Consider the following 57,671-nt stretch of genomic DNA (forward strand, 5'->3'; position numbering starts at 1 on the left):
AAACCAGAAAATAACGCGTACCAAAAAATGGGAAGCTTTTGCGGATATCGATACGATGCCGCGATGACAACGTAACCGAAATTATCGCATTCTCGATATCCTGTTTCTGTTTTGGAGACAGTTGTGCTTGCGTCTGTTCATCAAGCACTTCATAAAACCTGTCAATAATGAGTGGGCGTCTGGTTGAGTTGCTCAATTTTAACCTATTGATTTATCTAATAAATGATAGACGCTGGCCGTTTTCTTAGCAATATCACACCAATCATAAGATTGCAGGAACTCACTGTAATCGACAGGGGCCAGAACAACCCTTTCCTTAATTTTCTCAGCTAAATCAGCCACATTACCCACTTTGAAATAGGTGCCTGCGGGCAATCCTACTTCCAGATTAGCAGGAATATCACTCACCACCACCGGTAGAGAAAACGACATCGCTTCCAGCAGCGCTATGGGTAGCCCTTCGTGATATGACGGCATGATAAACAGCTTGGCCTGAGAAAATACGACTTCCAGCGCATCACCTTTTAAAAAACCAGTCAAAATAACATTTGGTGTTTTTATCGCTAATTGCTTCAAATGCATGCTGTATTCAGAAGGATGATCCGCATCGCCGACAAGTACCAATGGCTCGGAAACACCTGATTGCTGATAAGCTGTGATTAAATCGTGCAACCCTTTTTCTTCGACGAAACGACCTACTGCGACAAGATAGTTCTTAGGCTGTAGAGCATAACGGCCAAGTGTTTTGCTAATAGTTTCAGCATCCAATGGTTTTGGTATATTCACGCCGTTGTATATCAGATGAGCATCCATACGACCATGTTTCTTCTGAATCAACTTATTGATCACTTCAGAAATAACGATGACTTCGTTGGCATAATTAACGGCAAATTTTTCACCCAGCAATAAAGCCTGCCTGGCGATAAATCCCCATTTCTGGCGTTCATAATCGGGGCCATGATGCGTAAATACCACTTTCTTACCCAGTAAACGCAGTAATGGCACCACCAAACCAGGGCCAATTGCATGAACATGCACAATAGCGGATTTATCAAAACAGGTCTTAAACGCGGCTAAAACGGAATGGACTATCGCTTCCAGGGAGCGTTTTTTCGGTGCCCACAACGCCAGAGTTTCAATATTCTTGTACTGCGATTTTCTGTAACCGACATAAGGCGAGCGCGCAATCACACAAATATCCACATCAAACTGTTGTTTGATGGCGGGATAGAGGTTTTGGCAATGTGTTTCCACACCTCCCAATACATCAGGAATGCCACGCGTGCCTAAAACAGTAATTTTTCTGGTCATATTATGACTTGCTTAGGAGTTCTTGGTACAAATTCAGCAACTGTTTCATATGTTTACTCATCGCATATTTCTCACAAAGGCGTTCATGAGCATTTAGCCCCATATGCTGGGCTTTTTCCGGATTTGCTGCTAAATCATCCAGTATATCAGCCAGTTCTTGAGCATTTCCTGGTTCGAATAAAGCACCATCGACACCATCTCGAATTTGCTCAGGAATACCACCAATGCGCGAACCTACTATTGGCCGAGCAAATGACATGGCCTCAAGTACTGACATTGAGCAGTTTTCATTACATTCTGAAGGAACCACAATTGCACGGGCGTGCTTGATCAGTTTATCTAGCCCCTCACCTTGCTGAACATAACCGAGGAATTCAGCATTTGGGAACTGCTTGATAAGGTCATTATAGAGAGGGCCATGGCCAACAATTTTTAGCGGTATTTTATTGCGCATCAACTCATGCGCCCGCGCTAATGTCTCAATCCCTTTTTCACGGCTTATACGGCCAACAAAAAGCAAATAACCTTCATCTTCAATATCATCTAAAGACTGGCTATCATCAATTCCATTCACAATCACATCAATGCGTGAATTGGGTAACGTGTGTTTGATCACCCCACGTAGGAATTCGCTGGGGGAAATAATAACGTCGATTGCCTGGTAGTTTTTCGCAATAAATTGCCAGGTTGCTTCTAAAGAAAGCAGCAAGCTTTTCCCGGCTGAACCTTCGTAGCAACGGTATTTAAATGCATTAAATACTGCGCCATTGATACAAGCATCACACACCTTGCCATCGCGCAACATGGCATACGACGGGCAGGAAATTTTGTAGTCATGTGCAGTCAATACCGTTTTACAGCCAAAATCACGAGCAACCTTTATTATTGATGGTGTTAACTGGTGGTAGATATTGTGAAAATGAACAATATCTGGGCGTTCTTTTTCCAGTAACGTCTGCATTTTTTTACATGCTTCAGAATTATGGATAAAGTTTATTGCTGTTTTAATTCCACCCAGTAAGTTACTACCTTTATGGTAGTCAACATTGCTGACAAAATAGTCAGCATAGTCAGATGGAAAATTGTTCTCATGCTGCATTGAGAAATCAATAACATCAATGCCAGCCTGCTTCAGCATATTACGTTCTTGAAAATAAACTGTTTCTGCACCACCCTTGATGTAGAAAAATTTATTAACTAATAAAATTTTCATTATACCTACCTATTCATGAACAACTTTGCTATCAGGAGGAGTTGTGGGATCTCTCATCGGACGGCTCAGCCCTTTGATTAGTCCAACTGAAAGCACGGCTAAATTTATAACGCTTTGTAGGCCGCCCATTAGTGAACGGTTCTTTATTGTTTTCAGGATAATAAATGCGAGCAACGGTAAAAGAGTCATGCCGATAATTTCTGCATCAAACGTCAAAATCGAGATGAGTAAGATCAACATATAAAGAGTAAATATCACCTCATTCTTCACCATTTTGAGCGCATAGCCGAGATAAGGTTTTTTCCATGCGCTACGTAGCAATTCACCTGGTGCCTGATGGTAACCACTGCGCCAGCGATATTTCAGCAGTTTAAACGTCGGCATAGTATGGGAGGTATGGCTGAAATAAGGGGTGTCCAATCGATGCAATTTATAACCGGCATCAAGCAAACGCATTCCTAGTTCAGCTTCTTCATAAGCATGAAGATTTCGATTTGTCAGGTAACCAATTTTTTCAATTGCAGAACGACGATATAAACCGCCGCCACCTAAATGATCGCAATCACCTAACGGATAAATTTTATGCAGGCGTTGTTTACGCGACTTGAATTCATAGTTTGCCGCGTCATCCATTTCAACCGTACCCGCGACTCCTGCGTATTCTGGATGTTCGGCCAGAAACGCAATGGCTCTATCAATAAATCCCTTTTCCAACTCCATATCGCCGTCCATCAACAACAGGTATTCACCTTCACTGTACAAATAACCAAGTTGGTGCCCAACGCCGCAACAGCGATCGCCAGGTTCCGTCAGTGACACGACAGTGACGCCTTTGTCGCTGGCTAATTGCTGGGTGTTATCAGTAGATAAACTATCAGCAACAATAATTTTATGTGGATAATCAGTGATCTGCTGCCGGATGCTATCGATGGTTTTTTCGATACATTCGGCTTCGTTGAGCGTTTTGATACTAACTGAGATAAAAGGTTTATTAATCATACTATTGCTCTGTATAACGATGAACGGATCGACGGATAATCAGGCTTGAGCCTAATGATAGATAGAACAGGAATTGTAACATCGGCGTAATCGTTAGTATCTGGCTGTATGGCAAGCTCAGTAAACCACTCACCGCAAAAACATTGAAGGCAGGTGCGAAGCTTAATAACTGGAGATCCTGATTGTCTAATTGCTCCCGAGTTAATAATGGTTTGGGCTGCACAATTTTCAGGATGTATAAAATTAAGCCCACAAATAGCATTGTGCCCACAATGCCGACTTCCCAGAGCAGCATACTCAAAGAAGTTGAGTCCAGAATCAAATTATAAGTGAGGTTTAAAAAGCCCGGTGAGATTGCACTACCGCTATTTGTTGCATTCAAACCGTAACCAAATAATGTCCCAGAAAGTCCTCGCAGGTCATTATTGTTCAGCCAGAAAACAAGCGTTGTAAAACGGCCCACTTCCCCAGAAGGCAAGATATAATTGGGATCAAATATATAGCTTAAAGAATTCCAGAAAACGCTCAATGAGCTTTCTGTCGGGTCAGTACCAAATGCAGATGAATAGCCAGAGGCTAAAATGACGATCGCAAGAGTAATGAGCAATGCCATGCAAGCGAATATCAGAAATAGTGCTTTGATATTCACTTTGCTCACCCCCTTCACATAGCTCGGCATTATCCACACCCAGGCCAGCAAAATCGGTGAAAGCAAGATAACGAACTTAACTTCGCCTACGATACACAAACCAAAGCCCAGAATAATATGCAGCGCCATCGATTTAAAAGAGGTTAAACCGTGCTTAAATTCAGAGAGTTTTAACAACATAATCAACAGGCAGAATAGTCCCATTGCCGCGGTATTACCGCCTCCCATCGGATCGCCACCAAAGGTTCCGACAACCGAATCCCACTTATCCTCTTCGCCGTGTACTGCCACGCGTTGGGGTACCACAAACAATAATTGGTACAACACGATCGGGAATTGCGCGTAAAACACCCAGTACAATGTTTTGGTTACTCGATAAATCTGTGATTCGCGGCAAAACCCCAGCAACAGGCAGAACATTACCAGTGATAGTGCAAGCTCATTTTTAAAGCCAACGATGGCTACAGTTATCCCACCTTGTAATATTGTGGACACTGCGGTCATTGCCAGAAAAATGAGATACAGCGTCAGTGCTACAGTTTCCTGCTTATCGAGCTGTAATGTTTCGTAACGGGTTTGCATGACCAGCAACCCAACCATCAAAAGCGTCAGGAAAAATGGGATCCACAAAACCGCCAATACACCGGTGAAATATTGAACCAACCCGCAGAATACCAGGGCAATCAGGGAATATGTCTGTAAATAATACCCAGTATTAAGATTCATAATACAGCCGGCCTGTCTTTCAAAATGTTGGCACGCTTATTCACCTTCAGGTAAATAAATGCATATCGAACGAACGTTAATATTGAGAACAGAATGATGGATGTAGCGTAGCTGTTATAAAAATACGGTACGATAACAAATGATATCAACACAATCGCTAATTGCTCAAACTGGATCCGCAGAAAGTAACGATGAGAACCAAAAACCAGTTCAATCACGGTCAATGGGCAGATTGCTAATGCCGGGAATAAATAAGGCAGCATATAGCGCGAAGTGGGAATCGAGTTTATCCAGTCTTCACTAAAACCAAGATGCATCACTATCGGATAGAAAATAAACACACCCAGCGTACAGATAATGCCTAGCACCAACAGGAGCAAGCGCACTTTTGTGTACTCATGATAGTTGAAAGTGTTATTCCTGAAATCGATAGACCACTTCGAGAAAATAGTATTACGCACCGCGTTCCCGATGATGACAACCGGCGCCAGACAGAAACGGCTCACGATAGAAAAATAACCCGCAGTCAAAGCTGAGAACCAAAAATTAATCAACATGATAGGCAGGTTACTGTTTGCCATCGCTAAAACCTCTGCACTACCGACTTTAGTAATGTGATGAATGTGCTTATTAAAAAACGCCAGATTATTTTTAGGGCTCAAATGTTGCAATGTTACCGAGCGAATATCAAAAGCACGCAGAATCCAGCCAATGGTCAGCAGCATCATCGAACCAGCCCATGCCCAGTAAAATGCCTGAACATGGGTGGTGAGCACCACCGAAAGCACAACCACCACTGAAACAGAAATACGCTGAAAGACCAAAAAGCTGAAATTAGCCGTTCTCAGCGCCAGGTTTTCTGAAACCAAAACCCATGTATTTGAGAGCGTAAGTAGATAAAGGAAGAAGATATTTTGATTAAATAGCCATGCGGTAAACAGTGCATACGGCAAGGCTATAATCAGACTTTGTAACAAGCAAAACACCACATTTTGAGTCAATTCGTCATCGTGTTGCTTGGGTATTAGTAGCTGTGATGCAAAGGTGCAAACTTGGGCACCAATCAACGCAATACTGTAGTTAAGCGCGTATAGCCCCACTTCCGCCAGGTTATACTTGTGCGAAATCAACCAAATACTCAGCGCACCAATCAACTGCGAAATGACTGATGAACCAGCGATTGTGGACGCGCTCTTCAGTAAACTCATAAATGGCCTGTGCCGTTCATCAGTTCGTTAGTTTGAAGGTTGAGCGAACGTAGACCCTCTTTCGTCTCGAGATTTCTATCAACAACCTGATTAATGACTGCGCCAATCACCACAGACTGATTTGTTTCGATTTTATCCAACGCTTGAGTAATGTGGTCCGCTGGCGCTGCACCAGCTTTCAGCACGAAAATCAGGCCATCTGTGACCCGACTAATCAACTGGCTGTCCTGGCTTTGATTCACAGCGGCAACATCAATGATGATGCGCTGATAACGGCTTCTTAACTCACGTATGACGTGTTCAATATTTTCCGATGACAGCATCAATAATGAAGATACAGTCGAAGTGCCACGCGGCAAGAAGTCGAGATTTTCATTCACTTTGACACTCATACTCTCAAGCGTGCCTTCACCACGAATCAGCTCAGCAACGCCAGACGCAGACGGTTTAGCCAGTTCACTCGACAGACCATCTTTATTGAAGAAATCCAAATCAATCAGCAATGTTTTCTGATCAAAGCTAAATGAATTAGCCAGAAGATTCGCCAACAGCGTGCGCCCTTCTCCGTGGTCAGCCGAAGTGACAGCGATAGTCTGAAGCTGCCGATTATCCAGCATAATACGTGTGCGAATGCTGTGAATGATGTCAGCATTCAGCGGGTTATTCGCAATAACATCACGAATTTGCGCACGATTCCCCATTCCTTTATAGCGACGAATCTCACCCAACGGTTCAAGGTTCAGGCGTTTTTTCATTTGGCTCAGGTTGTTGATAGTGCTGTCCATTGCGGCTTTCACAATGATGTACATGATACTGAACGCCAGCGCTAACATAACCACCATCACCAACAGTAAAGATTTGTTAGGTTTAGATGGGCGATCTGCAGGAACTGCGGGGTCATACAACACCGCGTCTGCATCAGCGTAATTGCCTGACAGCGACTGCTCCTGAGTACGCTGATACAGCGTTTTATAGGAATCTTCAGTTTTATCCAGCGCCAGCTTCAACGTGTTATAACCATCGCGCTTCGTTCCCAGCTTTTGGAAAACCTCTTTCTGCTGGTTTAATTGCTGCTGATAGTTATTTTCGTCTGCCAACGCCGCCTGATATTGCTGGCGCAAACCCGTTTCCAGCTCGCCCAGCACGCTATATGTCTGATCCTCAATAGCCTGAACTTGAGCCTGTGCCTCTAGGATTTTAGTGTGTTTCGGGCCATACGATTTCCGCAATTCGTAGAGTGAGCGTTTCGCCTGAATAAGGGCAATACGCAAATCCTGAATTTGAGCATGATTTGAAATGGCCGGCAGTGAAATCACGTCATTCAATGATTTACCCGCATTTTGGCGAACTTCGTTATATTGCGATTGCGCAGCGACCCTACGCTGAGTGGCATCCGCCAGTCGATTAGTGACGATACTTAACTGTTCTGTTTCAAAACCATCCACGCCACGGAAAGTCAGCAATCCTTCATTCTTCAGATACTCATCAATAGCTTGTTTTTGTTCTGCTATTTGCTTCTGAAGCTCATCCATTCTCTGCAGGTTACTTTCACGTGCTTTCTGCGTGTTCTGGTGTTTTTGTTCAGCCGTATAGTTGATAAACGTCTGGGCTACTCCGTTTGCGATTTCAGCCGCAAGTTTTGGAGAAGATGATTCATACGATATGGACGCCAGGTGTGTGGTGCGGACACTGCTAATCGTAAGATTTTTCAGCATTGTCTTCAGTGCATGATCTACCCGTTGCTGCTGATTTTCAGCGGTATTTGCATCTTTACTGTCTGATTTGACGCCATTAAAATCAGGATTTTCATCCAGTTTTAAATTACGAACTGCCTGTTCCAATACAATTCGCGACTGCATCAAAGCATACTGTGTCTCGTAATAACCACTACGTGTCGAGTCATAACCCTCAACCTGTGGAAATGGCGAGACATTATCAGGCTGCGCTTTAATGAGTACTGTCGCCGTTGAGACATACATAGATGTCATCATGCTAATTAATGGGTAGGCAATCGCTCCCGCAATTACACCGGCGAGAAGGATTTTCCAACTGTTCTTTTTAATTTCTTTGGCAAACCGAGAGAAATCGATAGAACTTTCTCGTCTCTTGCCATTTTCCACTATTGATAGTTTCATAGTTAGAAGAAGCCCATGCCAATAATCACGATATCACCGGGGTGAACGGAATGTCTTACGTCCACATTATTAAGCAATTGGTTTGTGCCAGCTAAGCGAATGTTGATGTCTTTACGATCCGCTCTGTCTGTGTAACCACCCGCCAGTGCAATTGCCTTCTCTACCGTTAACCCAGGTTCATAAGCAATACCACTCGGTTTCGCAACTTCGCCTGAAACATAGAATTTACGGAACTCAGCTATATTTACTGTCACCATTGGGTTTTGCAGGTAATCACCACGCAGACGGTTAGTAAGCTCCCCGCTAACCTGTTCCGGTGTTTTACCTTTCAAAACCAATTGCCCGATATAAGGGAAAGTAATCGTTCCACTTTTATCAATTATGAATTTCATCGTCATATCGGGTTCGCCGTACACACTAATACTGACAGCATCTCCCGCATCTAGCATGTATCCTTTTGATTCAACATCAGGATTATCCATTAGTGGTAGCGCAGATGTTGTGCATCCAGCCAAAAGCATACTGAATAACAAAAATGCCCACAGTTTCATTATTTTCATTTTAAATCTGCACCTTAGCTGTAAACATTATCAGCGAATTGTCATAGCCCAATGTTCTCTGAACTTCCCGGTCGTCATTAGGGCCGATATAGAACGAATCTGTTTCTTTATTCGAACGCAATGTATCTATTTGATATTTCAACTCAAAATTAACAGAGGGCCTGAAGTCGTAACTCATAGTGAAGGTGAATACACCATCTTTATCATTTCTGTCCTTGTTTTGTTTCTTATAATCTTCCGTGGTGTACGAATAATCTAACAAGGTAGAGAAACGGTCATTCGGCCAATAATGTTGATAAGAAACACCGTATTGCGAAACCAAAATATATCCCCCTACTTCAGAAGGATCTTTAATGCGCTGTGAGGTATGTGCTGTAAATATAGACTGCTTGAGTGGTTTCCACTCCCCCTGGATATCCCAGTTTAGTCCATTAAAATCTTGTGAGTTAGGACCGCTTTCGAACGTTTTATACAACCACGCCACGTTCATATCGACGTTGGTTTTGCCTGTAAGCTGTGATTTTATTCCATAAATCAAATAATACTCGTTGCTGTCTTTTTCTGGGGCGTTATCGTAATGGCGCTGATTGGTAATAAAGCTATAGCGAAAACGCGTTTGTGACGAGTACTGGTCGAAAATTTCAGCAACGAGGCTATTTTCATGCCATTCCTGCTCCTGAATATAATTGTAAAAGTCTTCGTCAGTATTCTGCGCATCCTGAGTATTACCAAATCGGAGTTTTTTATAGATTAACGCAACTTCTGCTTTTCCACGCCCCTGAAGAGCACCATAGCTATATCGTAGTTCACTATTAAGTAAGTTGGTGGTTAGCGGTGATTTAATACCAAACTCTTGAAATTGCTCAGGTACAAACCCTTCCGTAACGCCACGCCCACGGTCTTCGTGACCGATAGAATCCTCAACGTTAAACATCAGGCCATGTTTTAATCCATAACGCCACGCACTATTAAAACGGAAAAAATGGTCATTGTAATTATCAGCTGAGTCATTATTATAATTACGATAATCACCTGAATACATTAATAGATATTTATCTTGATACCGTTCACCCATCATGCTCAATACAGGGGTAACACTTTGGTAGCTTGAGTCTACAGAATCGCTGTCATGTGGCTGATAAGTAACATTATTTTCATAACCGTAATCCACACCCACTTTGCTTTGAAAATCGATACCCGCAAAGCCGATATGTGATTTCGGTGTTAAGTCTGCCAGGGCCGGTTGTGATAAAACTATTCCGGCTGCGATAATATATTTAATATGCATTTTTACCGACAAATCCTTTGAAAATAGTTTTTATAATAATTTTTATATCTAGCCATAAAGACCAGTTTTGAATGTACTCTATATCGTACTGAACACGCTTTTCCATTTTATAAAGTGCATCAATTTCGCCACGATAGCCGTTAATTTGTGCTAATCCTGTGATCCCTGGCTTAACTTTATGGCGAATCATGTAGTTTTCAACTTGCTTACGATATTGCTCGTTATGTGTCACTGCGTGTGGCCTTGGACCCACTATCGACATGCTACCCTGCAGCACGTTAAAAAACTGCGGTAACTCATCAAGCGATGTGCGACGTAAAAATGCCCCAAAGCGAGTGACGCGCGGGTCGCCTTTTGTCGCTTGCACGACCGTGTCAGAATTTTCCATGACGCGCATAGTGCGGAACTTCCAAACTTTAATTTTTTGCCCACTCAAACCGTAGCGGTCTTGTTTGAAAAACACTGGTCCACGTGATGTTAGTTTTATTCCGATGCCAATCACTAAAAGTAGCGAGGAAATCAACACCATAATAACGCTGCCAAGTACTAAATCTTCAGCGCGCTTAATAAAGGAACCAACCCCTTCAAATGGAGAGCTCAAGATACTGATTGTTTGTAAGTTGTGTATAGAGCGCAACTGTGACATATGCGTGCTGTAAGAGTTAAAATCTGGGACGATATAAGTATCGACAGTTGTATCCGACATCATAGATAAAAAATGGCGGATACGTTCCAGCGCGACTAACGGTAAAGCGATGTATATTTCATCTACCCTGCCCGCTTTGGCCTCTTCAACCAGGCCGCTGACCGAACCCTTAAATGGGCTGTCCATTTGGTTAATCAGGTCGTTAAATCGTGATGCATCACGTTCATCGTAAAAAGCCATATCCAATTTCATATTGGAATATTCTTTGAGAAGTGCATGTTCAGCGGCAAGGCCATTGGGTGTTACGCCAACAATGGCCACGCGAATATTTTTTTTTGATGAATACTTAAGAAAACTTAAATGTATTATTAACAGCAAAAATAGAGGAATGGAATACCAGACTAGAGTTGCAGGGAAAAAACGATTATCGAGTACGCTTAAATAGCCTAAGGATTGTAGTCCACCAGTCAATGACTTAATGGTCTCAACGAAGACGATGGTAAAAAAGGCACATAGGATCAATCGTAACTGACCACGGATATTCATATTTTTTGGTTTATGCAGATAAAGCCCAGTGTACTCACCAAATAGTAAAAAAGAGGTAGAGAAGATAAAGTTAAGCATTATGATGGTACTAATAGATTCAATTGCTAATAGCAAGGCACTCAATATTAAAACCGCGTTTATAACGATAAAGTCAGCTAACTTAATAAATACTGGATACCCTCCATGGGTAAATTTCAACGAATTTTTCAGCATTGTTAGACTCGTTTTTCATTAAATTATCATTATTGATACATTCCTTTCCCATCATGATTATATCATAAGTGTAAAGAACGCGAGGTTAGTTTGTTGAAAATTGTAAAGCTCAATGTTATCCAGGATAAATTACCTTTCAATTTACCCGATATTGTGGTTAAGAGCGCCAGATATTTGCTTTGTAAGAGTAAGTTAACGCAGTATTTATCCCTGTTTTTTTAACTTATGGTAAACGCGCGGGGTTCTATGGAAGGGGTGCAACATCAAGGCACCACCATAAATGAGTGCCTGGATGTTTAGATAAAATAATTTTTCGCAGTAGAATTAATGGATAGTTTTTGACTCAGCCTTACGCTGCTCCTGCCAGTAACTGTGCAGTTGTAACGCCGCCGGACCAATTGCTTCCTGGCTGACTTCATACTCCTGCTCAGTCATTTGTTCCAGTTTCGTTATATTCGCTTCATCGCCGTGCAAGGCAATCATTTCCAGCACAGTTTGCAGCCGTTCTGGCAATGCTGACCAGTCGCCTAATGCGATTCCACGCATATAACCAAAACTCCACTCCTCAACGATGGTGTAGTCATGACCATCCACTTCACGATAACCAAAGAGTGGCTCAAACTGATCTGGTGCGTGGTTCAGACGTTCAGCAATATCATTCATATGCTGTAAGGCAAGATCGTTAAACCGCTTCTGTTCTGGTTCGCTTTGCCAGTTTGGGAGCTGTTCTTTACCACCCCATAACGCAGTCTGCCACTCAGAAAGTGGAATTACCACTGGTGCTGATAGAATCGCGGTGAGCATGCCGTCTAGCTCGGAAACGTCCAGTACTGAGTCGTCATTACCGTACTTGGTGAGTATCTCATCCAGCCATTCTAGTTCTTCTTCGTTTAGCGGCCCTTGATTCATACAGTATCCTCCAAAAGTGATCGATTTTCAGCCAAGGTTAACGTGACGATTTTACGGTAAATTTCGGCCTGCAATGTGCAATATATTAAACTAAAAATGGAAATGGTTTCAGCATGGATGTCATGATAGCTAGCAGGAACATAAATCGCAGAATGTAAAAAACCATTTGAAGGTCTGAATGATCCTCACTAAATCAACATCAGATTTGAGATGTCGCCCTTAATTTTAAACTGTGTCGTCGTTTAATTAACTTCTACTGCTATTTGTTACGCTGGTGAAAAATGTAATTTATGCGTGCCTCTTTGCGGGAAAATATCAATATTCAAATTTTTGATAGTCTGTGTAATAGATTCACCGATATTGATGACTCCAGCCTGGGCATCGTAGGGGAGTGCGTTGAATGAGAAAAAGGTTTTGAATATGATCTTTTTCCAGGGCCTCATGCTTACAAATGCGGCTTAATGCAAAAATGGTTTAGTGAAAAATCTGTCCGTGGCCATCCGACTACCTTTGTCCCTATTCGGACTACCTTTGAATTCGCCAGGATTAATTATTTTCCCTGGTTTTCCCCTTACTAACCGACCCTGCGTGTTAGGTCTAACCCCACACCTTAGTTGTTTGGAGATTCACTTCATAAGCGCCAGGATATGCGAACTGCAAAAAGCAAAAAACCACCCGAAGGTGGTTTCCACGACACTGCTTTATCATTGATTTTATTCTAGTATTCCCATGGTGCCCGGGGCGGGACTTGAACCCGCACAGCGCGAACGCCGAGGGATTTTAAATCCCTTGTGTCTACCGATTTCACCACCCGGGCTCGGGAAGAAAGTGGAGGCGCGTTCCGGAGTCGAACCGGACTAGACGGATTTGCAATCCGCTACATAACCGCTTTGCTAACGCGCCAAAACCTTTTACCTTCGCAGGTTGTAACAGAACTCTGTTACCTAAATTTGGAGCGGGAAACGAGACTCGAACTCGCGACCCCGACCTTGGCAAGGTCGTGCTCTACCAACTGAGCTATTCCCGCAAAATCTTATCGATGAAGCTTAAAGCTAATCATTTGATTTTGCTATCTTCTGGCAATCAGTGCTGCCGTTCGATGCGTTGCATTCTACTTACCTGACGCGATGAGTCAATGAAATTTTCTGTCACCGCGTTCCGTTTGCTGAATTTTGCAGCGTACCGATCACGGTTCGAGCAAATCACCCCTCGCCGCAGCCAAATACTGGAACATTGACCAGAAAGTTAAGACCGCCGCAACGAAGAATAAACCGATGCCGGTATACTCAATCCACATATTTGGACGCCAGAGCATACCGATCAACGCCAGCATTTGCGCCATGGTCTTGGCTTTGCCAATCCAGGATACGGCAACACTGCTGCGCTTACCGATTTCAGCCATCCATTCTCGCAATGCAGAAATTATAATTTCGCGGGCAATCATCGTGGCCGCAGGTAGTGTCACCCACCATGCGTGATAGTGTTCCACTACCAGCACCAAAGCGACAACAACCATGACTTTGTCGGCCACCGGGTCAAGGAATGCCCCAAAGCGCGTGCTTTGGTTCCAGCGGCGGGCCAAAAAACCATCAAACCAATCTGTGATAGCTGCAAACCAGAAGATAAACGCACATAGGAATGGCGCCCAACTAAACGGCAGATAAAAAGCCAGCACAAAGAATGGGATAAGGATGATACGAAACAGAGTAAGCAATGTTGGGATATTAAATTGCATAGCGCTGGTTAACTGTCTGTCGTAAGTGGAAATTGTCTCTATGTTGCTACAGAGCCCTTAATGTTTCAACGAGTAGAAGATCTTTTCTGCCAACGCTTGCGAGATACCTGGCACTTTTGCAATTTCGTCTACGGATGCATTCTTTAATGGTTGCAATCCACCCATATATTTCAACAACATCTGCCGACGTTTTGGCCCGACCCCTTCAATTGTCTCCAATGCGCTGGTATTTTTCACTTTTGCACGTTTTTTACGATGCCCGGAAATCGCGTGGTCGTGTGATTCATCACGAATATGTTGAATGACATGCAGTGCCGGTGAATCAGGTGGCAGAGAGAACCCCTCGCCTTCTGGTTCTAAGAACAATGTTTCAAGCCCCGCTTTACGATCAGCACCTTTTGCTACGCCCAACAGCAACGGATGGTTTTTATCCCACGGAACATCCAGTTCAGCAAATACTGCCTTCGCCTGGCCCAGCTGCCCTTTCCCACCGTCAATGAGAATCACATCTGGCACTTTGTTCTCGTCGATAGCCTTGCCATAGCGGCGGCGCAATACCTGGTTCATCGCCGCATAATCATCACCAGGGGTAATACCTTCAATGTTATAGCGTCGATATTCTGCACGCAGCGGGCCATTGGCATCAAAAACGACGCAAGAAGCCACGGTCTGCTCACCCATGGTGTGGCTGATGTCAAAGCACTCCATCCGTTTAATCGCAGGTAACTCCAGCACATTGGCCAATACCGCCAGGCGTTGATGAATGGTTGACTGTTGCGCCAGACGTGTCACCAGTGCGGTTGCCGCGTTGGTACGTGCAAGTTTTAGGTAACGTGCACGATCCCCTCGTGGCTTGGTCTGCACATTGATTCTTCGCCCCGCAAGTTCCGTCAGGGAATCTGACAGCAAGGTTTTATCCGGCAAATTAAAATCCAGCAGGATTTCAGCAGGAAGTGTACGCATCTGGCTGCCCTGCAAATAGAACTGTCCAACAAAAGTTTCGACAACTTCACCAAGCTCGGTACCACCAGGCACTTTCGGGAAATAACTGCGGCTGCCCAGAACCTTGCCCTGGCGGATGAAGAGCACGTGTACACACGCCATTCCTGCATCGAACGACACGCCTATCACATCCAGGTCGTCGCCCGTGTTGGACACAAACTGTTTTTCAGTGACACGACGCACCGCCTGAATCTGGTCACGGATTCGTGCAGCTTCTTCAAATTCCAGATTTGCACTCGCCTGCTCCATTCGGCCAATCAGTTGGTTCAATACCTGATCATCTTTGCCCGAAAGGAACAAACGTACATATTCCACCTGTTGTGCGTAATCTTCTTCGCTAACAAGACCGGCAACACACGGCCCAAGACAGCGCCCAATTTGATATTGTAAACAAGGACGCGAGCGGTTGCGGTAGACATTGTTTTCGCACTGGCGAATAGGGAAGATTTTTTGCAGCAACGCCAAAGTTTCACGTACTGCATAACCATTTGGGAATGGCCCGAAATATTCTCCTTTTGCGTGCTTCGCCCCACGGTGCATAGCAAGCCGCGGGTGAGTATCACCGCTTAGGAAAATAAAAGGATAGGATTTGTCATCACGCAGCAGCACGTTGTAACGCGGCTGATAAAGCTTGATGTAGTTGTGCTCCAGCAACAACGCTTCTGTTTCGGTATGGGTTACCGTCACGTCAATATGTTGGATTAATGCAACCAGAGCTTCTGTTTTACGGTTGGCAAGATTGCTCCTGAAGTAGCTCGACAGGCGCTTTTTTAGATCTTTGGCTTTACCAACGTAAATGACCGTCTCGCTGGCGTCATACATGCGGTAGACGCCAGGTTTGCTGGTGACAGTTTTGAGAAAAGCGCGCGGGTCAAAGATTTCACTCACTGCTGATTAACGTCTCCGCACTAAATAAACCATGACGAATGGCCAAGTGTGTCAGCTCAACATCGCCACTGATATTCAGTTTACTAAACATGCGGTAACGGTAACTGTTGACCGTTTTCGGGCTGAGATTGAGCTGTTCTGAGATCTCATTGACCTTCTGGCCTTTGGTGATCATTAGCATAATCTGTAATTCGCGCTCCGACAAACTGGCAAACGGTGTGTCCGTTTTTTCCGGTTCAATCTGGCTTAATGCCATCTGCTGAGCGATGTCGGATGCGATGTAACGTTGGCCCGCATTAACCGAACGAATAGCGTTGACCACATCTTGTGGCGCAGCGCCTTTACTTAAATAACCCGCAGCACCGGCTTGCATAACTTTTGCTGGTAGCGGATTTTCAGTGTGTATTGTCAGCATAATCACTTTGATATCAGTTGAATATCGCGCGATTTTGCGAGTCGCTTCAAGACCGCCAATCCCCGGCATGTTCATGTCCATCAGGACCACATCAACAGGATGACTACGGCACCATTTTACGGCATCCTCACCGCAATTTGCTTCACCAGATATCTTGATCCCTTTGATATCTTCAAGAATGCGTCGTATCCCTGCGCGCACCAGTTCGTGGTCATCAACAAGAAGTACGTTGATCAAAGGGGAACTCTCCAGAAAAGGGATAACGCTGCTAAAATTACCTGGACATATTAACGGGTTTTCCAGCAACTTTAAAATGTAAAAACAGACTTTAAGAACTTACTCGTTTTTGGAAATTTAATTGTACAGTGGAAACTGTACAAGCGCTTTCCGGAATTTGTGATTCTAAATAACAAAAACGCTTTTCATATTAAGAAAAACGATAATCCGTTAATATTAGACGTCGTAAATAATGCTGACTAAACCGCTTCCATTTAACTATAAACAAACATAATAAAAACAATTTCGCAAAATTGAGCAGTATCCAACCTACGACATAAACGTAAGCACTAATAAAATGGTTTGCGACTGTGCTATACTCCGCCGCCTTACGAAACCGTTACACGAAACAACGGTGTACCAACCGAGACCGAGGAACACAAATGAGCACTCCTGATTTTTCCACCGCAGACAACAGCAGTGAACTGGCGATTGAAGTCACCTGTCTGAAAGCTATGCTGACTCAGATGCTGAAAGCCATGGGCCAAGCCGATGCAGGCAAAGTTATCATCAAAATGGAAAAGCAAATTGCTCAGATGGAAGACTCGGCACATGCAGAAGTGTTTGGTAACACTGTTAAGCAAATTAAACAGGCTTACCGTCAATAATCGGTGAACGGCGGCCGGATGAGATATGTTTCATCAGCCGCTTCGCTGGCATAATCACGCAGTTACCAACACGCAATAAATACCCTCTTCAAATTATCCCTATCGCTGCGGCATAACAGGCAATCTGTGTTTTATTAGGTGCATTGAATTTCTTTTGCATATTTTTCTGGTGAAAATTCACAGTATTTTCTGATATCGATAAAATAATAGCGATTTCAGCTGATGTTTTCCCCTCACCCGTCCACTGTAATATTTCTCGTTCACGCTTACTGAGTTTCAACGTCATCGCATCCATCGATGAGTCATTAAGACGGGTTAATGTCATCAGGCTAAGTTCAGCCAGATATTGTAGACGTAGCTCAAGTTCATCGTCAGGTAATAACTTCCCCTTCCCGGCAGTACGCGAAACCGAGTAGAACCCCAACGCACGATTAGGTGCCATCACACACTGGCTTATACCGCGGCGTAGCCCGTGATCTCTTGCGGCATCCCAGAACACCTGCGTATCGCTAAAAAGCTCATCATCCCAGAGTAAATTCCCCCGCATGAAATTTTCAGGGCGCAGTACCGGGTCAATCGCAAAATAATTTTCTGCATGATAATGATCGAGCCACGCCTGCGGATAAGAAGACCGTAATGACATTTTTGGTCGGGTAAAAGGCACAGGGTGACGAATAAAAAGTGAGTAATAATCGAATTCCAACAGATCAGTTTGCTGATGCAGTATTTTCGTTATTTCGTCAGCCTGCGTGACAGACTGGAAGATATTAAGCGCATCCTGCCGCCAGCTAAAAAAGTTGCGATTACGCATTATGTCTGGCTCGTCTCCTGACATTAAAATCATTCACAAATGTAATGCGTAACGCTATCACATTTATCAAAATTATTAATATATTTTAACGGCCCCGTGATGGGGCCATGCAGTTTATTGCGTGAGGAATTTTTCCAGGAATTGCTTAGTGCGCGGCTGCTGAGGATTGGCGAACAATTCTCGGGCTGGCCCTTGCTCAACAATGCGACCTTGATCCATAAAAATAGCCCGATCGGCAACATCACGCGCAAAACTCATTTCATGCGTCACAATAACCATTGTGCGTTTCTCTTCAGCCAACTGGCGGATAGTACTTAGCACTTCCCCCACCAACTCTGGGTCAAGGGCTGAGGTTGGCTCATCAAATAGAATCACTTCCGGGCGCATCGCCAGCGCTCGCGCAATAGCCACGCGCTGCTGTTGCCCACCAGAAAGGCGGCGCGGATAGCTGGTTTCTTTACCGCTCAAGCCCACTTTCGCCAGCAATTCACGCGCCCGGGCAATCGCTTCTTCTTTCGGCTCACCTTTAACAATCACCGGCCCTTCAATAATATTTTCAATTACCGTGCGATGCGGGAACAGATTGAAGCTTTGAAACACGAAACCAACATGCTGGCGCAACTCGCGCACACGGTTCTTCTGTTTACTGAGAGATTGCGTCGCATCAATAGTGATTTCACCCACCTTAATGGTCCCCGCCTCCGGTTGCTCCAGCAAATTAATACAGCGCAATAGCGTCGTTTTACCGGAGCCACTCGGCCCTATAATCGCCACCACTTCACCCGCCTTAACGTCCAGATCAATGCCGTGCAGCACAGTCTGTCCGTGAAATTTTTTGACCAGCTGTTTTACGTCGATAGCACTCATTTAGGATCCCTGTCCTGGCGATTAAGCTGATTTTCAAAGTAGTTTTGCAACGACGAAAGCACCGTTGCCATCACCCAGTAAATCAATGAAGCCGCGAGATACATGGTAAACACTTCAAGCGTACGCGAAGTAATAAGCTGCGCCTGGCGAAACAGTTCAGGAACCTGAATAGTCGCGGCAAGTGAAGTGTCTTTGACCAGACTGATAAAACTGTTGCTAAGTGGCGGTAACGCAACGCGAGCAGCCTGCGGTAAAATCGCCCGGCGCAAGGTTTGCCACGGTGTCATGCCGATACTTGCCGCCGCTTCCCACTGCCCTTTTTCGATTGACGAAATCGCAGCACGCAATGTTTCGGAAGCATAAGCTGCGGTATTGAGCGATAAACCAATCATCGCCGCCGGAATAGGATCAAGCTCAATGCCGAACTGCGGCAAGCCGTAGTAGATCATAAACAGTTGCGCGATTAACGGAGTGCCGCGAAAAATCGACACGTAAAAACGCGACAACAACGAAAACGGTAAGAATGGCGACAAACGCATCAACGCCAGTAAAAAGCCGAGTATCAACCCAAAGAACATGCCGCCAATACTGAGCTGCAGCGTAAATACCGCTCCCCTGAGCAGAAAGGGTGCCGAATCCAGCACCAGTTGAATACTTTCTTGCATACTTAAATATACCCTGTGCGCTACAACGCGGTGGATGTCGCTGCGCTAATCCACCCTACAAATCTGATTATACGTGCGGATGGTAAGCAAACAGCGCAGGCGCCCCGCCGGTATGAATAAAAATTATCGGGCCGACGTCTTTAAAACGCTTTTGTGCCACGCCATCAATTAATCCCGCCATCGCCTTGCCGGTGTAAACCGGGTCGAGCAAAATCCCTTCCAGGCGCGCCAATAATTTAATGGCCTCAAGCCCTTCTTCATTGGGTTGTCCATAACCTGGAGCGAAATAATCATCCCATAGCGTTATTGGATTGTTAGCACTAACGCTCAGTGATTGAGCCACAGCTTGCTGCAATGCTTCCACTTTTGGCAACTGTTGCGCGATGGTACGTGAAACCGTGACGCCAATTAAATCGACATCCGGCATGACTTGTTCCAACCCTACCGCCAACCCCGCATGCGTGCCCGCACTACCAGAGGCAACCACCACAGAAGAAACGTTGACCGCACCTTCACACTGCTGAGCAATTTCCAGTGCGCTTTCCACATAGCCCAACGCACCCAACGCATTAGAACCTCCCACCGGAATCACGTACGGGCGGAAACCCTGCACTTCAAGGCGCGTGGCGATTTCTTCAAGTTGCTGATCTGGTGAATGCAATGCATCACACATTTCGATTTCGACATCAAACAGATCGAGCATCAAACGGTTGCCGTTAGTGAGATAGTTTTCGGCCTTGGTACCAATCGGATTTTCCAGCAGCGCGACACATTTAAGGCCGAGCTTTGCGGCAACCGCTGCGGTCTGGCGAACATGGTTCGACTGAATGGCTCCCGCTGTTACCAGCGTATCAGCTCCTTCACGCAATGCGTCTGCGGCCAGGAACTCAAGTTTGCGCAGTTTATTACCGCCCATCGCCATTGGTGTGGTGTCATCACGTTTAATGTAGATTTCACGACCCAGGTAATCAGAAAAACGCGGCAGATATTCGAGTGGCGTCGGGGCGCCGATAAATTCCAGACGCGGGAAACGCGTAAGATTGTGCAGTGACATGAGCGACTCCATAATAAAATTCTACATCCCTTCATTATGCACCAGCGCGGGCAATTGCCTGCAAATACAAATAAAAAAGGCGGATATCGCTTGCGCTTATCCGCCTCAGGCTACTTTTAAGCGTTATTTGGTCACGTCAGCGCCAAACCACTTTTCAGAAAGTTTTGCCAGTGAGCCATCTTTTTGCATCTCAGCGATGCCTTTATTAATAGCCTCAACCAAGTCTTCGTTACCTTTACGCACAGCAACACCCGATTCCTGACGAGAGAACGCATCACCCGCTACAGCCAGGGTATCTTTGGTTTTCTTCACCAAATCCAGCGCTGCCAGGCGGTCTACCAAAATCGCATCAATACGACCTACGCGCAGATCCTGATATTTGGTTGGGTCATCATCATAGGTACGGATATCAACGCCCTGCACATTGGCACGCAACCACTCTTCGTAGTTAGTCCCAAGGCCAACGCCCACTTTTTTACCTTTCAGGGAATCCGGCCCGGTAATGCTGCCTTCATTACCCTTTTTCACCAGCGCCTGAATACCGGAAACGGTGTACGGTGTGGAGAAATCGTATTTTTTCTTACGTTCATCGGAAATGGTCACCTGGTTAATGACCACGTCGATACGTTTGGAATCCAGCGAGGCCAGCATGCCATCCCATTTGGTCGGCTTGAGTGACGCTTTAACGCCCAGATGTTGTGCCAACTGCTCGGCAAATTCCACTTCAAAACCCGTCAGTTTGCCGTCGTCGCCCTGAAAGCTAAATGGCGGATAAGTGCCTTCCAGCCCAACCAACAGCGTGCCGCGCTCTTTCACTTTCGCCAGCAAGTTTTCCGCAGCAAACGTTTTAACACTCGCACCCGCTACCAACGCCACAGCCAGCACGCCCATCAGCGCCTGACGCCCCACCATTGCTAATTTCATAGTTACCCCGAATGTTTATATTATGGTTGTATTGTAACGACTTAATATAATCAATCAAAAACACTACGCTACAACTTATGCCATTTTAATATATATCAGAAGTTGATTTGTTTTCCTGGAAATGAGCGGCAGTATTTTGATTCAGGATTTGAAACTGTCCATATTTACGCAGTGCGATACGGTAGTTATTGGTGCTGGTTGGCGGCAACCACTCGTCAAATGAATCGTCGAGGTACGCTTGAGCTGAGGAAGGTGTGGGAATTTTTTGCGCAGCCAGATGATTACCCAGACGGCGCAGGCGCACCACATACTCACGTATAGTGCCGTGGCTCATCTCGGTTTGTTCAAACAGGTACTCTTTAAAGCCGATGATATCGAAATAGTGCTGCTGCTCTTTGCAGTACAAATCACCGCAAAAACGGCACAATGCGGCCCAGGACTGGCGCTCAACCTGCCAGCTATGCTCATCTATTAAGGTATCAAGTTGCGCAATTGCGGTTTTGCTGACGATTTCACCGCGATGCGTGAGCGTAATTCTGTCGAGCAATTTTGCACACTGCGCACAATGCGTTTGTGTGTGTTTAAAGTCTTTTAAATAGCGGCTTAATGGTCGTTTTTTTAATTGCTGTACCGTCATGATGTAATCCCGATTATCTCGCCAAATACCCAAATAATTCGAGTCGCACCGCGGCGGCAAGAGAACAAGCCCCGATGAGCTTACATAAGTAAGTGATTCGGGCGCATGAACGCTGCCAACAAAGATGCAACTTAAAGTATGACGGGCATTTACAACTTACCGAGCTTAGTGCGTAAGCGTTTAATCGCCTGGCTGTGCAACTGACTCACACGCGACTCCCCCACATCCAGCACCGCGCCAATCTCTTTAAGATTGAGCTCTTCCTGGTAGTAAAGGGTCAGCACCATTTTTTCGCGATCCGGCAACGCCTCAATGGCGTCCATCACACGGCTACGTAAGTTCCCTTCCAACAGCTGTTGTAAAGGGTTCGCCTGCTGATGCTCTTCCGTAATCAGTTCGATACTATCGCCATGCTCTTCACGCCACTCATCATAAGAAAAGAGTTGGCTGTTGTTGGTGTCGAGCAACATCTGACGGTATTCATTGAGCGGGATATCTAACCGCTCGGCCACTTCAGTTTCAGTGGCATTGCGGCCCAGCTCTTGCTCCAGTTGACCAATTGCCTGCGCAACGCCGCGGGCGTTACGCCTGACGCTGCGAGGCACCCAGTCACGGCTGCGCAACTCATCAAGCATCGCCCCACGGATGCGCTGCACCGCGTAGGTAGTAAATGCCGTTCCTTGCAGGGCATCATAACGGTCCACTGCGTTTAACAACCCGATGCCGCCCGCCTGTAGCAGGTCGTCAAGCTCCACACTCGCGGGCAGACGTACCTGCAGGCGCAATGCTTCGTGACGCACCAGCGGTACATAACGCTGCCACAGCGAGTGTTTATCCATCACACCTTCAGCGGTATACAGTGAATTCACGATAAACAGCCCTGCGTTAGTTGAGTTATCGGCATGATTATCCGTTTCTGGAGGGGTTTTAATCGCAAGAATAGTGGGTGAAATGAGGGGTTATTTGGGGGTTATGGGTAACAAAGGGCAAAACATTTTTTCTGAAGAGTAAAATGCATTGCCCGACGGGATCACTAACCTTTTTCGCACATCAGGAATATGCTTGAGCAGAGATCGGGATACTGCTGCCCTAATTGATAGCAGCCCTCAAGATAGTCTGAGGAAATAATGTCCGTTTGTAACAAACGATCCCACTGAAAATTGGCGAGTGCTTTAAAGAAAATACCGGAACGGTATACTACTTTAAGACCCGCAGCTCTGGCATCTCGCTCAAGAGTGTCCAGGCTATAAGTGCAACGGTGGCCATGTTCTGCTTCTGCTCCTGTCACCGCAGCATTATGTGAAATCAATCCCATTTTCACAGCAATCTGCCGAGATGGTGCATTAGCATTTGGACAAACAAGGAAAAATCGACCTCCCTCGGCAAGCCACTCGTCATTCACACGGCGAAGCACTTTAACGGGATCATCAATATGTTCAAGAACATGCGTAAGGACAATATTATCGTAGCGCCGTGGTAACTCAGCCTGCTCAAACATAGAGTTTATATATTTGACATTGCTACCCACTTTCATTTGGGCCTGGTTAATAGCTAAATCGGAGGCTTCGACACAAGTAATATCATCAAAATGCTCGAGAAGACGGCGAGTAAAATCACCTTTAAAACTGCCTAACTCAAGCAAACTTCCTTTATTAAAGAAAGGCTGAAATGAGCGAATCATAAAAGGATGTATGACGTCGAAATCAAAGTTATAGGCGTATTGATGATCTGCTGCATCATTAATTTCTTTATTGTAATCACGTGATTCAATCATTTTCTGCTCTCTACAAATTCAATATCATCATTGTCGATTGAGAGGTAACCCGTTCTGGCGTAAATCCAAATTGTCGGTAAAGTCGCATTGCAATGACATTGGTATCATCAACCTCTAGTCTTAGACTGTCGACCCCAATCTCTTTCACAGTTTCAATCGCATTGCGCACCAATTCACTCGCCATACCCCGGCCCTGAAATTCAGGAACGATACTTACATTGGTTACAAAAGCCCCATTTCGGGGTTCATTACAGTAGACACAAAGCAATCCAACTAATGCACCTTGATACCAGGCTTCAAGACATAGTGCGAGATCAGTTAATTTTTTTGCGTAGTCAGTAATATTTACTTTAGTACTGAGTGGCGGGACAAAAAGGGCATCGCATAAGTTTAAATGCTCCACTACTTGTTCGATGCTCGCCCGTCCCACACAAATTTCAATAGCATTCATAGCGATGTCAATTCAGCAAGGCCAAATCCAGTGCGACCAAATTCGTTACCGTTATACAAAAGGTAAATTCTACCGTCGCACTCAAAGACATGGGGATAACACTGCATATCGCAGTTCCATTCTCCAGCTTTCCCCACTGCGGGTACCTGCGAATCATCGCGTGTCCAGATTGTCCCATCTACAGACCAGGCGTACCCCAAACGGTAGCCACGACCTGCCGCCTGACGGAAATTCCAGGATTCCCTATAACAGAAAAACATATGATAACGGCCATGTGCATGGATTACGCTTGGCAATGCCTGGCTTTCATCCACCCCGAGTACATCAGGGATAATCTGGCGTGCATCTTCACGCTGCCAGTTAATTCCATCGTTTGACTGTGCATAGCCAATTTTATAGGTGCGATCGGGTGCGGTTCCTGACTCATACTGTTTCCAGCCGGTACCAAAGATGTACCACATATGAAAAGTGTCGCCGATAACCTTCACAAACGCATCGGCAACCAGACAAGGCTCGTGCAATGAAGCCGCCATCACCGGCCCCATTCCATGTCGGCGGAAGGTTTTCCCACCATCATCACTCAACGCCAAACCAATCGCGGTATCGACCGATACAGAAACACGTCGGTTCCAACCCGTAGTAAACGCAAGAACCTTATCTTTGTGGCGCACGACATTAAAAGGAAATATGCCGTGCTCATCAAAACACCCCAGCTCCGCTTGCGAAATGACAGCCTGCTGGTTAGTTACAACAACTTCACGCAGGCTTCTATCCATATCCACATAAGATACATGGCTGAGATACTTGCCATTTTTGGGATCTACAGAACGGGTAGAAAAATAGATGCGAATAAAATCGTCAAACACCAGGGTTTGAGGAGATTGCGCAAATAGCCCTGGTCGCCCATCAAATTTATGTTCAGTCGGGTCAAAAATTTTACCGTGATGTTGCCATTGCAAAGTCATAGTAATACCCCCTGCAATTCCGCCAGGCCAAAGCCGTCGCGGCCCACACCATCTCCGAGGTAAAACATGTAAGTTTTTCCATCCAATTCAAAGACATGGGGATAGCTGATCATCTCGGCATCCCATCCTTCTTTGGAGACATCAATACCTGCTTTACTGTCGTCGCGCTCCCAATCAACAAGATTAAAGCTGGACGCATAACCGATCCGATACCCATGTTGCTTACTACGATAAAAACTGCTGTATCTATAGCAAAAAAACATGTGGTATTTACCGTTTGCAAAGATCACATCTGGACTAGCCTGCGCTTCGTCTTCTTCAATGCGGCTGCCAATCAAATCGCGGTTAAGTTTATGCCAGTGAATTCCGTCATCTGAGGTCGCCATTCTTATTTTGTACACCGGCTCAGCCCGCCCTTCGACCATCTTCCACTTGCGCCCTGCGATATAAAATAACTGCCATTGCTCATTGAAACGACGTATTTTCGGGCCGCTCATCACAAACGGTTCTTCCGGGGAATAACTAATGACGGGACCACAACCTGTTCGTTTAAAACTTACACCATTATCTTCACTAACCGCAGTGCCAATGGCCACGTTAAAAGGCACGGATTCGCAGCGTGTCCAGCCCGCATACCAGGCTCGCACGTTATCTCCATCACGGGCAATTGAAACTGGGTATGTTCCGAACTCATCGAACTCCCCAGGTCCTCCAAGTGGAAGAATAGGCAGCTCAGATACCCTTAGCACCTTTAGCAAATTGCTACGGTCAAGATCAACCCATGCTGAGTAACTGACATACTGTCCATGACTATCGGCTGGAGGACGACACGAAAAATAGACCCGAACAAAATCATCAAAAATCAATGTAGCGGGGGCTTGTGCGAACGCATTAAGCCACGGGCGTCCTTCCACCGTTTGCGGGGTGAATACCTTCCCGAGTTTTTTCCACTGGAACATCATTTATACCAAAGAATAGTTGTGTCTGACGCGGTGGCATACCGCATCAAGGGAGTTAAACATCAGTACATCGATCATCGACAACCAGGGTACAAATGCAGAACCAAACTGAGGATATTCAAACATTTCAGATTGAATAAAACTCAGGGAAATACCCTGTTGCGCAAAATCAGTCTTGTTATAAAGCTCTCTACCGCCAATAGCGTTGATATAGCACTGAGCATCCAATGCGCGACAAATCGAAAGGACTTTATCCTGGCCTTTTAATGTCGAATCGACGGGTAGTGACGAAGATATAATGAATTTTGTTTCCAGCTCAAGCAGCGCTGCCATTTGACGTAATGAATGATAGAGATAATCAAAAAGATTATTAGCTGGATAATTCACGATAGTTTCAATATGTGGAAAAACATCATGAAAGTAAGGAGCCTTAGTATAAACTCCGCGAAATTGATTGAGTAATTTAGTCTTATCAAAATCTGGCGATAATTCGCGATCAACAATATTTAGTGAATCCGATGCTTTTCTGAGGGGCAGACTAAATGTCACATCCTGGCCATTTTGCAGCATGCGGTTACGATTTATCCATCCCTTTTTGGTGTACTTTATATTGTCATAGACAACAAAAGTATCGACGGCCGCCATAAGCTGGAAATAGCCGATGTAAGGGAAAAAATAGGGCTGCATAATGGCAAGTTTCATACTTGAGTCACCCTTTACGCACTTAACAAGCTAAGCTCACGCGATGACTCAGGTAATTTATGCTGTCGTAAACTTGAAGCCATAATAGCAATAATTCTTTCTTGATCTTCACGACTAAGACCAGGATAAATAGGCAAGCACAACACAGCCTGTGAGGTCGCATCAGCCACCTGCAAACTATCATTTTTGGCAGAAGGCAAATGGCGATACATAGAAAATGAACTGATAAGCGGGAAGAAATAACGACGTGTATAGATATTTTGCTTACGCAACGCTTGATAAACTTCATCTCTTGTCGCTGCAAGTCCAGGACGAATCATGACTGGAAAATAAGCATAATTCCATTCTACGTTTTCAGGGGGTTGCAAAAAATCCACTTCAGGTAATTCGGTGTGAATCAGTTCTGCGTAGTATCGATAGATTTCAGCACGATCGCTCAGCGCTTTATCAATATACTGCAACTGTAAAACACCAAAAGAAGCCTGTACCTCATTCATTTTAGCATTAATACCCGGAGCCATGACTATCGTTTCATCTGCAAAACCAAAGTTCTTTAAATAATCAATTCGTTGTTTGGTTTTGGCATCCGGGCAGATTATTGCCCCCCCCTCAAAAGTGTTAAACACTTTTGTCGCATGGAAACTCAACACCGAAAGATCACCACAATTTAAAATGCTGCTGCCGTTATGTTTTACGCCAAAAGCATGAGCTGCATCATAAATAACCTTTAGACCATATGTATCTGCTATACGCTGAATTTTGTCGGTGTCACAGGGAATACCATAACAATGCACAGGCAAAATAGCTGATGTTTGTGGAGTAATCAGTGCCTCGATTTTATCTGGATCGAGATTAAACGTTAGCGGATCAATATCGGCAAATACCGGGGTCAGTCCATTCCATAACAAGCTATGAGACGTTGCTACAAATGAGTACGGCGTTGTAATGACCTCACCCGTAATACGTAACGTCTGAAACGCGGTTAGCAGTGCAAGTGTGCCGTTGGCAAATAAACATAAGTGCTCAACGCCAAGATAATCTGCTAACGCTTGTTCAAGCTGCTGGTGAAAAGGTCCGGCATTTGTGAGTTGTTTGTTTTCCCAAATCTGTTCCAGATAGGGAATAAACTCTTCAAGAGGAGGTAATAATGGGCTGGTTACATAAATATTGTCTTTCACGCTAATCCCCTTGAAGGTTTCCATTCAACAACAGTCTGCCAATAATAAATTGTTTAGCATTCTCTAATGGGCTAAACACAGCCCCTTTTCTACGCTAATTAGCGCAACCATTTAATGACCTGGGCGCGCTGAAAAAGTAAGCTATTAACATTCCTGGACAACAAATCCTTCAGCTATACCGGTTTCACAATATATTTCCCAGGCTTTACGCAACGTCTGCTCTAAGTACCAGGCAGGAGAGATACTGGAATCTTCCAGTGAACTGATATTGTCTCGTAAGCTCATGCGTAATTCATTGAGCCGTTGAGTGTCTTCGCTGAACGCCAATGCTTTTGCTACATACTCATCTATAGATTCTGCGACAAATTCATCCAGCCCAAACTGGCACATATTGGCCACACCCTGACGTGAAACCAGTGTTTGCCCAGCAAGCGTTAAAGTTGGCACACCCATCCACAATGCGTAGTTGGTTGTTGTGCCTCCGGTATAAGGGAAGCAGTCGAGCAGTAAGTCAACTTCATTGTGCATTTCAAGATAAGTTGAAAGTTTTGTTCTTTCGCGGAATATAAGCTGATCTTTTTTCACACCCCAGCCAAGCATTTTGTTATTAATTTCATCAATTAAGTTTGAGCCGAGCATAAAACCAATCAGCAGTTTCGCATCAGGTTTCGCAGTGAGAATTTTTGCCCATGTTGCCAGTACCGCATCATTTAATTTGCTCGGGCGGTTAAAGCTCGCATAGGTGAAATAGCCGTTACTTATGGCAGGCAGAGTTTGGATTTCAGGTGCATTATCCACTGGTTCAAACTGCTTACTAAACGGCATATAGATCAGTTTTTCTGTGAACTGTTCCTCTAATAATCCCGGCGGCGCAAGTTTGTTATGAACAATCACGTAATCCATTGTGCTCAATCCAGTCGTGCCTGGGTAGCCAATAAATGACATTGATACCGGTGCCGGCTTCAGCGCAAACGCAGGTAGACGGTTGTGATCTGTATGACCGGACAGGTCAATTAAAATATCAATTTCTGCCGCATGGATTTGTTTAGCCAGCTCCGCATTACTGATGCTTTTGGCATCAACCCAGGCCGTCGCTTTGAGTTTGAGTTGCTGCGTTACCATGTCGTTTAAAGGGGAAGTCTGCCAGGCGTAGATCGCAAATTTTTCCTGATCGAGTGCATCCCACATCGGACGAATAAAATTAGTCACCGGATGGTTACCGAAATCCCCAGAAACAAACCCTACACGTAATTTCCGGGAGGGATCTTTTTCATTGCGAAGAGCAAAAACAATATTCTGTTGTTTCGCCCAGCGGCTAGCCAGACGACCATATTTTTCATGCTCACCAAAGAGATTTTCGGGTGTGACGTCCGGGCAATGAGATAGACCAAAGAGATAGTTAGTTAAATAGGTAAAATCCTGCGGGGAGCTTTCACAGGCTTTGCGCATCCAGCTCACGGCTTCAACCACATTTGATTGTGTACTGAGCAAAGTAGCAAGGGTAGAAAGAGCATTGCTATTTGATGGTTCGATTGCCAATGCTTTGCGCACACAAAACTCAGCCATTGCTGAATTTTTATTTTCCTGGTAAAGGTCGCAAAGTTGTATCCAGATTAAGGGTTGCCTGTGGTTGAATCTCAAACAATAACGGCTCAACTTTTCCGCATACCAGTAATACTTCATCTTGCCTAGCAGCAAAGTGTAATCGTAATAAATAGCCCAGGTATTGGATTCAATCGACAATGCAACAGCATATGCGCGTAAGGCGTCGTCTAAACGTGCAACTTTGAAGTAGGTCTGCCCAAGACGATGCCATAAATGAGGGTTCCCTTTTTGCTCCTCAGAGAAGCTGGCAAGATATTCGCAAGCGTCATTGAATTGTCCCTGATATAAAAATTGAGTCACACGCTTTTCAGACTTGGAATCAAGCGGTGAGTACGCTGAATAACTGGGATGTTTCTGTCGAGTCGTGCTATTGAGCATAGTCACACTGGTTATCTGAAAACGAGTTTCCAGGCCGTAATGGGTATACAGCATCAGGCTATTCACATAAGCAAGAATATTATTCGGATCCTGCAACCCCACGACCGTTTGCATATACTTTTGCCAGGCGAAAGGTGAGCCCGTTAATAACCCTTTGCGGCGCAATGTATCCAGTCCTGGTAGCATTTCCGCGTTGATGTCCAACATTCCACCGTTCAGGAGTTGATACTCATGACTATCGAGCAAGATGCTTTGATACCAGAAATTAAAACCAAATGAGTCAATTCCATTCGGTTGATTCATCCCTAAAAGACCCGGCAGCGGTTTTAATACATTATTTTTGCTCAGGCTATACGGGCAGGGGCCGTAACAGTAAAACAGGCTATCAGAGCCCTTACGGAACAGAGAATAGAGAACGTTCAGCACACGGTCGGCGTGGTGAGTATCTGCGCTTTCCGGTTTAGTGGTATGAAACATGAGTTGCTCAAAACTCAGGCTCAGCGGCCAGGCATCACCCAGTAGATCGAGCACTTGCAAGGTCAGCTCGTCCTGAGTGCGAAGCAGGTCTCCTTGCGGGGTAAAATGGGCGTTTTCTACGCCATTCAGATCGCTAAAAAGACGCTGAAAATTGCCAGCCCAGTTCAGTTCTTTTAATTTTTGCGGCTCTGGTAAAGGAAGAATGCGGTCCCTATGATTTGCATCCACCAGCAAACTAAAGCGTTCAATGCGGTTAGTTGCAAAATCCAGGTACTGTTGTTGCACCACTTTATGGGTTACCGGGCAAATCGTTTTATGCAGTTGCGCTACGTCGGAGCCGTAAAAATCAGCCAGCTCCGTCCATGGTTGCGCATCCCCCAGATAGGCCAGGTCATTGCGCTCAACCATGGCGTTAAAGTCCACCAGGTAATTAGCCTCATTCAGGCCGGATAAGTATTTCAGTGTCAGGTCACTATCGCTATTTTGGTTAATTTCCGCGATCAAGGGAGCGAGGTTTAAACGCAGCGGGTTTTGCTTACTCATTCCCATTTCAAGCCAGGTTGCCACTGCGCGTGCGCTGGCGGTTATTTCCTCCTGAGAAGTGGCAAGGCTGCTGTGCAATAGCATCGCATCGCGTAAAATTTCATTAGTTTTAGCACCTGGATACGTTGGCCATTTAATCGCAATAACGCCACTCGCACTTAAATGCTGACGGCAATATGCCAACAGCGACTCACGCGTTTGATTATCCAGCAGCGCAAAAACACCTTGCAGAATGATATAATCTTGCTCACCTGGTGAGCTGGCTAATAGCTCTGTCAGTTGCAGGCAATACAATTCCAGATTATTGATTCCTGCCGCCGTAATACATTTCTGCCCATGGCTGATGGCATCAGCATCTATATCAATACCAATGACTGAAGCACCCGACCAGGCACAAGAAAATGGAATCAAGTTCATCCCACTTTCGCACCCCAACACCAGCACGCGAGCATTTTTCAGATCGGGCGTACTGACGCCGTACAAATGAGCAACGGCCCGCAGATGCTGAGGCGAGGCATAGTTATCAAGTAGAGGTGAACCCTGTTGAGTCGTTGTCGGCATTGCGACAGCTTCAATATCAGCGGAATGAGCCACGGGAATATCCTGTTGAGAGAAAACGGCAAATCAGCCTTACGTTAACAATAATTCTTTCAGCCAATTCGCAGAAAACAGCCTGTCCAAAGGGGTTATTCGAGCAATTCCCTTCTCTGTACTTTTCAGCCAAAAAAAAACCAACCCCGAAGGATTGGCTTTTGAGATAACAAAACGATTAACGCAGCAGAGACAGCACGCCTTGTGGTACCTGATTGGCTTGTGCCAGAACAGAAGTTCCAGCCTGCTGCAGGATCTGCGCACGAGACATGTTAGACACTTCAGTCGCGTAGTCAGCATCCTGAATACGAGATTGTGCAGAAGACAAGTTACCGCTGGTGTTACCCAAGTTGGTGATAGCAGAGTCCAGACGGTTTTGCACTGCACCCAGGGAGCTACGGAATTTATCCACTTTCGCGATAGCGGCGTCGATGGTTGCTAATGGATCAACGGAAGACGCACCAGCAAATGCTTTTGCGTTTGTTGCGCTAGCGATATCACCAACAGCACTGGCTGCAGAAGTTGTCGCAGTCGCCCCACCGTTGCTAATAGCGCCTGTGCTTGATGTATAATTTTTACCCTGAACAGTAACAAAACCAACAGCATTGCCAGAAGAGTCACTACCCACTTTGACAAGTTGTGACGCCATAGAACCAGCAGTCACACCATTTTTGGTATCAGTATAGCTAACATCGCTGGTGTTCAGAGTCACTTTACCTGTTGCATCGTCAACAGATACTGCGTAGTTGTCGCTGCCGGAGCTAACAACGTAAGTCCCAGTGCTCGCACCAGAAGAACTTTGTACGTTTTTCAACTGCAGAGTGCCAGCATCAACTTTCAGCGTGCTTGCAACAGCAGCCAAATCAACGTTTTTCAGGTTACCTGCAGAACCAACCTGAGTGATTGGTGCGCTGGTTTTCAGTGCGTTACCAGAAACAGAGAAACCGTTCAGACCCAGAGTAGAAGAGTCAATCTTTTGCAGATCGATGCTGATGGTCTCGCCATCATTAGCGCCAACCTGAATCTTCATAGAAGTGTCGTTAGCCAGGACTTTCACGCCGTTGAACTGAGTCTGACCAGATACACGGTCAATCTCAGACAGACGGGATGCAATTTCGTCCTGGATAGAGCTCAGGTCAGTACCTGAGTTAGAACCGGTAGAAGCCTGTACAGACAGCTCACGAATACGTTGTAAGTTGTTGTTTATTTCGCTCAGTGAGCCTTCAGTCGTCTGTGCAACAGAGATACCGTCGTTGGCGTTACGGGAAGCCTGGTTCAAACCTTTGATGTTAGAAGTGAAGCGGTTAGCAATGGCCTGGCCCGCTGCATCATCTTTAGCGCTGTTGATACGCAGCCCGGAAGACAGACGCTCAATAGCGGTGCCCAGAGAAGACTGAGATTTGTTCAGGTTGTTTTGGGTCAACAGCGACAGGCTGTTAGTGTTGATAACTTGTGCCATGATTTTATTCCTTATCAATTCACATTTTGTGGTTGGGCTGTTGCCCTCGGTTTCTCACCGTCTACCCATGTATCGGCACACTATTTTCGAACTTTAGAAATATTTCACTTTTTAACTAGCCGCAGAAATAACCCGCAACGCCTTCATTATTCCCACCATTAATTAACTGCAAATATCATTAAACTTTGCGTTCTGGGTGCCGATACCAACATGAATAATTGTTAGTAATGAAAAGGGATTAATTAATGGCTAGCGTTTCTTCATTAGGAATCGGCTCCAACTTGCCGCTGGATACACTATTAGCAAACCTCACCACAGCTGAAAAAGGTCGATTAACACCAATCAGTGCACAGCAATCTAGCTACAGCGCAAAACTTACCGCTTATGGCACGCTAAAGAGCGCGATAGAAAAATTCCAGACAGCAAACACCACGCTTAATGATGCAACCCTTTTTAAAAGCAGCACGGCCAGCAGCAGCACAACAGATTTAGGCGTGACGACTGCTGCTGGCGCAGCAGCTGGGAAATACACGATTAGCGTGTCACAACTGGCACAGGCTCAGTCATTAGCAACTGCAGGTTCAGCCAGTGCAACCGACAAACAAAGCGCCGTGTCATCTACGGACCGTACTGTGGTCATCAACCAACCCGGGCGTGAAAAACCTCTTGAAATCAAACTTACTGATGACCAAACATCACTCAATGGTATTCGTGATGCTATCAACAGTGCTGACAGTGGCGTGTCCGCAAGCGTTATTAAGAATAAAAGTGGTGATTACCAGTTAGTTATCTCATCTGCAGAAACAGGTGTAGATAACGCAATGACGATTAGCGTAACGGGTGATGACGAGCTAAACGCCCTGATTGGTTATGATTCAGCGAGTGCCACCGGAGGGTTGAAGGAAACTATCCCAGCAAAAAATGCACTGCTGACTATCAATAACATCGAAGTAGAAAGTGCCAGTAATACCGTTAAAGATATGCCTGAAGGCGTCACCTTAACGCTGAATAAAGAAGTAGCTAATGCGACCGTTACCGTCACAAAAAGCAACGACAAAGCGACCTCAGCGATCAAATCATGGGTAGATGCTTATAACTCAATGCTGGACACCTTCAGTTCTCTGACTGAATACACTGCCGTTGATGCCGGTGCTGATCAAAGTTCTGGCAATGGCGTGCTATTGGGTGACAGTAACATTCGTACTATCCAGGCTGGCATTCGTTCGCAGTTTTCCACCGCCACTACAGGTTCAGCATTCAGTACATTGTCGCAAATTGGTCTCACACAAGACTCTAAAACTGGCAAGCTGACAATCAATAACGACAAATTGAGCGCTGCACTAACCAACAACTCTGTGGCAACTCAACAACTCTTGGTTGGTGATGGAAAAACGACAGGTGTCACTACGACGACCGCAACACTGGTGAAAGGTTATCTTGCAGACGGCGGCATGATTAATAGCGCCACCACCAGCATCAACTCCACACTAAAAAGTTTGACTAAACAATACCTGGCCGTCAGTTCCAGTATCGATGACACCATTGCCCGATACAAAGCTCAGTTTACCCAACTTGATACCTTAATGAGCAAGCTGAACAACACCAGCAATTATTTGACTCAACAATTCTCATCCAGCAGTTCCTGATAACAAGAGGTAATTATGTACAGCTCGCGGGGTACACAAGCATATGCTCAGATTGGTGTGGAAAGCGCCGTGATGAGCGCGAGTCCTCATCAACTGATTGTGTTGCTTTTTGATGGGGCATTAAGCGCTTTGGTCAGAGCTCGCTTGTTTATGCAGCAAGGAGAGCTGACCGCGAAGGGTGAAGCACTGAGCAAAGCTATCAACATTATCGATAACGGCCTCAAAGCAGGTTTAGATAATGACAAAGGTGGCGAAATAGCCGCGAACTTATCGTCTCTGTATGACTATATGATTCGCCGCCTGATGCTCGCCAATTTGCGTAACGATGTTGAAGCAATAGAAGAAGTTGAAGGGCTTTTAACCAACATTGCCGATGCCTGGAAACAGATTTCACCTCTGAACGCTGCACGGGAGCCTGCCTAATGTCGCCGTATGTAGAACTGATCAGCCGCTGGCAGAACGTGGTGCTGTTAAGCCAGTCGTTGCTGGAACTGGCACAACGCGGGGAGTGGGATTTATTGCTGGAACAAGAAGTGGCATACCTGCAAGGCATTGAAATACTCAACACTAACCCTATCCCACCTGAGACTGCGAAAAGTGTGCAGGATATGTTGCAGCAAAATCTCGAGCAAATTCTGGCTAACGAACAGGCGCTAAAGAATCTTTTACAGCAGCGCCTGGACGAACTCAGTGCATTAATCGGCCAGTCATCACGCCAACAAACGCTTAACCACACGTATGGGCGGTTATCGGGCCAATTACTCGTTCCAGATGCACCACAATAATTTTGCTGTGTGTGGCGTATCAATCGGCCAGTAACTCCCACCTAAGTTCAAAAATCCTCCATACTCCAGTGGTCAGCTAAATGACTCCTGGAGCGTGGACTCGATGAAAAACCCAACCCTATTGCAATGTTTTCACTGGTATTACCCCGGCGGCGGTGAACTATGGCCTGAAGTTGAAGCGCTGGCACCAAACCTCAACGACATTGGCATCAATATGGTCTGGCTCCCCCCCGCTTATAAAGGCAGTTCCGGTGGCTACTCGGTGGGATATGACTGTTACGATCTTTTTGACCTTGGTGAATTTGATCAAAAAGGATCGGTTGCCACTAAATACGGCGATAAATCACAATTACTGGCAGCCATCAAAGCTTTGCAGGAAAACGAAATTGCCGTACTGCTTGATGTGGTGGTCAATCACAAAATGGGTGCGGATGAAAAAGAGCGCATTCGTGTTAATCGCGTCAATGAAGAAAACCGTAATGAAATAGACGACGAAGTACTCGAATGCGAAGCCTGGACGCGTTACACCTTCCCTGCCCGCGCTGGTAAATATTCGCAGTTCATCTGGGATTACAAATGCTTTAGTGGTGTCGACCACATCGAAAACCCTGATGAAGACGGCATCTTTAAAATCATCAACGATTACACCGGCGAAGGCTGGAACGACCAGGTTGATGATGAACTCGGTAATTTTGACTATCTGATGGGCGAAAATATCGACTTCCGAAACCACGCCGTCACAGAAGAGCTAAAATATTGGGCGCGTTGGGTGATGCAAGAAACCGGCTGTAATGGCTTTCGCCTCGACGCGGTAAAACACATTCCCGCCTGGTTCTATAAAGAGTGGATTGAGCATGTGCAAGAAGTGGCCGAACAGCCGCTGTTTATCGTTGCTGAATATTGGTCACACGAAGTCGATAAGCTTCAGGAATATATCGCCCAGGTCGATGGCAAAACGATGTTGTTTGACGCGCCACTGCAAATGAAATTTCACCAGGCGTCACAACAAGGCAGTGATTACGACATGAGTCAGATTTTTACCGGTACTCTGGTCGAAGCCGACCCGTTCCATGCCATTACCCTTGTCGCAAATCACGATACGCAACCGCTGCAATCTCTCGAAGCCCCCGTTGAAGCGTGGTTCAAACCACTGGCTTACGCACTGATTTTATTGCGTGAAAACGGTGTGCCGAGCGTGTTTTATCCGGATTTATTTGGTGCCAGCTACGACGACGAAGGTGGCGATGGTGAGACTTACCACATCGACATGCCAGTCATCGAACAGCTTGATGATTTAATTCATGCCCGTGAACGCTTCGCCCACGGTGTGCAAACGCTCTATTTTGATCACCCTAACTGCATTGCGTTCAGTCGCAGTGGCACTGATGAAAATCCTGGCTGTGTCGTCGTGTTATCGAACGGTGACGAAGGCGAAAAAGTGATTACGCTTGGGGATAATTATGGCGGCAAAAACTGGCGAGATTATCTGGGTAACCGAGAAGAAATTATCACGACCGATGAAAACGGCAACGCGACCTTTTCCTGTAATGGTGGCAGCGTCAGCGTCTGGGTAATGGAAGAAGTGTTGTAGATTGAGGGTGAAACTCCCTCTCCTGAGACCTGGAGAGGGAAATTGTCATTTACGGTAACTTGGTTTCCAGCGGGTTTTTCTGCAAATAATCCGCACATTCTTGCGTCGGGCGCTCAACGCGTTTGAGCTTCATACCTGCATACTCAAGCGTATCGCCTTCACGTTCCACGCTATAAACTTCTCGCTTGTTCGTGACGTTATACCAGTCATCTGAACGCCGCGTCAGTTTACCCGGCAGAGCAATCACGCGTTGCCACTGACGGCAATCCAGCGTATCCCCTTCAGAGGTAACCACAAGCGTGGCAATCGCTTCCGGGCTCACCATCTCACTTTGCGGCCCTTGAGACTGCCAATATCCGGCAAGTCCCGCAGGTGCTGGGGTTTTAACTACGTCGCGGTAATCATCAACCTGCACGCAACCGCTCAACGCCAGCAACACTGTCAGTAATGCAATCTTCTTCATCATCTATCCCGACTGCGGAGAAAAAATAATTTTCGCATTAAAGCACTTAACCCGCCAGTGTTTCAGCGGCTTGCAGTGAAGTGAAGATGCACTGGTTTTGTTCAGTGTGACGTTTCAGGCTTATTAAATAACTTTTTATTATCGGCTACTCAACGCCAGTTTTGCGGCAAACAGCATGAAAACCCCGCCCGTGACGCGATCCATCCATTTGACTATGGATGGGATCTTAAATAGTTCTGACGCGTAACTCGTCGCCATAATTAATGTTAATGACCAAAGCGTACCTAAAACGACATGTATAGAAACCAGCAGGAACGTCCAGATGACAGGCGAATGGCCTTCGGGGATAAACTGCGGTAAAAACGAGACGTAGAATACGCCAATCTTAGGATTTAATACGTTCCCGAGCATGCCTCTTAAAAACCAATTTCCTGAGGGAGCCCCGCCTGTTTGGTGCGTATCAAATGTTTCCCGCGGTTTGAAAATGAGGTGCAACCCCAACCAGAACAAGTACGCTGCTCCACACCATTTGAGGATATCGTAAGCCAGTTCAGATGCGGCAAGCAGCGCGCCTAAACCAAACGCGACAAGTGCACCCCAGATAAAGCAGCCGCTATCGATTCCTAATGCTGCATGAAAAGCCTTTTTGCCACCTTCAACTGTGGCTGTCCGCAGTATGAGTGCAGTGTCGAGTCCAGGGGTCAGCGTTAAGAGTAACGCGGCAAAAGAAAAAGCAAGAAGTGAGTCCGTGACAGACATTTTCTATCTCCGAAAAAGTGGATGTTACTGAAAAGTTAACAACCCCACAATTGAAAATTTTTCAGGTCATACAGCCTGTTGCGATTGTTTGTCACTACCTCAATTTTAGAAAATTTGATACGTGTAATAGTTTTTACAAACTCAATGGCGAGTTATAAATTATGAATTAAGATTATTCCTATAAACCATAAAAGGGATATTGCCATGAATGATTTCTTTTCAACATTAAAATATGACTTAAAAATCAATACTGCCAAATCTAAACTTATCATTCTTATTTTCAGGATGGCCACTATTCATGCCAAAACAAAAGCGCTTTACCCGCTATCACTGATGTTTGTGATTTTAAATAGAGTGGTTAACGAAGGGCTTTTCGGCGTGGAGCTTTCCTATCATTTAAAAATTGGTAAGGGCTTTAAGATTTGGCATGGTAACTCAATGATTATAAACAGGAGTTGCGTCATTGGCGAAGGGTTTACCATCCGACAGTTCTGCACGCTTGGCAGCAATAAAAATGGTGTCGATATCAAATTTAAAGTAGGCAACAATGTCAACATGGGTGCGCATTCATGCATCATTGGTGATGATATCGAGATAGGCGATAACGTCACCATTGGTGTTGGAACACTGATTTTAAAAAGCGTCCCATCAAATAGCACGGTTATTTCAAGCAACAAAATGGTTATTATTGAAAAACAAGAAACGTTATCTGCTTAAATTAAATATCATGCTTTAGTTGTATTTACTTATTTAAGAAAATAAAAACAAATACCAAAATAATTGAAGTTGCATCAAGGCAGCAAGTGAGCAAATCCTAATGAGCTTACTAAACTAAGTGATTTTGGGGCGCGCCCGTCGCCAACGCAGATGCAGCTTCAAGCATGGAAATGAACAACGACAAAAAGTCATGATGAAGCTGAAAATGCCGGTGCAAATATCCAGCAGGTATGCTTATCGCGCACGCGCAGCGTGTTTTATGCCCATAGCCGTCATCTGCGCCTAACCATTTGAATAACTGCCACTGATATCCCATATATCGTGAACATAAAACCTTCACCGTACTGTATTTGGATTTATGTGAGCTTATGGGTAAAACGACCGTTTGGACTTAATCAGCATATAGCTATTCGTCAGCTGTCTGAGCTGCAACTCCGTCGAATTAAGCAGTGCCTGAGACGCGGGTTGCCCTTCCGGCGTGTTTTGCAATTGCCTGATAAGCTCAGCAGCCGGGACGCTTTCATTCAGTGCCTGCGTTATTGAGAACACGGCAGATTTAAGTTCACTTACCGTCATGTATTTCCCTTTCTTCTCATCCAGCTGATTGAGCCGATCCTGAAGTTGTTGAAGTGCTGTCATCCCTTTACTCCAACCTTCGAGACCCGACTGCGGCAAAGCATTAGCGGTCAGCATTGAACGCCACTTCGTTTGAGCCTGAGCAGCTAATTGAGTGCCTGGATAGAGCTGTTGTGTCTGTTCCACTAACTGATTGCCATACTGAAGCGTCCAGAACGGTGGCAATTGACTAAGCTCCTTCAGCCGCTCATCAAGCTTCTTTCCGTATGCCGGATTGTTGCCCAGCCACGAAGGACTGTCGCTGAGTAACTGCCCTGAAGCTGAAGCGGACAATACAGACGGGAGCGGCGACACGGATGCCATTACCCTTTCCTCTTCCGGATGGCTCAGTAGCACAGGAATAACCTTGAATACGAGAACACTGATGACAGTAGCCGTCACCAAACCGGTAATGAACGCTTTCGCCGGTGTGAGCCGTGCCGGTTGTTCCGTTTTAATTTCAACATCGGCTAATGGTTGTGAATTCACGACATAAACCCAGCGAGTATCGGCGTCATCACTTGCTGAAGCGAGAGTCTTCATTGGCAGCGTAACCGCAGGCGTCTGATGTTCTGTATTTGTCGCACTTGCATCGCTGTTTTCAAGCCGAATGACTGCATTTTGCAGCATCTGGCGCAACGTATCGGTACCTGCTGCGTGATGAAGCTCCAGTCGCTGTAACAGCTCGCTAGTTGAAGTCAGTAATTGTTCGGTTTGATACAGGACCGGGAGGTCAGTTCTCTGGAGCGTCTGTGTCCGAAAAATTTGCTGAAGGCGCTTGCTCAAGCTACTGAGTATCTCCATTCGGGCATGTGCTGATGCAGGCCACATTGCTGACCACTGATAACGGATCAGGGCATCAAGAATAGCCAGCCCTTCTTTGAGCCCATGAATTCCCGATATCTGTGTTCTGGCTAGCGTGTACCATGCGGCTGTCTGAAGCTCGACCCCATTGGATTCGAAAAGATTTAATGCCAGTTTTTCAACATGCATCCAGTTCACATCTGGACGGGCCGGGTGAGATAGCTTCGCTAATTCATCACGCAGGGCTGAATAATCGGGCAAAGTTCGGGGATCACTACCTGTTTTCAGGTGATGTTCGTGTGCCTGGGACATGGTGATATCCGTGTCAAAGAGGGATTGAGGGTGTGGGGGTTAACTAAATTGATTTTGTTCCAGATAATTTTGCTGCTTCAGATGCCTGAGCATCACTTTGCCCTCGGGCATAAATTCCGTTCCATACCGAACCAGGCCGACACCTTTTAATTCAGCATCGATGGCGTAACGTAATTCACCCGGCACGTCCTGCTCCAGTAAAATGACGGCCAGTGACTGCAAACGGGGTTCGTACTTCAGCAACACCCCGGAGAGTGTGTCGATCAACTCATGAGCGGTACCTGGCATGCCCTGCAAAATTTTGGTCATGTCGGGCAAACCATAGTCAGGTAAATGGGATATGGTTTCTGCGCGCGAATTCAGGATGCGCTGGATATTATCCAGTACCGATAAAATCACCTGGTCTTCTTCATTGACTGCATCAAGTGGCAAGTCACCGGTAAAATTACCCGTGAGGATTTCATATAGAGAAGGAGATTTTCTGTTCATTATAAATTAGAACCGTAAATAAATTAGCCTGCGGGTAAAGGATGTGACAGCCATTCCAGGTGGGTGATAATGCCGTGTTAGCTTTCATCCGGGTGACTGATATAGGCACTGCCACCATCTTCTCGTTGCAACAAACTCCACACTGCGGGAATACGGATTTCAGAAGCGTACATATTACTCTGATATTGAGTAGCCACCGGCATTAAGGCTCCGGACTGAACATCAATAAATTGCTGGTGTCCTCCGGCAATGGTCACCCAGTGCCCTGAATGCGGACAGCGCTCCCCACTCTGACAGGTAATGCGTTTACCCGGTTCATCATCCAAAAAATATTCTGACTCATCCGGAATAATACCGTCGCAATAGCGGGTATCTTCCCAGACCAGTCGCCAGTGAACATCACGATAACCCCAGCCATCCTGTAACAGACTGTCTTCGTAAACCTGTCGGGGAGCATTCATCCCACGAATGAAATAGTTATATGCGCCGAGATTTTTAAACCCATTGATATCCGTTTTAATCACCAGTAATTTATGGTTGTACTGAATTTTTACCGGTTCCCAGATGCCGTCACAGGGCACCGGATCGTCAGTTTTAATAATGATGTCGCTGCGTTCTGGTACGGGCGGGAGAGTTTTAGGAAATACTGGGTAAGCCAGCTTATTTAAATTATAGTGATATTTATCTGGGTTCAGTAAAAAATCCGCATCAAAAAAGTTACTCACGTTATTGTGTGGTGGGTATACCAGATACTCGCCGTGTATTTTTGCGGCAATCTTTAATTTATTCAATTTTTCGATTTCAGGTGGATACGGTTCTCTTTGCACACCTCTTTCGTGGCACAGTGGATAAAAGAAACTTTCCACCAATCCAACCGGACGTGCAACTTGGTGAAACTCGCCAGTTAAACGTTGCCATACCTGCCTGTTGCCCGCAGCCAGTTCGAGTAACCCTTCATCATAGAGACGCAATGCATCGTAAACCCAGATGATCGTCTCCGGATCAAAACCATCCGCCCTATCCTCCGGCCAGGTTTTCAGTGCCTCTTCATACTTCTCAGCAAAATACGCCCATGCATCACGCTTGCGCTGCCACAGGCTGTAGCTGCTCAGACGTAGCAATAACCAAAATAGTTTGCGGCGCACAAGATCTTCAGTCATTGGATATTTGTTTTTTTGAATGGCAATCATTGTTCACTTCCTGTAGTCGTCTGGTGCTCAATACGGGCGGCGTTAATAATGGCTCTGTCCTTCACCTTGCTGCGCAGTTCATCGTCATGCAATTTACGTGTATACGTAGAATATGGCGGCTCAATCCCTTCTGGTTTACTGTAACCATGCACACCATTCACATCCTGCCAGATTGTTGGATAAAACTCGGCTTTCACGCCTTTAAACTCCACGCTGGTAGGCTGACCGGTGGCCTTTACCTGCTCACCAATACGATTGAGCTCATTTTTCAGCATGACATCCAGATTAATAATCACCTGTTCGCCCCCTCCTTCCAGATACTGTGCAGGGCGTTTATCACCAAACTGTTCTGCAATTTTACCATACCAGGCATTAGTGCCCGGCATTCTGGTCGCCAGGTCTTCCGGCAGATGCAGTACCACCAAAAAACCGTTACCGTTCCATTCATCCAGCACCGCCGATAATTTTCGCCACTCTTCAGCACTCCCAGGAACCTTCTGATAACCCCAGAATCCACCAGCTGCCCAGGAGCCTTTTGACGCTAAATCCGTCGGGTTACCAAAGGCTCGATAAATCGTGCTACCAGCCATATCGCGGGCACTTTTAGCGGTAATTTCTCCGCTGAAAGAGGCGATATCCGTAAACACTTGCTCATCACCAAATGCTGGACTTTTCCCTTTCCAGTTAACAATATCTGGATACCCTGCCTTCGAGTATTTAAGCCGCAGCCTGTCGTTATGGATTTCCTCAGCATGAATACTCGGATAACGCGTCCCTTGCTTCGGTGCTTCCCGTAGAGGACGCTCAATCAAATAGGCCTCTGCTTCACGCTGCACATTAGTACGACCCGCTCCCGTCGCTATCGTATGAATTTCACCTTTATATACCAACGCCTGAAGGACCCGCAGTTTGGCATCCAGCTCTTTCAGCGCCTGCGGGATCATTTTCGACGCCAGCGGCTGCAAGGCAGCAAAACCGTCCCGCACCCGGATTAAATCTGCCTGCCACTTCTCAGGTAGCATCCGCCCCACTCTGGCTTTCAGAATTTGATTAATCGCGGTGATAATGGTGTTACACAAATCGCTCATCTTATCGATAAGCTGTGCCTGATACTGAACGACATTCAGTTTATTCAACCACTTCACCGCATCGCCTTCGCCCACACGATTCAGAAACTTAATCACATCGTTCAACGTTTCTACATTCTCTGCCGCTTTTGTCGTTACCCGCAGTGCCAGACGCCCGACGCCTTTTATCACACCACCAATCACCGGGATCAGTGCAAATAGCAGGATCACCAGGAAGACCCATTCGCTGACGCTCTCCCGCTTCTTCGGTTCTTTTGCCAGTCCAATGGAGACGGCAATCAGATCGCGTACTGCCGTCACGTCACCGACCAACGGAATCATGCCAATCACCGCATCCACAATAATCTGGCTGATGGTTTGCTTTTCATTAAAGGAACCCTGAAGTGTCCCCCAGATCCATTGTCCCGTTTCCAGACTGGTTTCTTTAAACCACGCCACTCCCGGCATACTCATTCAACACCTCCGCTGTGTTTTGCGATCAACGCATCAATATCTGATTCACCCGGTTTCATGCTGATAAACTGCTGATTATCGGTCTTATCTTTACGCAGATAACTCCGGGTATCAGGGCCAAACTCCACTTTCATTGCTCCATCAGGAACATCTTCCAGATGCAGATAACCCGCTCCGTCAAGGTTGCCCGTACGCACGGAACCGTCTGCAAGGGTCGCCGTATATGGAGCCCCCATGATCGGAGCATCATCGTGATAAAGATACTGCGCCAGTGCATCGGTTTTATTTTTAACCGGGTCGGCAAGCCACGGCATCTCAGGCTGTTGCGAAGCTGTCCCCGCCTTCACCGTCCTTTTCACCTTGCGCATATAGGTCCCGGTCGTGCCGTACTCGACCTTCCCCTGTTCTAACTTCAGGTAACTGCCGCCGCCAATTAACGTGATGCGTTTCTTTCCGGCAAACGAGATGTCTTCGGTGGACGTGAGGGTGAGTTTCTTCTGAGCGAAGAATCGCATATTGCCGTTCTGGGCCTGCATCTCCACCGGGCCTTCGCTGGACTTCAGACTCAACTGCCCGGATTGGGCAAACAGCCCCAGCTTGTCACCGACCAATGCGGTCATATTGCCCATGACACCCACGCTGATATCGCCCCCGGCATTCATGGCGAGGTTCTGGGTGGCGGTCAGTTGCAGATGTTCGCCGCTGGTGAATGCCATGCCTTGTGGTGCCGAAAACAGAATTGTCTCGTTAAGCGGCTTCAGCCGTTGCTCAAACATTGCCATCTGGCTGTCAATATCCGCCTTCAGTGCCTGCGCCTGCTCTGCGGCCATTTCCAGCTGTTGCAGTTGCTGGTTGAGCTGGTCGATTTCCTTCAGCGCTGCCCCCATATCCAGCACCTCACCCTGGGCTTTGGCCTGGCTGTCCGCGCTGACAAACAGCCCTTTCCCGGCGCGTATCGTGCCCCGCTCATCGGTGCGCAGTTCGGTGCCGGTGCCGCGTGGCTGGGCTTTTGCATCCACGAGGTGACCGGTGTTCAGCTGGGTTTTGCCGTATTCGGTGGCGAGCTTGATGTGCTCTTCGCCGCGTTTATCCTCCATCCGCAGTTTGTTGTTGGCTGGCGTTCTGAGGATGTTACGGGTGTGGTTATCGCGGTTAACGTGGTCCGGGTGCTCCGAGTCGTGCAGCGCATAAGCGATATACGGCAGGTCAATGTCCCCGTTGCTGTAGGCAATCGCCACTTCCGTGCCGTCAATCAGCGGTGTGTGCCAGCCGTACGTATCACCCGAATACGGTTTCGCCTGGCGCAGCCACAAATACGCATAGCCCTGCTCTGCTCCTTCCCGGTCAAAATCCAGCTTTACCCGGTAACGCCCGGTTTCATCCAGCCAGGCGTAAGTGTCATTCGCGTTACGGCTCTGGATACGGGCTGGCAGCGTGCCGTGGACTTCCGGACGGGCGATTTCCACCGGGCGGTAGCAGTAACGTTCGGTGTACGGCAGTCCCCACACTGAGACATGCAGACGGGAATCCCGTGTGGCGCTGTAAGTGGTGAGCGTGATAATCACGCCCTCTTTCAGCGCAGTAATCACATTGCCCTGCGGTTCCAGCACCTGGCCGGGGGCGAGTTGTGGCGCGTTGCTGAACAGGTGAATGCGGGCCGACTTGTTCAGCTCTCGCTCATGATGGATGCGGGCATAGAATGCCCCGCTTTCGGTGTCAGGCGTGGAGTCGGTGTCGTCACCGGCTTCCCGATACGGTGCCGCGTAACGGTAATGTTCGCCGCTGGTCACCGCATCGTTACGTACCGTGACCGTTGCATCCAGCGGCGTGGTGGCCGTGCGGTAGTTGTAATCCCGCGTGGTGGTACTGCCGGTGACCACGTGATGCCAGGTGCGCACATCCCAGACGGATTCCGATGCGCCATCGAACAAACCCGACGGCTCGCTGTACGGCAGACGCACGTCAAACTGGTAGTTAAGCTGGCTGTCGGCAAAAATATACACATCCAGTTCACGGGTGTTATCCATCTCCGTGCGCCAGAAAATGCCGACTTCAGACAGAATGCGCTGGATAAACTGCAAATCCGTCTCACGCCACTGGGTAATGAGTTCACGCGGTGGGTAGGTCCGTTCCAGGCGGAACTCAAAGTCTGGCCCTTCCAGCTCGTGTTCCCGCAAGACCTGTTCCACCACTTCCGGTACTGACAGGTTCTGATATACGGCGCTGCGACGGGTGTGCGCCAGCAGGGCCAGGCGGGAACTGAGCGTGGCACGGTAATGCGACTGGTCTTTTGAAGTCGACAACCACTCCAGCCGGGTAATGATGCCGTGAACCGCTTTGCCGCTGAGCATCCGCAGGCTGGCATATTTCATCAGCATCTGCTCAGGGGCGATATTGTCCTGTGCGGTGGTGAATTCAATGCGCCAAGCAAACGGCTCACTTAAAGCTTCCCGTCCGTAAAAATTGAGCACATCAGGCGTGACCGGGCTGTCGTTAATGTCCAGCACGTAGCGGGTCTGTCCGTCGAACAGCGCTAACCAGTTATCCATCATTTACTCCTTTACCGGCACAAGATTCAGCCAGCCATCACCCAGCTCGAGGGTGCGCGGTTTATCCGGGTCAAGATCATCGCGGGTCAGCACCAGACGCCAGCGGTTGTCCTTTATGTCCGGACGGTTAAACAGCCCCACTACCGCCACGAACTGTGCGTTCTCATCCATTGGCGTGTTGAGCGTCACGCTGCCCCCGGGCATCACCATCACGGATTGCGAGGCCAGCAGATCGTCTTTCAGTACCGCGTCAGCGTTGCGCAGCAGGGTCTGATAATCTGCTGCGTCCAGGCTCTTGCGATCCTTGAGCTGATACACCCGCACCATGGTCGCCAGTGGCATCTGTGCCCCATCAGCGTTGACTGCCGTGCGGGGGGTAAAGTCCAGATGCAGTATTTTGATCTTCTTGTAAAAAATGGACTTCGTCATACTGACGGTGCCGTCCGTGACGGTCTGGGTCAGACCGCAGCCCGCCAGCAGGCAGCAGGCAATGAGCGTCAGCGCCCGCCACCGGGTTACTGTTGCCATTCAGAAATTCCTTTAGTGAGAAATGAAGAGGGTGTTTTATTCAAAGCGGTAGTGCCCGTCTTCAGCCGGGAGCAATGCGGAGCACTGAAGACCTTCATAGCAGCCGAGGCTAACCGTCAGGGTCTGGCGGTTATCACTGAGCTTGCCATCTTTAAGCCCGAGCAGACCGGTGCGTCCCAGCTGGATACGTCGGCCTTTGCCCAGGCGAGGCTCAGGCAGCAGCCGCACCGGAACGGTCAGACGCAATCGCGCATCACTGCGGTATCCCAGATAAACGCGCATCAGAACCAGCAGGTCAGTATGAATTTGTCCGCCAGGCAACCAGCCTTCCGCCTCTTCGGGGTTTTCCGTAATAAGCGTGACCAGCACCCGGCTGCATGCCTCTTTGCCGGTTTTACCCAACGTTGCCCGCTGCGAAAGATGGACGCGGTTGCCCGCAGCCAGCCCGCTGCGGTGTTCGATATGGACCTTCACCGGGTCGGGTTCGGTGATGACCGCCCGCGTATCGGGAGCCAGCAGGCTGACCAGGGCCCGGATACCTTCGGCGTTTCGCGTCGGTAACCGCATGGTGCCCAGCAGCGCCAGAAAGCGCGATACTGGTGTGGCTACCTGCTGCGCGGTGCCCGGGATACCGAGCCCGACTAACCCCAGCAGACACTGTGACGTGGCGTCCTGCCCACCGGCTTCAAAGGTGGCCGGGTAGGCGTACTTGCGCCAGATACGGTAATACTGGGTGGTAATGCGGTGGCTGAAGATATCCAGAAACGAGGTCACCGCTTCATGGCCGTCCCGGCGCTGCGCAATATCATCCAGATACACACCGGGCAACGGTGAGTCCACGCCGTACATGCCAAGGAATGTGGTCCGCACGGTGGGGGGTAAATTCGGGTGATCTTCGTCCGTCTCGACCGCTTTCAGCTCGCTGACCGGGAATCCCATCCCCGGCCACGGGCGAAAACGCACCGGGTCATTGCCCGGATGGCTGGTTGCACCGAGCTTTGGCTCGTCAGGATTTTCCTGCTCTAACAGCTGACAGAAGCGGTAAAAGTTGGCCCGCCAGATGTCCTTATTCAGGTGTAGCGTCAGCCCGGCACGTGCTGACTGTGGGTCTCGCGCCATCTCAGTCGTTTCCCTGTGGGTTGTAATACCAGCGTCAACTGATTGTAAAGGTGAATATCGGCATACAGCCCGAAGAAGCGGTGCAGCATCTCACCAAAGAGATTCACATCCCCTTCACCGGCAAAGTTGTCCATATTCAGCGTGACTTCGATATCCACGCCTCTGAGCATGAAGCCCTTTTCAAAGCGGCGGATAAGTATGTGTTTGACCGCAACAATCGCCTCAAGGCGACGACGGTTCATCTCATCATCGGTCCAGTCATACAGCGCCAGTGTTCCGCGCAGCACTTCCGGGTTATCCATCATGCTGAGGAAGTTTGAGCCCAGATGGCTCATCACCCGCCAGTGGAAGCGGTCGTTGGCCGGGGGATAGAGGGGCATTGTCGGGACTGACAGATTCAGCACCCTGACCGGCACCTTACCCGCTTTAACGACCCGGTCCAGCAGGGTGCTTTCCAGCGCCTTACGGGGTAACTGGCCGTTGGTGCCGGTGATGCGCATCGAGAGCGATTCCGGTTTCTCTGCCAGTTGCTCCCGTTCGAAAGAGTGCCCGCCGAGAATAAGCCAGGTATCGTAAAGACCGGAGGCACCGCGTTTGACGCGGGTGTGAAAATATCGCTCCGGTGCATCGTGGCGCATCATGCCGCCCTTGTGCCGGAAGCTGGTAAAGGGCACGTACGGATGTTTGCCGTTTTTCACCGCGCCATGAATGTCATCGACGCTGTAAATTTCCGTGTGGCCATCCTGAAGGCGCAGCGGCCGCAGCAGGTATTCATTGTCCAGAGGATCGAGCGTCAGCGGGTCGGCTTCCAGGGTGAAGAGATTAATCACCGGCGCACAGTGCAGGCGGAAGTTCTCGGTTTCGAAAGGCAAATCCGACGACCAGGCTTCACTCAGAACGATATCAATCTCAAACCAATTACTGGTTTGATTGAGCCCGATGCTGTCCAGCCCGCGCAGTTCGACAAACATAAATTTCGGACGGAAGCTGAAATACTCCAGCAGCAGCTGGTAACCACTGAAGGCAGAGTCCCCCTTTGGCCAGAGCTTATCCGCCTCATCAAACCCCATCGGCTTACACCAGCCGTCAAACTTCTGACGTTCGGTACGGGTTCCGGCGTGACGGGCATACATCGCATGAACACGGCGAGTCATGGCGAGATGCAGCGCTGAACTCACCGGGCTTTCAGCATTGAGAAAAATGGCGACCTTATCAATATCGGCTTTGGCCCAGTCCACTTTTTCCGCGCATTCAAAACGCAGACGAATAGCCGAACGGCCATCGGTTTCGGTATGCAGCCGTGCCTGCGCCAGATGCAGCGGCTGAAGCGGCACCTCCCGCGTGGTCCGGTACTGACAGGGTGTTTTATGCGGGCCAACCGGGCGGGAGAGTACGGAGAAGTCCCCGGCCAGCGCTTCTGACTGGCGAAGGTTGCGCCAGTCGGGTGAGAATTCCACTATCGCCAGCGACGGAATGGTCCGCATGTAATGCGGCCACAGCAGGCTCACCAGCCCTTCGGTCAGCTCCGGCAGGTCGTCGTCGAGCTTTTCACGCAGACGTCCCATCAGGAAGGCAAAGCCTTCAAACAGGCGCTCAACGTAAGGGTCACGGGCACCGGGTTTATCGAGGTTGAGCATCGCGGCCCGGTCCGGGTGGGCGCGCGCGAACTCTTTACCGGCCTCGCGCAGATAGCGCATTTCGGCCTCGTAATAGCGCAGGGTTAAATCATCCATGCACGGGTTTCCTTTAAATTAACCGCAGAGCACCATGGCGCGGGCGGGATCGATGGCGATAAGACCGGACAGCAGGGCGTCCATCTCGGGCATCAGACGGGTTTTATCCGATTCACTGCGACCGGCTTTCATGCGCAAGAGTTTGAGGCGGCGGGCCTGCACTTCAAACAACAGCGCAGGCTCCCAGTTTGCCAGCGTCAGTTGTGGCGCACTGGCCGTCAGTTCGCCCAGCAGATGCAGAGCCATGTCATTACGTCCGTACTGCTCAGCCACACGGGCCATCAGCAGACGAGTCAGCCAGCGGCTTCGCGGTGTGTCCGCCCCCGGTCGGGACTGAAGCCAGTCAAGAGCGGCTTGCGGGCCTTCACTGTCGCCCTTCACCATCGCTTCTGTTTCCAGCGACAGGACATCGTCCGCCTGCCCGTGGGAAACCGTCGCCGGTTCATCCCGGAAGGTCAGGGGCTCGTCGTTCACTTTCTGGGCTATCCAGCCCTGCGTCACTTCATCGGCAAACGGGGTGCCGTCATTCCAGGCCAGCCCCTCAAGCCCGGGTAGACGTTTAAGGAATAAACGCAGATCGAAGAGTACGGAGTCAGACCAGGTCTCCCAGGGCTGACCGGCATGACTGAGGCCCTGCCAGAGATACCACTGGAGATCGAGCCAGAAATGGTTGACCCCTTCGATGTACATCTGGCTGGCCTGCTCCACCAGTTCAGCCCAGTTTTTTTGTAAATACAGACGTTTAAGCTGTGCCCGGTACTCCGGTTTGGGCGGTAGCAGGCGACTGCGTCCGCTGCTGTCCAACGGAGGGATCTGATCGACCGTATCCCAGCGCACGGTTTTCATCAGCCGGTGAGACGCCAGCCAGCCCTGAGGTTGCTCGCTCAGCCAGCGGGAAAGGAGCTTTGTTTGGTCCAGCAAATCTCGCCCGGATTTGACGACAGAGAGTTGCGGTGAGGTTCCGGTGCTGTACTCACGTCCTGTTTCCTGAGCGCTGCTGTTTTGTGGAATGAGTGAGTCCATTCCCCCGGAACGCGCCAGGCGGTTTTCGAGTGCAGAACAGAGCCCGGCAAACGCGGGTCTTTCACTGTCCGGCCAGTCGCTGACGGTGCTCGCCAGCAGACTGAGCGCTCCGGCCGTCAGCCCTGCATCATTGCGGTCCACTTCCGGCCAAAGCGAGAGGGTATCGAGCACTCTGGTACTGTTCAGCCATTCCAGTGCGGACTTACGGGCATTAGCCCGCATGGGGTGACACTGCTGGCCGAAGCGGGTGAGCATGGCTGCCAGCAGCAATAAGCCTTCTGCCAGCCCTTTCTCGCCATCACGTTGCAGGCGGGCCTGAATGTACCAGGTCACGACCCGGATATCTTTGGCGGCGTCACACAGAAGCTTTTCTGCTAGTGTGCATAACAGGACCGGGTCGGTGCCCGTGAGCTTATTGATTTCTTCGCGCATCAGCTGGAAGTCATCGTTATAGGCCGGATCTTCCCCGGTTTCCTGTTCCGTGCTGATGGGATATACCCAGCTTTCCCAGAGAGACAGCGCATCCGTTGCCCGCGAGTGAAGACGCTTTTGCTCTTCCATATCGTTGGTACAGGCCGTTAGCAGGGCTTCCGATGAACTCATTATTTTTCCCGTTTATTGGTCTTATTTTATCAATGGTCAGAAGGTGTGAGGGCGGTTTCCTGCCAGGTTACTGGATCTCTCCAGCCCCGGCGTCAACGCTGAAAATGGACACTGGTAGAATGAATCCCTGAAGACTCAATAGCGCCAGCGGGCCATCACCCAGTTCGCTGCGCATAATGAACTTCAGCGGATTGCCATCCGGGGTGATCCAGACCAGCTGGCTTCGGCTGCCATCGAGCGGCGTGATCAGTGCTTTGTCCAACAGGCGAATGAAGCCCCAGTTCCCCTGATTGTTCGCGTAGAGCTGCATACCGCTCTTCACGCTGCGCCAGCTGAGACTGACACCCGGATAATAGGTATTTCCCGGCCAGACAAAGCTTTGCCAGCTTTCCATCTGATTGAAGTAGTCGAGGTTTTGCTCATCCAGGGTCAGCTGCATGCGGGCGACATCACGCGATGGCCGCGCCATCAGTTCGAAATGCACTCCGGCATCCCCCTGGGCAAAGACAACGTCTGAGATACCCGCCAGCTGGTTAATGGCTTTCAGGAAGTCAGGATTGACGACCATGCCCTGGCTGGCGGCAGGATCGACCACCCAGCGATTGCCCTCCTGGTGCAGAATGCCGCCGAGGTTGGTTTTCAGGAAGCTGGTGATACGCCCTGAATCGCTGCGCAGGAACTGGGCCAGCAAAGGCAGTGACGCGTCGCTACCGGTCGCTTTAAACGGATAACGACCGGCAAAAGCTTTGTTCCACTGATCCACTATCGTTGACTGCCAGCGGGTGTTCAGACTGCCTGCGGCCGGAGCCAGCACCTGCCGCCACGCCAGATCCAGCGGCTGCACAAACAGAGACTGACCGAAGCCACTCCATTCCTGCCCAAGGCTCGCGGAGACCAGACTGCCGTAGTCCCGGGCATCGGTCAGATCGATGGCCTTGCCCTGGAAAACGGTCTGAGCCAGCATCTGTGCCATGGCCTGGGGATCAGGGGCACTGGTGACCTGCTGGAGTTTGAGGCGAACCTGGGTGACACGGGCAAGCCAGGACTGGAAGCTGAGATTGCCGTTATTGCCCGCCCCTTCTTTACCGGTCATCAGCCCTAATACAGGGCCGAATACGCCATCGAGCGGACCACGGGGACCCTGAGCCTGTTCGATAAACTGTTTGGCGTTCTTCTTCGTGCCGATGAGGCTTTTCGCCGAATCCACCAGGGAATCAGCCAGTGCCTCGCCCTTCTGCCCGGTCTTACCCTGCCAGGCCAGCGTGTTCATCAGCGCCACCAGGGGGGACTGGCGGACATCGGCCAGTAAGTTGAGCTGGGCAATGGCTTCGGATAATGACGTGGCTTCCTGCCACTTAAGGCTGTTAGCCATGTTCAGCCAGGCGTTACCAAAATCGGTAAAGTAACGCTCAGTGAGCCGCGCCTTCAGGGCTTCCGGCGAGACATCACTCCCCGCCTGGTGGGTTTTATCCGTCAGCACCCAGTCGATTTCATCGCGCCGGGTTTTCACCACCTCATCAATGGCGCTCTCGACCTGCTCTTCCCAGGCCTGGCGGGTAAACATACCCGGCACCACTTCTTCGGTACTGAATAATGTCGACGCGTCAGTGTCCCCGGTCATATCCGCAAGGGTTAAGTCAGGCCAGTTGCTGGCAACCCGTTTGAGCATGTCCTGATACAGCCCGGACTCCGCATTACGCTGACCGATTTGCTTGAGCAGGATCTGGCGCACGGTATTGATAAGTTCAGCATCGGGCGTGATTTTCCACTCCGGATGTGCCGGAAGATTTTGCGCCCAGAATCCCAGCAGTTTGGGGGCCATTTCCTGCCAGGCACCATCCGGCACGTCCTGGCGTGTCGGCCAGGAGGCCAGCACGTGTTTCGCCAGCCACTCTGAGTCCGCTTTTTCCGGCCGCGCCATCATCAGGTAGCCCTTCAGCAATCCGTAGGCCCGTTGAGTTTCCTGTATCCGCGCATCACTGGCTGGAGGCAGTTGCACAAACGCATTCAGCTGCTGCGCCAGACGGTCGGCAGCGGCATCACGCATCAACCCGGCATTATTGCGGGCATACAAAGGCCAGAGCGCCGCCAGCGTGTCATGGTCCTGATTGAGTCCAAAGCGGGTGTACCAGGGCGCACCGGTAGCTTCACGGTGTTGCAGACGGGCAATCGCCTGTTGCAGGATCAACTGGTTACGCAGTCGTTCCGCCAGCGGTTGTCTGGTATCGGCAGCCACGCGGGCGGTTTCCTGCGCCTGATAAATCTGTGCCCGGTTAACAACCAGAGATAACAGGGTCCCGGCTCCCCACAGGGCAACCAGAACCAACAGCAACAGCTGCAGGCTTTTTAGCCAGTCGAAGGTGATTTTTTTAGCGTGGACCGCCAGACTGTCTTCGTCCAGCGCCTGCCAGGTCGGGCTGCTTAATCGGGCATGGGGTATTGCACCCACCCCGGCCAGTTCAGGGCTCATCATGACACCCCGCAGGCGGTAAGGTGCGGTTCCCTGCATCAACCCGTTCAGTGCCACGGAAAGGCTGGACTTCAGTTCACCCTGCAAACGTGATGAAAGACGCAACAGCCAGTCATGCAGTGGGTTGTTCAGCACCTGTGCCATGCCTGCCTGGCGCAGGTGGGGCACCAGTTCATCCAGAGACGCCATAGCCTGTTCCGGCGTGGCACCTGGGCCAAACAATGCTCCGGTTGCCGTGGCTTCGCCTTCTGAGCCGTGGGTGGCATCCGTCAACCACAACCAGACCGGAGCCTGCCAGCCGAGATGTTTATCCGCCTTCTGGCGATTTCGCAGGAAGGCATCCCGTTCAGCGGTTGAAGGGAATGACCGGGCATTGAGAACCTGCACGATACCGTCCAGTGGTCGATGCGGGCGCAGCAGGTTCAGTTCAGACAGGAAAGCCATATCCGGGGAAGACTGCACGTTACCGCCGTGGATGAGCACGACTCCGTCACCTTCCTGCCACCGGTCGCGATTAAGCCCGGGGGCGGCTTTCTCAATATCCGCATCATCACCCTGGACCAGCAGAATACGGACGTTCCGTTTCCAGTGACGACCGTAACGCAGATGGAGATGTTCGCTCACCGACGCTGAGTTAAATTTATTCTCGGTGCCTTCTGTAAATAGTTGAAGAGGCTTATCAGTGAGGGGCGTTTGCTGCTTTTTATTATTGAATGATACATGGACACCGGACTTACCCGCCCGCTCAAACCCCTTTTCAATAATCCAGCCTAAAAAGATGAGAATGGCGACAATGGACAGGCAGACAGTCAAAATACTGCCATGTTCCAAAGGACCTATCCCTGTCCAGCCAGCCATTTTTTCAGGCAGCGATACCAATAAAAAGCTGATAATTGCTGTCGAAAAAATTAAGACGGCAATACTCGCGCCGATGAGTGTTTTTATTTTCACGATAGACCCTGATTTATTCCTGCTTTCTTACCCGGAGTCACAGCTGCCACCCAGATTTCATCTGCGTTGGTTTCCGCAACCACAACCTGTGAGCCACCACTTTGTGCGGCGGTGGCGGCAAGGATGATGGCAAGCCATGGTGCAGCTTTACCGGTATAACCCGTCGTCTGATCGACATCCCGGTTATCTTCGGTCATGCTGAACGTCAATCCAGACGCTTCACACGCGGAACTCAATTCCCCTCCCTGCGTCACGGCCTTGCCGGTAGTCCATGTCCCCTTAACGTCTTCCCGTGGCTTCTGACACCATAACAGCGCACGATCCAGGTTATGATCGAGGGCACTGATATGGCCTTTTTCAGGACGATGCAGACTCACCGCATCCGGGAAATCGAGATGGCGACGGTTTAACAACAGGAGCCAGACGATAGCTTCGCCTTCACCTTCCTGTGGTGAAGAGCGGACGACAGCACTGAGAATGATGAGAGCGGAAGGTCTCTCCCACATTTCATCCAGCCAGATATCGAATGCTGTAAAACCTTTGGCATTGAATAGTCGTAATTTTCGCCCCGTCTGGGCGGCAAGGCGCTGTAATATTGTCTCTTCAGCATCGGCAACACCGGCGATGTCGCAGTCAATCATCAATTCACAGGGGATATTACCGGGGATTTTTTCAAGAGCCGGTTTCAGTTGGCTGATCATTGTTTTCAGCGCGGCATCAAGATCCTGCGATTGCTGCTTATCCTGGAAATCCGATAACCGTGAGTGACGAACCGGTGTGCCACCGGCTCTGGGTGGCTGCACAGTTAACTGAGACGTGGGGGATTTGACAGCACTGAGTAATTTTCCCGGCCCGCTACCGAATTGAGTGACCACGCCGGTATTGATAACGTGTGCAACTCGCTGTCCCCGGGTGGTTTCCTGCTCAGCTAACAGCGCTCGTTCCCGATCCCATGATGCAGCCCACACCTGATCACATTTATAATCGAACCGTCGAAGGCTAAAAATGAGCCCCCAAAGACAAAAGGGTAATCCGAGCGCCGTAAACCAGAAGATAAATCCCTCACGGTTTCCAGACCATTGCCAGAATGTCAGTACACCGCCGACAACGATAATTGCCGCCAAAAAAAACAACCAGCGACGAGTATCCGGCCGTCTTATTTTGGGCGCTAAATCAGGGATAGCATCCAGATACACAGGCATGATTACCCCACCTTCGCTGCCGAAAATGAGCTGATTAACGTGCAGCCACAACCACATTTATGTCCATGGAATGCGACCGGGATTTCTCCATCCAGATAATCAGGGTTACCTTCAATGATGGTCGTGGGTCCGTGTCCTTCAACCGGACAGGAAACTTTATCGCCTTTACGGGCAACACCTATGCCACCAAATTTCATATCTTCTGAGCCAGTTAATACAGCACCACCGTGGGTGGTTTTATCGCCTTTACGAATAATATTTAGCATATCCATCTCTGATATTTAATCATATAGCAATTGAGCTAAAGGAACTAACTCTATGCAAGGGTTAGTGATTCTTTGAATTTAATGTTATTCATGGAAGAGTTGATTTTATTATTTGCTGACAACTTAATATTCATGAGAATTTAAAAGAGTTATCTCGTACTGAACTGTCTGACACATCCTCAATGACATTGCTTTTAATTTCCTTTTCGCCAAAAAAATTAGATGCGCAATTTTTTAGGCTTACAGAAACTCCATTTTTTTGATATTTAAAAAAGCAACGGCGTTAGGTTTTTCTTCTGGTACGCACAAAACATAATCATACTCCCCTCGGCTAAAGCCAAAATAAGTTGTGTATGTCCATTGGTCCACCCATCTTTTTAACTTATTTTTTGAGTTAAAATTAACACTAAGTTCTGTAGTACCACCTTTTATTGGATTGTGTTTTTTCTTTCACTAGAACAAATTGTAGCAATATGTGGCACCTTTCCGGACAGATTACATGATGCAACTAATACATCATTGCCATGCCACTCCTTGGTATGAGTATATGAGTCTGATATTATTGACAAAGTAAAGACTGGTTTCTTCATAAAATCATTTTCTCATTTCATGTACTCAACCTGAGCGGCCATCACTTAATCGACTACTTGTCTATTTAAATCATTGGCCGCTTTGTAATACCTTATCCTCATTCGTTATTTATAAATTCTACTGGCAATGCCATAGCATGGGCCTAAATCAATAATCATGGGAGCATATTATTAAAGTAATCGACCTCCGTTTGATACCCCTTTAAAAGGCAGTTATTTGTCGTCGCTATTTCAGCATCTGTTCCTTTAGATTCGAATGTTTCCAGTTGACATTTTTTTTGCGTTGTTACATCCCACGAACTTCGTAACGATGAGATTTGTTCTTTTTTTTCTGGATTATTATCGACTTGATCTTTAA

At 48.0% G+C, this 57,671-nt stretch carries 50 protein-coding genes and 3 tRNA genes (2 of these 53 only partly in view); 6 read left to right on the plus strand and 47 right to left on the minus strand.

Annotated elements, in window-relative coordinates:
* From FH968_RS02655 to uvrY, 17 genes are all read right to left on the minus strand, one after another.
* Window positions 1–196: the 5' end (the start) of a hypothetical protein gene (locus FH968_RS02655; RefSeq protein ID WP_139876985.1), read on the minus strand. The gene continues 212 nt to the left of window position 1, outside the view; the window shows 196 of its 408 coding nt (coding positions 1–196); its start codon is at window positions 194–196; its stop codon lies off the left edge, out of view.
* 2 nt (window positions 197–198) lie between these two features.
* Window positions 199–1,311: a glycosyltransferase family 4 protein gene (locus FH968_RS02660; RefSeq protein ID WP_139876987.1), complete on the minus strand. Its 1,113-nt coding sequence runs from the start codon at window positions 1,309–1,311 to the stop codon at window positions 199–201.
* A gap of 1 nt (window position 1,312) precedes the next feature.
* Window positions 1,313–2,524, minus strand: a complete 1,212-nt coding sequence (locus FH968_RS02665) for a glycosyltransferase family 4 protein (protein WP_139876989.1) — start codon at window positions 2,522–2,524, stop codon at window positions 1,313–1,315.
* Between the two features lie 9 nt (window positions 2,525–2,533).
* A complete protein-coding gene (locus tag FH968_RS02670) occupies window positions 2,534–3,523 on the minus strand; it encodes a glycosyltransferase family 2 protein (protein WP_139876991.1) in 990 nt (329 codons plus the stop codon).
* A gap of 1 nt (window position 3,524) precedes the next feature.
* Entirely contained in the window at window positions 3,525–4,898 is a 1,374-nt protein-coding gene (locus tag FH968_RS02675) for a capsular biosynthesis protein (RefSeq protein WP_139876993.1), read from the minus strand.
* Window positions 4,895–6,106: a lipopolysaccharide biosynthesis protein gene (locus FH968_RS02680; RefSeq protein ID WP_139876995.1), complete on the minus strand. Its 1,212-nt coding sequence runs from the start codon at window positions 6,104–6,106 to the stop codon at window positions 4,895–4,897. The genes FH968_RS02675 and FH968_RS02680 overlap by 4 nt, the downstream gene beginning before the upstream one ends.
* Window positions 6,103–8,241 (minus strand): polysaccharide biosynthesis tyrosine autokinase, encoded by a 2,139-nt coding sequence (locus FH968_RS02685; RefSeq protein ID WP_139876997.1) that lies wholly within the window; start codon window positions 8,239–8,241, stop codon window positions 6,103–6,105. The genes FH968_RS02680 and FH968_RS02685 overlap by 4 nt, the downstream gene beginning before the upstream one ends.
* A 2-nt stretch (window positions 8,242–8,243) precedes the next feature.
* Complete coding sequence (locus FH968_RS02690; RefSeq protein ID WP_139876999.1) at window positions 8,244–8,801, minus strand: polysaccharide biosynthesis/export family protein; 558 nt, start codon at window positions 8,799–8,801, stop codon at window positions 8,244–8,246.
* Between the two features lies 1 nt (window position 8,802).
* Window positions 8,803–10,089, minus strand: a complete 1,287-nt coding sequence (locus FH968_RS02695) for an outer membrane beta-barrel protein (RefSeq protein ID WP_139877001.1) — start codon at window positions 10,087–10,089, stop codon at window positions 8,803–8,805.
* Window positions 10,079–11,494: an undecaprenyl-phosphate glucose phosphotransferase gene (locus FH968_RS02700; protein WP_139877003.1), complete on the minus strand. Its 1,416-nt coding sequence runs from the start codon at window positions 11,492–11,494 to the stop codon at window positions 10,079–10,081. The genes FH968_RS02695 and FH968_RS02700 overlap by 11 nt, the downstream gene beginning before the upstream one ends.
* 324 nt (window positions 11,495–11,818) lie before the next feature.
* Window positions 11,819–12,403 (minus strand): YecA family protein, encoded by a 585-nt coding sequence (locus FH968_RS02705; RefSeq protein WP_139877005.1) that lies wholly within the window; start codon window positions 12,401–12,403, stop codon window positions 11,819–11,821.
* 730 nt (window positions 12,404–13,133) lie between these two features.
* Window positions 13,134–13,220: transfer RNA gene (locus FH968_RS02710), tRNA-Leu, on the minus strand.
* Between the two features lie 12 nt (window positions 13,221–13,232).
* Window positions 13,233–13,306, minus strand: a tRNA-Cys gene (locus FH968_RS02715).
* A gap of 48 nt (window positions 13,307–13,354) precedes the next feature.
* A tRNA-Gly gene (locus FH968_RS02720) sits at window positions 13,355–13,430 on the minus strand.
* Window positions 13,431–13,589: 159 nt separating this feature from the next.
* The gene (gene pgsA, locus FH968_RS02725; protein WP_139877007.1) at window positions 13,590–14,138 is read right to left on the minus strand and encodes a CDP-diacylglycerol--glycerol-3-phosphate 3-phosphatidyltransferase; all 549 of its coding nucleotides are present in this window, start codon (window positions 14,136–14,138) and stop codon (window positions 13,590–13,592) included.
* Between the two features lie 57 nt (window positions 14,139–14,195).
* Window positions 14,196–16,028, minus strand: a complete 1,833-nt coding sequence (gene uvrC / locus FH968_RS02730; RefSeq protein WP_139877009.1) for an excinuclease ABC subunit UvrC — start codon at window positions 16,026–16,028, stop codon at window positions 14,196–14,198.
* Entirely contained in the window at window positions 16,021–16,680 is a 660-nt protein-coding gene (gene uvrY, locus FH968_RS02735) for a UvrY/SirA/GacA family response regulator transcription factor (RefSeq protein ID WP_139877011.1), read from the minus strand. The genes uvrC and uvrY overlap by 8 nt, the downstream gene beginning before the upstream one ends.
* Before the next feature lie 422 nt (window positions 16,681–17,102).
* On the opposite strand from uvrY, the gene FH968_RS02740 reads away from it, so the two are divergent.
* The gene (locus FH968_RS02740; RefSeq protein WP_120064540.1) at window positions 17,103–17,327 is read left to right on the plus strand and encodes a DUF2594 family protein; all 225 of its coding nucleotides are present in this window, start codon (window positions 17,103–17,105) and stop codon (window positions 17,325–17,327) included.
* 88 nt (window positions 17,328–17,415) lie between these two features.
* On the opposite strand, the gene sdiA is transcribed toward FH968_RS02740, so the two are convergent.
* From sdiA to FH968_RS02815, 15 genes are all read right to left on the minus strand, one after another.
* On the minus strand, window positions 17,416–18,138 hold the full coding sequence (gene sdiA / locus FH968_RS02745) for a transcriptional regulator SdiA (RefSeq protein ID WP_139877013.1): 723 nt from the start codon (window positions 18,136–18,138) through the stop codon (window positions 17,416–17,418).
* A gap of 114 nt (window positions 18,139–18,252) precedes the next feature.
* Window positions 18,253–19,005, minus strand: a complete 753-nt coding sequence (gene tcyN / locus FH968_RS02750; protein ID WP_139877015.1) for an L-cystine ABC transporter ATP-binding protein TcyN — start codon at window positions 19,003–19,005, stop codon at window positions 18,253–18,255.
* Window positions 19,002–19,670, minus strand: coding sequence for a cystine ABC transporter permease (gene tcyL / locus FH968_RS02755; protein WP_139877018.1), 669 nt, complete (start codon window positions 19,668–19,670; stop codon window positions 19,002–19,004). The genes tcyN and tcyL overlap by 4 nt, the downstream gene beginning before the upstream one ends.
* A 67-nt stretch (window positions 19,671–19,737) precedes the next feature.
* Complete coding sequence (gene dcyD, locus FH968_RS02760; RefSeq protein ID WP_139877020.1) at window positions 19,738–20,724, minus strand: D-cysteine desulfhydrase; 987 nt, start codon at window positions 20,722–20,724, stop codon at window positions 19,738–19,740.
* Between the two features lie 123 nt (window positions 20,725–20,847).
* Window positions 20,848–21,648: a cystine ABC transporter substrate-binding protein gene (gene tcyJ, locus FH968_RS02765; protein ID WP_139877022.1), complete on the minus strand. Its 801-nt coding sequence runs from the start codon at window positions 21,646–21,648 to the stop codon at window positions 20,848–20,850.
* 85 nt (window positions 21,649–21,733) lie between these two features.
* Entirely contained in the window at window positions 21,734–22,285 is a 552-nt protein-coding gene (gene fliZ / locus FH968_RS02770) for a flagella biosynthesis regulatory protein FliZ (RefSeq protein WP_139877024.1), read from the minus strand.
* Window positions 22,286–22,434: 149 nt separating this feature from the next.
* Complete coding sequence (locus FH968_RS02775) at window positions 22,435–23,154, minus strand: RNA polymerase sigma factor FliA (protein ID WP_139877026.1); 720 nt, start codon at window positions 23,152–23,154, stop codon at window positions 22,435–22,437.
* A 164-nt stretch (window positions 23,155–23,318) separates the two neighbouring features.
* A complete protein-coding gene (locus FH968_RS02780; RefSeq protein ID WP_139877028.1) occupies window positions 23,319–24,059 on the minus strand; it encodes a bifunctional 2-polyprenyl-6-hydroxyphenol methylase/3-demethylubiquinol 3-O-methyltransferase UbiG in 741 nt (246 codons plus the stop codon).
* 10 nt (window positions 24,060–24,069) lie between these two features.
* Window positions 24,070–24,510, minus strand: a complete 441-nt coding sequence (locus tag FH968_RS02785) for an N-acetyltransferase (RefSeq protein WP_139877030.1) — start codon at window positions 24,508–24,510, stop codon at window positions 24,070–24,072.
* Window positions 24,507–25,475, minus strand: a complete 969-nt coding sequence (locus FH968_RS02790; RefSeq protein WP_139877032.1) for a hypothetical protein — start codon at window positions 25,473–25,475, stop codon at window positions 24,507–24,509. The genes FH968_RS02785 and FH968_RS02790 overlap by 4 nt, the downstream gene beginning before the upstream one ends.
* Window positions 25,472–26,434 carry a glycosylase gene (locus FH968_RS02795; RefSeq protein ID WP_139877266.1) on the minus strand — a complete coding sequence of 321 codons (963 nt, stop codon included), beginning with the start codon at window positions 26,432–26,434 and terminating at the stop codon, window positions 25,472–25,474. The genes FH968_RS02790 and FH968_RS02795 overlap by 4 nt, the downstream gene beginning before the upstream one ends.
* Before the next feature lie 3 nt (window positions 26,435–26,437).
* Entirely contained in the window at window positions 26,438–27,136 is a 699-nt protein-coding gene (locus FH968_RS02800; RefSeq protein ID WP_139877034.1) for a WbqC family protein, read from the minus strand.
* Window positions 27,137–27,150: 14 nt separating this feature from the next.
* On the minus strand, window positions 27,151–28,338 hold the full coding sequence (locus FH968_RS02805; RefSeq protein WP_139877036.1) for a DegT/DnrJ/EryC1/StrS aminotransferase family protein: 1,188 nt from the start codon (window positions 28,336–28,338) through the stop codon (window positions 27,151–27,153).
* A gap of 120 nt (window positions 28,339–28,458) precedes the next feature.
* Window positions 28,459–31,911 carry a methyltransferase regulatory domain-containing protein gene (locus FH968_RS02810; RefSeq protein WP_139877038.1) on the minus strand — a complete coding sequence of 1,151 codons (3,453 nt, stop codon included), beginning with the start codon at window positions 31,909–31,911 and terminating at the stop codon, window positions 28,459–28,461.
* Window positions 31,912–32,086: 175 nt separating this feature from the next.
* A complete protein-coding gene (locus tag FH968_RS02815; RefSeq protein ID WP_139877040.1) occupies window positions 32,087–33,367 on the minus strand; it encodes a FliC/FljB family flagellin in 1,281 nt (426 codons plus the stop codon).
* A gap of 245 nt (window positions 33,368–33,612) precedes the next feature.
* Between FH968_RS02815 and fliD the strand changes: the two genes are divergently transcribed.
* From fliD to amyA, 4 genes are all read left to right on the plus strand, one after another.
* On the plus strand, window positions 33,613–35,013 hold the full coding sequence (gene fliD, locus FH968_RS02820) for a flagellar filament capping protein FliD (RefSeq protein WP_139877042.1): 1,401 nt from the start codon (window positions 33,613–33,615) through the stop codon (window positions 35,011–35,013).
* A gap of 15 nt (window positions 35,014–35,028) precedes the next feature.
* On the plus strand, window positions 35,029–35,436 hold the full coding sequence (gene fliS, locus FH968_RS02825) for a flagellar export chaperone FliS (RefSeq protein ID WP_139877045.1): 408 nt from the start codon (window positions 35,029–35,031) through the stop codon (window positions 35,434–35,436).
* A complete protein-coding gene (fliT, locus tag FH968_RS02830) occupies window positions 35,436–35,798 on the plus strand; it encodes a flagella biosynthesis regulatory protein FliT (RefSeq protein WP_139877047.1) in 363 nt (120 codons plus the stop codon). Before fliS ends, fliT begins: the two co-directional genes overlap by 1 nt.
* 103 nt (window positions 35,799–35,901) lie before the next feature.
* Complete coding sequence (amyA, locus tag FH968_RS02835) at window positions 35,902–37,389, plus strand: alpha-amylase (protein WP_139877049.1); 1,488 nt, start codon at window positions 35,902–35,904, stop codon at window positions 37,387–37,389.
* Between the two features lie 49 nt (window positions 37,390–37,438).
* On the opposite strand, the gene yedD is transcribed toward amyA, so the two are convergent.
* Together yedD and FH968_RS02845 are read right to left on the minus strand one after the other, a co-directional pair.
* A complete protein-coding gene (gene yedD / locus FH968_RS02840; protein WP_139877269.1) occupies window positions 37,439–37,852 on the minus strand; it encodes a lipoprotein YedD in 414 nt (137 codons plus the stop codon).
* 138 nt (window positions 37,853–37,990) lie between these two features.
* On the minus strand, window positions 37,991–38,611 hold the full coding sequence (locus FH968_RS02845; protein WP_139877051.1) for a LysE family translocator: 621 nt from the start codon (window positions 38,609–38,611) through the stop codon (window positions 37,991–37,993).
* A gap of 204 nt (window positions 38,612–38,815) precedes the next feature.
* Here FH968_RS02845 and FH968_RS02850 point away from each other — a divergent pair, with 204 nt between their 5' ends.
* On the plus strand, window positions 38,816–39,328 hold the full coding sequence (locus FH968_RS02850; protein ID WP_139877053.1) for a serine acetyltransferase: 513 nt from the start codon (window positions 38,816–38,818) through the stop codon (window positions 39,326–39,328).
* A gap of 366 nt (window positions 39,329–39,694) precedes the next feature.
* On the opposite strand, the gene FH968_RS02855 is transcribed toward FH968_RS02850, so the two are convergent.
* The 13 genes from FH968_RS02855 to FH968_RS02915 all read right to left on the minus strand — a co-directional run.
* Complete coding sequence (locus FH968_RS02855) at window positions 39,695–41,059, minus strand: VasL domain-containing protein (RefSeq protein WP_139877055.1); 1,365 nt, start codon at window positions 41,057–41,059, stop codon at window positions 39,695–39,697.
* Window positions 41,060–41,098: 39 nt separating this feature from the next.
* A complete protein-coding gene (tssE, locus tag FH968_RS02860; RefSeq protein ID WP_139877058.1) occupies window positions 41,099–41,548 on the minus strand; it encodes a type VI secretion system baseplate subunit TssE in 450 nt (149 codons plus the stop codon).
* A 77-nt stretch (window positions 41,549–41,625) separates the two neighbouring features.
* On the minus strand, window positions 41,626–42,738 hold the full coding sequence (locus tag FH968_RS02865) for an Imm72 family immunity protein (RefSeq protein WP_139877061.1): 1,113 nt from the start codon (window positions 42,736–42,738) through the stop codon (window positions 41,626–41,628).
* Window positions 42,735–44,279 carry a DUF4112 domain-containing protein gene (locus FH968_RS02870; protein ID WP_139877063.1) on the minus strand — a complete coding sequence of 515 codons (1,545 nt, stop codon included), beginning with the start codon at window positions 44,277–44,279 and terminating at the stop codon, window positions 42,735–42,737. Before FH968_RS02870 ends, FH968_RS02865 begins: the two co-directional genes overlap by 4 nt.
* Window positions 44,276–46,828 (minus strand): type VI secretion system Vgr family protein, encoded by a 2,553-nt coding sequence (locus tag FH968_RS02875; RefSeq protein WP_139877066.1) that lies wholly within the window; start codon window positions 46,826–46,828, stop codon window positions 44,276–44,278. Before FH968_RS02875 ends, FH968_RS02870 begins: the two co-directional genes overlap by 4 nt.
* Window positions 46,829–46,831: 3 nt before the next feature.
* Window positions 46,832–47,356 carry a type VI secretion system lipoprotein TssJ gene (gene tssJ / locus FH968_RS02880; protein WP_139877069.1) on the minus strand — a complete coding sequence of 175 codons (525 nt, stop codon included), beginning with the start codon at window positions 47,354–47,356 and terminating at the stop codon, window positions 46,832–46,834.
* Window positions 47,357–47,392: 36 nt separating this feature from the next.
* Window positions 47,393–48,475 carry a type VI secretion system baseplate subunit TssG gene (gene tssG / locus FH968_RS02885; protein WP_139877071.1) on the minus strand — a complete coding sequence of 361 codons (1,083 nt, stop codon included), beginning with the start codon at window positions 48,473–48,475 and terminating at the stop codon, window positions 47,393–47,395.
* Window positions 48,439–50,208 carry a type VI secretion system baseplate subunit TssF gene (gene tssF / locus FH968_RS02890; protein ID WP_139877074.1) on the minus strand — a complete coding sequence of 590 codons (1,770 nt, stop codon included), beginning with the start codon at window positions 50,206–50,208 and terminating at the stop codon, window positions 48,439–48,441. Before tssF ends, tssG begins: the two co-directional genes overlap by 37 nt.
* An 18-nt stretch (window positions 50,209–50,226) precedes the next feature.
* On the minus strand, window positions 50,227–51,834 hold the full coding sequence (gene tssA / locus FH968_RS02895) for a type VI secretion system protein TssA (protein ID WP_139877076.1): 1,608 nt from the start codon (window positions 51,832–51,834) through the stop codon (window positions 50,227–50,229).
* A gap of 67 nt (window positions 51,835–51,901) precedes the next feature.
* On the minus strand, window positions 51,902–55,255 hold the full coding sequence (locus FH968_RS02900; protein ID WP_139877079.1) for an ImcF-related family protein: 3,354 nt from the start codon (window positions 55,253–55,255) through the stop codon (window positions 51,902–51,904).
* On the minus strand, window positions 55,252–56,457 hold the full coding sequence (locus FH968_RS02905; RefSeq protein WP_139877081.1) for a hypothetical protein: 1,206 nt from the start codon (window positions 56,455–56,457) through the stop codon (window positions 55,252–55,254). The genes FH968_RS02900 and FH968_RS02905 overlap by 4 nt, the downstream gene beginning before the upstream one ends.
* A 2-nt stretch (window positions 56,458–56,459) precedes the next feature.
* A complete protein-coding gene (locus tag FH968_RS02910) occupies window positions 56,460–56,723 on the minus strand; it encodes a PAAR domain-containing protein (protein WP_139877084.1) in 264 nt (87 codons plus the stop codon).
* 745 nt (window positions 56,724–57,468) lie between these two features.
* Window positions 57,469–57,671: the 3' portion of a hypothetical protein gene (locus FH968_RS02915; protein ID WP_223271269.1), read on the minus strand. It continues 187 nt past the right edge of the window; the window shows 203 of its 390 coding nt (coding positions 188–390); its start codon lies beyond the right edge, outside the window — the gene reads right to left on this strand; the stop codon is at window positions 57,469–57,471.

It is taken from the genome of Buttiauxella sp. B2 (genome assembly GCF_006376615.1).
Lineage (GTDB): Bacteria > Pseudomonadota > Gammaproteobacteria > Enterobacterales > Enterobacteriaceae > Buttiauxella.

Bases quoted from the DNA above. Each gene is read 5' to 3' on its own strand.
- FH968_RS02660 (WP_139876987.1), bottom strand. From the start codon at position 1,311: ATGACCAGAAAAATTACTGTTTTAGGCACGCGTGGCATTCCTGATGTA.
- FH968_RS02665 (WP_139876989.1), bottom strand. From the start codon at position 2,524: ATGAAAATTTTATTAGTTAATAAATTTTTCTACATCAAGGGTGGTGCA.
- FH968_RS02670 (WP_139876991.1), bottom strand. From the start codon at position 3,523: ATGATTAATAAACCTTTTATCTCAGTTAGTATCAAAACGCTCAACGAA.
- FH968_RS02675 (WP_139876993.1), bottom strand. From the start codon at position 4,898: ATGAATCTTAATACTGGGTATTATTTACAGACATATTCCCTGATTGCC.
- FH968_RS02680 (WP_139876995.1), bottom strand. From the start codon at position 6,106: ATGAGTTTACTGAAGAGCGCGTCCACAATCGCTGGTTCATCAGTCATT.
- FH968_RS02685 (WP_139876997.1), bottom strand. From the start codon at position 8,241: ATGAAACTATCAATAGTGGAAAATGGCAAGAGACGAGAAAGTTCTATC.
- FH968_RS02690 (WP_139876999.1), bottom strand. From the start codon at position 8,801: ATGAAAATAATGAAACTGTGGGCATTTTTGTTATTCAGTATGCTTTTG.
- FH968_RS02695 (WP_139877001.1), bottom strand. From the start codon at position 10,089: ATGCATATTAAATATATTATCGCAGCCGGAATAGTTTTATCACAACCG.
- FH968_RS02700 (WP_139877003.1), bottom strand. From the start codon at position 11,494: ATGCTGAAAAATTCGTTGAAATTTACCCATGGAGGGTATCCAGTATTT.
- FH968_RS02705 (WP_139877005.1), bottom strand. From the start codon at position 12,403: ATGAATCAAGGGCCGCTAAACGAAGAAGAACTAGAATGGCTGGATGAG.
- pgsA (WP_139877007.1), bottom strand. From the start codon at position 14,138: ATGCAATTTAATATCCCAACATTGCTTACTCTGTTTCGTATCATCCTT.
- FH968_RS02740 (WP_120064540.1), top strand. From the start codon at position 17,103: ATGAGCACTCCTGATTTTTCCACCGCAGACAACAGCAGTGAACTGGCG.
- sdiA (WP_139877013.1), bottom strand. From the start codon at position 18,138: ATGCGTAATCGCAACTTTTTTAGCTGGCGGCAGGATGCGCTTAATATC.
- tcyN (WP_139877015.1), bottom strand. From the start codon at position 19,005: ATGAGTGCTATCGACGTAAAACAGCTGGTCAAAAAATTTCACGGACAG.
- tcyL (WP_139877018.1), bottom strand. From the start codon at position 19,670: ATGCAAGAAAGTATTCAACTGGTGCTGGATTCGGCACCCTTTCTGCTC.
- dcyD (WP_139877020.1), bottom strand. From the start codon at position 20,724: ATGTCACTGCACAATCTTACGCGTTTCCCGCGTCTGGAATTTATCGGC.
- tcyJ (WP_139877022.1), bottom strand. From the start codon at position 21,648: ATGAAATTAGCAATGGTGGGGCGTCAGGCGCTGATGGGCGTGCTGGCT.
- fliZ (WP_139877024.1), bottom strand. From the start codon at position 22,285: ATGACGGTACAGCAATTAAAAAAACGACCATTAAGCCGCTATTTAAAA.
- FH968_RS02780 (WP_139877028.1), bottom strand. From the start codon at position 24,059: ATGATTGAATCACGTGATTACAATAAAGAAATTAATGATGCAGCAGAT.
- FH968_RS02785 (WP_139877030.1), bottom strand. From the start codon at position 24,510: ATGAATGCTATTGAAATTTGTGTGGGACGGGCGAGCATCGAACAAGTA.
- FH968_RS02790 (WP_139877032.1), bottom strand. From the start codon at position 25,475: ATGACTTTGCAATGGCAACATCACGGTAAAATTTTTGACCCGACTGAA.
- FH968_RS02795 (WP_139877266.1), bottom strand. From the start codon at position 26,434: ATGTTCCAGTGGAAAAAACTCGGGAAGGTATTCACCCCGCAAACGGTG.
- FH968_RS02800 (WP_139877034.1), bottom strand. From the start codon at position 27,136: ATGAAACTTGCCATTATGCAGCCCTATTTTTTCCCTTACATCGGCTAT.
- FH968_RS02805 (WP_139877036.1), bottom strand. From the start codon at position 28,338: ATGGAAACCTTCAAGGGGATTAGCGTGAAAGACAATATTTATGTAACC.
- FH968_RS02815 (WP_139877040.1), bottom strand. From the start codon at position 33,367: ATGGCACAAGTTATCAACACTAACAGCCTGTCGCTGTTGACCCAAAAC.
- fliD (WP_139877042.1), top strand. From the start codon at position 33,613: ATGGCTAGCGTTTCTTCATTAGGAATCGGCTCCAACTTGCCGCTGGAT.
- fliS (WP_139877045.1), top strand. From the start codon at position 35,029: ATGTACAGCTCGCGGGGTACACAAGCATATGCTCAGATTGGTGTGGAA.
- fliT (WP_139877047.1), top strand. From the start codon at position 35,436: ATGTCGCCGTATGTAGAACTGATCAGCCGCTGGCAGAACGTGGTGCTG.
- amyA (WP_139877049.1), top strand. From the start codon at position 35,902: ATGAAAAACCCAACCCTATTGCAATGTTTTCACTGGTATTACCCCGGC.
- yedD (WP_139877269.1), bottom strand. From the start codon at position 37,852: ATGAAGAAGATTGCATTACTGACAGTGTTGCTGGCGTTGAGCGGTTGC.
- FH968_RS02845 (WP_139877051.1), bottom strand. From the start codon at position 38,611: ATGTCTGTCACGGACTCACTTCTTGCTTTTTCTTTTGCCGCGTTACTC.
- FH968_RS02850 (WP_139877053.1), top strand. From the start codon at position 38,816: ATGAATGATTTCTTTTCAACATTAAAATATGACTTAAAAATCAATACT.
- FH968_RS02855 (WP_139877055.1), bottom strand. From the start codon at position 41,059: ATGTCCCAGGCACACGAACATCACCTGAAAACAGGTAGTGATCCCCGA.
- tssE (WP_139877058.1), bottom strand. From the start codon at position 41,548: ATGAACAGAAAATCTCCTTCTCTATATGAAATCCTCACGGGTAATTTT.
- FH968_RS02865 (WP_139877061.1), bottom strand. From the start codon at position 42,738: ATGATTGCCATTCAAAAAAACAAATATCCAATGACTGAAGATCTTGTG.
- FH968_RS02870 (WP_139877063.1), bottom strand. From the start codon at position 44,279: ATGAGTATGCCGGGAGTGGCGTGGTTTAAAGAAACCAGTCTGGAAACG.
- FH968_RS02875 (WP_139877066.1), bottom strand. From the start codon at position 46,828: ATGGATAACTGGTTAGCGCTGTTCGACGGACAGACCCGCTACGTGCTG.
- tssJ (WP_139877069.1), bottom strand. From the start codon at position 47,356: ATGGCAACAGTAACCCGGTGGCGGGCGCTGACGCTCATTGCCTGCTGC.
- tssG (WP_139877071.1), bottom strand. From the start codon at position 48,475: ATGGCGCGAGACCCACAGTCAGCACGTGCCGGGCTGACGCTACACCTG.
- tssF (WP_139877074.1), bottom strand. From the start codon at position 50,208: ATGGATGATTTAACCCTGCGCTATTACGAGGCCGAAATGCGCTATCTG.
- tssA (WP_139877076.1), bottom strand. From the start codon at position 51,834: ATGAGTTCATCGGAAGCCCTGCTAACGGCCTGTACCAACGATATGGAA.
- FH968_RS02905 (WP_139877081.1), bottom strand. From the start codon at position 56,457: ATGCCTGTGTATCTGGATGCTATCCCTGATTTAGCGCCCAAAATAAGA.
- FH968_RS02910 (WP_139877084.1), bottom strand. From the start codon at position 56,723: ATGCTAAATATTATTCGTAAAGGCGATAAAACCACCCACGGTGGTGCT.